Below are 44,366 nucleotides of genomic sequence, written 5' to 3' on the forward strand. Positions count from 1 at the left end.
GCGGGTACTTCCTCGGTGCAGGCATCGTCTGGGCTCCTCTCGCAAAAACCCATCTGACCCTCTGTCACCACTTCCCGCATCTCGGGGGAACCTCAATCCCGGCTTCCCCCACGCCATGCTCGCCAGTGACCACATACGCGTACAGACCCGCGGCGACCTGAAGATCCAAGCCCGCCATTGACGGACGCACGCAGGGCGGCATCTTGCCGCCCCCGCGCCCATCGCCAGTCGACCACCCGTGATCAGACCTTCACGATGAGCAAGACGGACCTCGCGCACTGGAGGAGCCCGACGTCCCGGCCTTCGGCCTCGTGGACCGCGCATGAGTCCATCGGGTTGCGCGGCCGGTGTCCAGCCCTCTGCCTCTTCGTCGCGCCCGCCATGCTGCCTGCGTGGTTCCAGGAGTTCCCAGTGGGCGTCAGAGAAGTCACTGGAATACGGGCGGCCCCCTCAATTGGTCAGGAGTGCCGGCGGGCGGCCAGGCGAGGGTGTGTCCAGCCAGTGGTGTAACTCGGTTGTCGGGTTCTAGCGGCGGGCGGCCGAGAGTCGTCCGTCGAAGGTGATGTCGAATGCTTGCGGGCTTCCAGCGGATCGCCCAGCGTCGCCGTCCTGTCCCGGTCGGGTCCAGGCTCATCACCGCCAGATACACGCACTTCAGCGCGGCTTGCTCTGTCGGAAAGTGCCCGCGGGCGCGCACAGCCTTGCGGATGCGTGCGTTGATCGACTCGATGGCATTGGTGGTGCATACGATCCGGCGGATCTCCACGTCGAACCGCAGGAACGGCACGAACTCCGACCAGGACGACTCCCACAACCGCACGATCGCCGGATACTTGCTTCCCCAGGCCTCGGTGAACTCCACGAACCGCTCCAGCGCGACCTCCTCGGTCGGCGCGGTGTAGACCGGCTTCAGTCCACGCGCGATCTTCTCCCAGTCCTGCCGCCCGCAGTACTTGAACGAGTTGCGCAACAGGTGAACAACGCACGTCTGCACGATCGTCGCAGGCCAGACCGTATTGACCGCGTCCGGCAACCCGGTCAACCCGTCGCAGACCAGCATCAGCACGTCCGCGGCGCCGCGGTTCTTGATCTCGGTCAGCACCTGGAGCCAATATTTCGCGCCCTCGCCCCCGTCGCCGACCCACAGGCCGAGGATGTCGCGGTGGCCCTCGGCGGTGACCGCCACGGCCATGTAGACGGGCCGGTTGGCGACCTGCCCCTCCCTGATCTTGACGTTCACACAGTCGATGAAGACGACCGGGTAGACCGCGTCGAGCGGCCGGTTCTGCCATTCCGTCATCCCCGCGACCACGCTGTCGGTGATGGTGGAGATGGTCTGCTTGGAGACGCTCGCCCCGTAGACCTCGGCCAGGTGGGCGGAGATCTCGCCGTGGGTCAGGCCCTTGGCGGACAGGGACAGCACCATCTCATCGACACCGGCAAGGCGCTTCTGACGCTTCTTGACCATCATCGGTTCGAAGGTGCCGGCCCGGTCCCGGGGCACCTCGATCTCGACGGTTCCGATATCGGTGGTCACAGTCTTGGCCCGGTGGCCGTTACGGCAGTTCTCCCTCCGCCCGGCCTCGGCCCGCTCGCCGTTCTCGTGGCCCAGGTGGTCGGTGATCTCGCCCTCCAAGGCGGACTCCAGCAGCTTCTTGGTCAGCTGCTGCAGCAGACCGCCCTCGCCGGCCAGCTTCATCCCGCCGTCCTTCGCACGGGCCATCAGCTGCTGGACCAGGGCGTCGTCCACGACCTCGTCCACGGTCACCTCCTGGGCCTTGGTGTCACTCACCACGTCAGTCATCAACTGTCGCTTCCAGCTCGGGAGTTACACCAGTGACCGTACAGTCCCGCCCCAACTGAAAGGGCGAGGCTAATACTCCAGTGCGGTTTCGTGATCTAATCAGCGGGTCCGTCGGCGGATCGTCGTTGGTAGTGGCTGCGTCGGGCTGTTGCCTGGTGGCGTCTGCGCCAGGTGGACCAGTGCAGCAGTCTGGCGGCAGTCATGGCCGGTGGGGGGAAGACGGCGACGAGCAGGTGACGGATCTCCGGGACGGTCAGCATGATCGGATCGTGGCTGCGGGCGGGGTGTTGCGGATCGGCAGGCCGGGTGGGGTTCGCGTCGGCGGCGAGGGCGGTCAGGAAAGGCCAGGGCCAGCATGGCGAGCGTGATGTGCCGGTGCCATGAGGTCCAGTGCCTGACCTGGTAGTGATCCAGGCCGACCTGGCTCTTGGCGGCCTGGAAGCATTCCTCGACGCTCCAGCGGACACCGGCGACGCGGACCAGCTCGTGCAGGGTGACCTGGGTAGGTGACCAGCACAGGTAGAAGGCGAGTTCACTGGTGGTCCGGTTGCGGCGGATCAGCAGGTGACGATGGACGCCGGTGCCGATGTGGATCCAGGCCCAGTCGTAGTAGCGCGGGCCTTTCGCGCCGGCTCCGGCGCTGTGCCGCTGCCAGGCAGAGGCGGGCAAGCGGTCGGCGAGGACATCGGCGCGGACAGGGGTGCGGCCCTGGTTGATCCGGACCCGGGTGGAGCAGGCGACGGCCATCACGTAGCCGATGCCGGTCCGCTCCAGGCGTGCGCGGGTCCTGGCCGTAGGCTTCGTCGCCGGTCACCCATGATGCGCTCACTCCGGCGTCCAACGCGGCGGCGATCATCTCCCCGGCCAGGCGGGGCTTGGTCGCGAAGGGTAGGTCCTCGGGCACCCCGGCAGCGTGGCGGCGCCCGGGATCTGAGCACCAGGAGTGCTCGGGCAAGTAGAGCCGTCGGTCGATCAGCGCGCGTCCCCGCTGGGTGGCGTAGGCGAGAAACACGCCGACCTGGGAGTTCTCGATCCGGCCGGCTGTGCCGGTGTACTGGCGTTGCACCCCCGCCGACATGCTGCCCTTCTTCACGAAGCCGGTCTCGTCCACGATGAGAACGCCGTCGTCGCCGAGGTGGTCGACAATGTAGGTGCGGACGTCGTCACGGACGGCGTCGGCATCCCAGCGGGCATAGCGCAGCAGGCGCTGCATCGGCCCGGGCCGGGCCAGGCCGGCCTGTTCAGCCAGTTGCCAGCAGTTCTTCCGCTCGGTAGCCGACAGCAGCCCGAGCAAGTAGGCGCGGGCCGTGGCCCGAGGCTCGACTCGGCCGAACCGCCCGGCGATACGGGCCACAACCTGGTCGAACAACACCCGCCAGCGGGCAGGGTCTACGCTATGGCCCGCGGCCACCGCACGATCTTCGTTTGTCCACACACCAACCGATGATCACGCGGTGGCCGTACCCGTTCCCAGCCGGGTCCGCCACAAGATCGCGAAGTCAGACTGGAGTACTAGATCATCCAAGACGGCCAAGTACACCACCGAGTAACAGAGTGTGGCAATACGCTTGACGCTCAGCGACAGGGTTACCCACTCCGCCGCCCCTTGATGGGGCTCGACGCCGGGAGGACAACACCGAGGCGCCGGCGACTTCCGTCCCGGCCTCCGCCACCGCGACTGACGGCGGCGAGGCGCGGCCCGGCGACGCGCAACCGGCTGAGCGCGTCCCGATCCGCGGCCGCGCCGCGCATCCCGCCCGTCCCTTCCTCCTTCACACCAGCCAAGGGACATGGGCAGAGCGGCCGCGGCCGGGGATGTCAGCGGGCCGACCACGGCAAACCCGCGTGGTGACCTGCACGGACACGGGGACGGTCCTGCGGGCCGCGCAACATCTAGCGCAACCCTTGGCGCAACCCGTGCTCCTGGTCGACCGAGGCGTGCGGTCACGCTGCCTGGACGGCCCGCCGGGCGCGGGCCAGCTGCCGCAGCTCGGGGCGCGCCGCCGGCACCGAGGGGACGGTCTCCCAGTAGGGGTGCCACCACAGCCGTACGGACAGGAGCAACAGGCGGCGGCGCAGGGCGGTGGTGTCGCGGGGGCGGGGTGCGGCGAGCGCGTCGTAGGTGGCGTTCCAGGCGGCTTGTGTCTGCACCAGGTCGTCGGGGAAGTCGGTCACGTCCATACCAGCATTAGATCGCCCGTTCGAATCCCTTGTCACTTCGGACACTCGCTGGCCGGCGCCGTGGTCGGGGGTCGCGCCCGGCGTGGTCGGCCTCATGGTCGGGGCGACCACACGGACTCAGCGGCGGCGGAGTTCCTCAGCCCACTTCCGAAGCGGTCCTTCGAGGACCAGGTTGTCTCCGCGGGCCACGGTCTGGAGCAGCTGGGCGCACACGGTCGCTTCGGCAGCGAGCCCGGCCGGCCTGCCCAGCACGGGGAAGGCGGCGCGGACGCGGGTGGCAGTGTCCGCCAGCGGCCCAGGGGCCGGGGCGGTAGCCGGCCGGAGGGCGGGCTGCGGGACCGCGCCAGGGTCGGCTAGACCATGTCCGGGCGCAGTCGCGGGTCAGCGGCGAGGAACTCGCGGGCCGACCGGAGGCCCCGGGCTCCGGCGAAGCGCTCCAGGGCGGTGCGGATGTCCACCAATCCGGCGTCGACCGCGTCGAGGCGGCAGATGCCGAAGTACCCTAGCTTGTTGTGGTCCTCGGTCAGGAGACCCGAGTGTGGCGCCGGGTCGGGCACCTCGGGTCTGAGGCGTACCGCGAGGACGGACGGGCTGCGGCTCGGCTGCGGCGCGGGCATCGGCTTCGTCGGCGGTCGAGGGTTCGGCAGCATCGGAGTCATGATTCCGACGGCGGAGACGTGATGCCACGGGAAGGAGTACTCCCGGTACGGTCCGCGCTTCCCTCCGGTGAAGAGAATTCCCGATGAGGAGATTACAAGTTCGTCGGGTTTACCGGGCAGGGTGTTCCACATCAGGGCCGTGACGCCTGTTGCGAGCAGTGTGAGCAGTCCTGCCACGAACGCCGCCCACCAGGGCGTGGTGAAGGCCAGGAACACGGAGGCACTGGTGCCAAACCCGTCGCCGGCCACCCATCCGGTGCGCCAGTTCCTCAGCATCTTCTTCCTGCTGCGACGGAAGCAAACCCCGTCGTCCCGCCGAACGGGTCGCAGCGGCTGCCCGTGACCGGGGCCCCGGGACAGCAGGACGTCTCCGGCGGTGTTGACCGCGCGCCGCTGCGGGCGGGGCCGACCGGCGGCGTGCAGGTCGGCGTCCACTTCGCGGTAGATCTCGTCCAGGGTCAGTGCGCAGGGCTTCTGCAGCGCACGCAGCAGCGCTCCGGTGAACGCGGTGTACTCCTCACCGGCGGGGGCGTGTGCCGGTGCGTTGGCCGTGGTGGAGGAGAGGGTGTACGTCCCGGCGATGCGGAGCTGACCATCGACCACGGAGCCGTCGCCGGCGAGCGCCTCGATCGCACGTCCGGAGAAGCAGCAGTCCAGGACCAGGACACGGACCGCCGCGTGGCTGTCCGCGATCTCCCTGCGGAGCGTGTCGAAGGGGAGCGCGGAGTACGGCAGCGTCTCGCGGTCCGTTCCCCCGAGGGCCAGGTAGAGCTGCCCGCGCTCGTCCAGGACGCCGTGCCCGGCGTAGTACACCAGCAACAGGTCCGTGGCGTCCGTCGCCGCCAGGGCGAGCGGGCGACCCACCTCGTGCAGGTGTTCCGGGTCGACGACGACATGGCACCGCGGCTCGGAGACCGAGCCGGTGACCTCGTCGGCGAGCACCGCGGCGAGCGCGGTGACGTTCCTCTTCACGGCCGGGATGTCGGGGAGCTGGGAACGCTGCGTGAAGGAACCGCAGCCCATGATGACGGCCCGGGATGCCGCCGGATCGGGTATGCGCTTCACTGCGAGGCGGTTTCGGAATCCACGAGCGCGGCCACCTGGCGGGTCAGTGCCTCAACGTCGGTGATCTGCTGGGCGTCCACCGTGACCTTCAGGCCGTCCGCAGTCTCGAGGGTGATCCTGACGCTCGACCGCCGCCGGGAGAGCCAGGAGAACAGGGAGTGCGTCAGTACTGTGCCTGCCCCGCCGGCCCCCAGGGCCACCACCAGCACGTCGTGGGGGGATCCCATCTCTCCGGGGGCCACGTCGCCGTGCCGGAGCACTACCCGGCCCCGAAGGTCCTCCTCGTGCTTCAACCAGTCCAGTAGAGAACGAAGTTCATCCGGCCCGTTCGCACAACTGATACGGAGTGTCTCGCTCCGCCCGATGCCTGTCGCCATGCTGTCATTCTGGCCAAGCCACACCGGTCCGGAGGCCCTTTTCCTGGGAATCCGGCACCCGGGAACGGGAGACGCCACGCACCTCGGAGCGGTGTCGCTCCCGTCCGGCGGGTCTGCCTCAGCGGCCCGGCGGTTCGGGGTAGCGCCGGCGGCGCCGGTCGGGGTCGTCGACGCCGATCTCGTACCAGGGCTCGCCGCGCTGGAGCCGGGGCAGGGTGTTCACCCAGACCGCGACGGCGATGCCCTTCACGTCGTCGGCGAGTGCCTGGAGGCGGTTGTCGAGCAGGTGCTCCTCCTTGCCCGCCAGGACGACGTGCAGCCGCGGGAAGGTCTGGGAGCGGGTGTAGCGGTGGCGCTGCCAGAACGGGAACGTGTTGCCGATCGTGCCGCGGGCTCCTTCCCAGACGCGGTATCGGCACGGATTCGACTCGCCCCACAGGCCGGAAGGACGCAGTTTGAAGGCCTCCCCAGATCTGCGACCCGGTCACCGGGGACTACGCGCGCCACGAGGCACGCGCCACGGCCACCGTCCACGCCGCCGACCCTGCTGAATGGCGGCTTCGTACCCAGCCGCATCGCCACGCCGCCCCAGTGGGCATCCTCTGCGGGGCAGCGGTGTGGTGTGGGCCCGGATGCATTCCGCCGGCGCCGCGGCTACCGCGGGCGCGGTCCGACGTCGTGCTGCACATGAGCTGTGGCCTGCCGCTGGCCGGGATCGTGCTCGTGGAGGTGCCGCGCGGGCTGTCGGAGGCCGTCGCACGGCGGCCTCCGACCGGCGGGCTGAGGACCTCTGCCGCCCGCTCCAGGCGTGCGCGGGACTGATCGATCAGACGTGCCAGCCGGTCTTGAACGGAGGGAGCATGGGCGTCTTCCCGTGGCGTCCCGGTGTGCACCGCCCGCGCGGAGGGCGGCGAGACACTGCCGTTTGGCTTCCAGGTCCGCCCAGATGTCCGGGCGCCCTGCCGCTCCTTCCTGATTCACCCAGAAGATTCTGTCGGAGTCCGGCTGGAGGGAGCCGGAGTCGCAGTCCGACGCCTCCGACCGCGTCCAGCCCAGGAGCGCGATCGGCAGCTCAGCGGACAACGCACTCGCCGAGGCCTTCAACGCGACCTTCGAGCGCGAAACGCTCCAGGGGCGCAAGCACTGGTCCAGCGAGCGCGAAGCCCGCCTCGACGCGTTCCGCCGGCTGCACCGCTACAACACCCGACGCCGTCACTCCCGTCTCGGACAACGCAGGCCGATCGCTTACGAGACAGCGTCCAAAACAACATCAACTACGCTGGCACCAGCCGCATAACCCGTGTCCAGGATTCGGGGTCAAGGCCAGGTCAAGGCCCACCGAGTGGCCGTCGATACGCCACTCCAGCGGACGTGACCCACGGTCGTCCGGCTGTTCCGCGCGGGCCGGCCGGTCGTCCAGGACGAAGATCGCCGCTTTCCCGTCGTCGTAGACGGCCCCGCAACAAGCCGGATCATTGTTCATCGCCGTACCGAACTGGATCCGGGTCTCTCAAGCGTGGAGACGCGATGACGACCCAAGGGTCATCCCTTGCGCAAGTCGGGGGCCGAGGCGCCGAGCAGAGATGTGCGGGCCCGGTTCCAGGCCGTGTGCATCGCGGCCTGGACCGCTCTGGACGTGTATCCGAGCACGCGCACAGCGGCTCCGCAGCCGGCGGGCAGTTCCGTGACCCCGGCAAGCACCTCCGGCATTTCGGCGAGCGCTTCCCGAAGCAACGCAACGATGTCGCGCGGCGGCATCCGTGAGCACACCACATACAGAGTGGCCAGGACGTCGTATTCGCCCAGCAGGCCCGGCGACCTCGGGTCGTCGAGGCCGCCGGGACGCAGTCGCACGGTATCGGTGAACAACAAGGTTCCATCCAGCGCCCTGACCTCGGTCTCCATCCAGCACAGGTCGTAGGCGTGGGCCTCGTCGTGGGCCACCCTGCCTGGCAGCAGGACCTCACCCATGATCACCGTCGCGTCCCGTGCTGTCGTCAGGCACGTCCGCTGGAACAATCGTGACGTGCGGAACGGCACGATCGGATCCGGCAGGTATTCCAGCACCGCACCGGCATCGACTCGCAGGTTGACCAGCTGCGTCGCAAAGTTGTCCCGTGCGCCGAAGACCTTGGTGGCGGCCTGGGTCGTGATGTGAGCCGCGGAGCCCGGGGCGCAGTCGATGTCCACTCGGTACCGGTCGCCCTGGACCAGCCCGTCGCCTTGCTGCTGGAGGAAGACGAACGCCATGTCCGGCCGGACCGGGTCAAGGTAGATCGGCCGAAAGATGTGCAGAGGTGCCCGCTGGTACTGCCGTACCACCTTGGTGCTTCCCGCGAGCGGGGCCAGTTCCAGGTCGAGTACTCCGGTCTTCCCCGCGGCCCCCACCGCCAAGCCGTCCCGGACGGTCCCACCGAACGCGAGAAGTTCCTCGGGCAGGCCGGTGGGCGTGCACCATGCCGAATCGTCCCGTCCGCTCATCCCGAATGGCCGTTGGGAACGAACCGGCCGATCACCCGCTCGATCCGGCTTTCGACCTCAGCGAGCCCTTCACCGGTGAAACAGTTGGCGAAGACGAACGGGCGTCCCTCGCGCACCATCCGGGCGTCCCGGTCCATCACCGACAGATCGGAGCGGACAAGCTCGGCCAGATCGATCTTGTTGATCACGAGCAGGTCGGAGTGCGTCACTCCCGGGCCGCGCTTGCGCGGGATCTTGTCGCCCTGCGCGACGTCGATCACGAAAATGAAGTAGTCGGCGAGGGCGGCGCTGAACGTCAGCGTCAGGTTGTCCCCGCCGGACTCGACAAGCACGACATCGGCGTCGGGGAACTGCTGCGTCAGTTCAGTGACGGCGTCGAGATTCATGCTCGGGTCGTCTCGTACCGCTGTGTGCGGGCAGGAGCCGGTCTCGACACCCACAACTCGTTCCGGTGCGAGCACGCCGGCCAGGGTCTGCCGTACATGCTTGGCGTCTTCGCTGGTGAAGATGTCGTTGGTGACGACCAACGGATTGTGCCCGGCATCGATGAGCAGGGGGACCAGCGCCTCGATCAGAGCTGTCTTGCCCGAACCGACCGGCCCTCCGATACCGATCCTGGCGATACCCGGTGCCCGGACGGGGGCGAACCGGGATGCGTGGCCGTGGTCGTGGCTGTGTGACTCCGTCACGGATGTCTCCTTTCTCAGCTGGCGAACAGGCGGAGTTCGGCTTCCTCGTGGCGCATGGCCATGACGTCCAGCAGGGGCGTGCAACTGACGATGCCGAGCACGCCCTTGTCGACGGCGGACGACGCGACCTCGGACATGACCGGTCGCACGTGGTGCAGCACTGCCTGAGCAGTACTGTGGTCCGTCACCGCGAGCCGCACGGCGGCTGCGACCCAGCTGGCCGAGAAGGCGAACAACTCGCCTGCCACGGCTTCGAGGCGCGGCACACCGAGACAAGCACTGAGGACGCCGAGGACCACCGCGTGATTGCCCGGTGCCCGTCCCTCGACGACCTCTCGCGCGTATTGCCGCACGGCACGGTCGCCGAACGCCGACGTCGCGACGCGCAGCAGCGCCCGCCCCGTGCGCGCGGAGGTCTCCCTGCTCTCCCGTGAAACCTTCACCGCGGTCAACCGCTCGTCGGCACCGACGACCGACTCCAGGTCGACCCGGTCCGGCGCGGGTGTCGCTCGGTGCGCACATGCCAGTGCCACACCGTCGGACGGTCCGACCGCGAACCGGAGATGGTCACTCAGCAGGGCCGACAGCGCTGCGGGGTCACTGGGCGTAGTCAGGCGGCCGGTCTGGACCAGCGTCTCCAGGCCGTGGGACAGGGTGTAACGCCCGCTCGGAAAAGCCGAGTCGCTCATCTGCAGGACAGACAAAAACCCAGTCATCGATGCGGCACCGGGCTCCTGCGACTCGTGTCCGGGCATCAGACGATGTAGTAGAGCTGAGACATGGACACCTCTTCGGAGGCGGGCACGACAGCCGGCTGCCCATCCACCTTCACTTGGTAGGTCTCTGTGTCGACGGAGATTTCCGGAGTCAGGTTGTTCCGGACCATCTGCGCCTTGCCAACCGTGCGGCAACCGCGAACCGCCTCGGTCCACCTGTCGATGCCGAGCCGTTCCATGACCCGGCCCTCTACCGCCGCCTGCGAGACGAAGGTCACCGACGTACGGCCCGCCGCCTTGCCCAACGTGCCGAACATGGGTTGCAGCAGTACGGGTTCCGGCGTCGGGATGGACGCATTCGCGTCTCCCATCACCGACCATGCGATCAGTCCACCCTTGATCACGCACTTAGGTTTCACACCGAACATGTTGGTCGGCCACAGTACGATGTCTGCCAGTTTCCCCGGCTCGAGCGAACCGACGACGTGACCGATGCCATGGGTCAACGCGGGGTTGATCGTCAGCTTTGCCAGGTAGCGGAGGATGCGCTGGTTGTCGTCGCCCTCGGTCTCTCCGGGCAGACTGCCGGTCACCTTCTTCATCTTGTCCGCGGTGCGCCAGCAGGTCGTGACGGTGTCCCCGACCCGGCCCATGGCCTGCGAGTCCGACGAATACATGCTCAGCACGCCCATGTCGTGCAAAACGTCCTCGGCCGCCTCGGTCTCAGCCCGGATGCGGGACTGCGCGAACGCCACATCCTCCGGATTGTCCGGGTTCAGATGGTGCGTCACGATCGTCATGTAGAACAGGTTGTCCGTGGTGTCGGTCGTGTAGGGGCGCGTCGGATTGGTCGAGGAAGGAAGCACGTTCGGGAGTGAGGCGATAGCCATCATGTCCGGAGCGTGACCGCCTCCCGCGCCCTCGGTGTGGTAGCTGTGGATCGTGCGGCCGTCGATCGCATCCAGGGTGTCCGCCAGATACCCGCTCTCATTGAGCGTGTCGGCGTGCAGTGCCACCTGTACGTCGTACTCGTCGGCGACCGAGAGGGCGCAGTCGAGGGCCGCGGGTGTGGCCCCCCAGTCCTCGTGGATCTTCAACCCGCAGGCACCGGACTCCACTTGCTCACGCAAGCTCTCCGGCCTGCTGCTGTTGCCCTTGCCCATCAGGCCGACGTTCACGGGGAGCGTAGCGGTGGCTTCCAACATCCGTGCCATGTTCCACGGACCCGGCGTGCATGTCGTCCCCTTGGACCCGTCGGCGGGACCGGTGCCACCCCCGAGCAAGGTGGTCACCCCGCTGGAGAGGGCGTGCGGGATCTGATTGGGTGTCAGGAAGTGAACGTGCGAGTCGATGGCGCCGGCGGTCGCGACGAGCCCTTCACCGGAGATCACCTCGGTACCGGCGCCGATGACCAAGTTCGGGGACACCCCGTCCTGCACATGGGGGTTCCCCGCCTGGCCCACCCCGACGATCCGTCCGTCCTTCACCCCGATGTCGGCCTTGAGGATTCCCAGCACGGCATCCATCACAATGACCGAGGTGATCACCAGATCCAGCGCGCCGTCGGCATTGCGCAGTCCGGGTGCCTGTCCCATACCGTCGCGTACGGTTTTGCCGCCACCGTAGATCGCCTCCTCGCCCGGGGTGATCAGGCTGCGCTCCACCCGGGCGATCAGCTCGGTGTCGGCGAGGCGGAATCGGTCTCCCGCTGTCGGGCCGTAGAGCGAGGCGTACTGCCTTCTGGAGATCGTCGTCATGACTGCTCCCGTATTCCGGAGAAGCCCAGGTCGGCGGCGCGGGCCAGGGCCCGGCGAACGGTCCACCGGGCAGAGATGCCACCGTCGAGCAGTCCGCTGAACCCGACCACCCGGCCGGCGCCGCCGAACTCGACCAAGTCGACCTCGCGCTCGTCACCTGCCTCGAAGCGGATCGACTGCCCCGACGGCACGTCGAGGCGCATGCCCAGGGACGCCGGGCGGTCGAAGTCGAGCGCCCGGTTGATTTCGAAGAAGTGGAAGTGCGAGCCGACCTGTATCGGCCGGTCCCCCGTATTGCGCACCGAGAGGCGCAGGGTGCGCCGACCGCTGTTGATCTCGATCGGTTCGTCGGAGAGCAACCACTCGCCTGGAATCATCGTCGTCCCTCAAGGAATCGGGTTGGCCACGGCCACGAGCTGCGTCCCCGTACGGAAGGTGGCCTCGACCTGGACCACGTTGACCATCTCGGGAACACCGGGGAGGACGTCGTCCCGCGTCAGCACCTGTTTGCCCAACTCGGTCACCTCAGCCACCGACTTCCCGTCCCGGGCCGCTTCGAGCAACGCCTCGGTGATCAGCGCGATCGATTCCGGGAAGTTCAGTCTGAGGCCGCGGTCCTTGCGCCTCCGAGCCAGCTCGGCCACCTGGTAGATCACGAGTTTCTCGGTCTCCCGGGGGCTGAGCATCAAGGACGACACCCATGTCTCGATGCGTGGTTGTCCGGGGCCGCTTGCGGCGGTCATCTCAGAACCCTGCGAGGCCCTGCGGGCTGTTGTACGGGATCTCCGCACGGGTGACCTCGCTGAGCGAACCGTCCGGCTGGACCGCGTAGCCGACCAGGACCGAAGCGTTGGCGTAGATCTGGTACAGGTGCGTGCCGTCCGGGGACAGCCAGTTGTCACTCGGACCGCTGCTGACCGTACCGTTGAGGGCCCGGAACGTACCGTCACCCGGCACCCTCGGACACGCCGAATCATGTACCACCGACACCACATCACCATCGATGCGGAAACTGCTGATGTCGCTATAGCCGAAGTTCGTCGCGAAGACCCACTTGTCGTCCGGCGACACCGCCAGCCAGCACAGCTCGGAGGGCAGCCCCGCACTCGTATCGATCTTCACCACCGGGCCCGTACCGATCTCACCACGCTCATTGAGCGTCGCCAAGGCGATCCCGTCGGCGACCGCATAACCGATCACCAGGTGATCCGGCCGGTGGTGCAGGAACGCGGGATAGAACGGCGAACCGCCACCGCCGTCCTGGAACATCCCCTCTCCCAGCGAACCGTCCGACTGGACGGGGAACACCACAATCCCGTCAGGGTCGGGCGCGTTGGAAGCCACCGACTTCTTCGACCCGTCCGGCTGGTCCGCCCACAGAATCGGCGAACCGTCCGGGTTGGCCTTCGCCGGCTCGTCGAACGTCGTCCCCACCACCAGGAACTTCCCGTCCGGCGACAGCACGGCCATCGTCGAGACCCGCAGCAGCTTGTCCGGGGTATTCACGGTGTACCCCTCGGGTCGCGCACTGAGCCGGCCCTCACCATCCACCGACATCAGCCGCACATGCTCCGGTCCGAACGCATGCAGCACGAACAGCGTGCCGCTCTCCGGCGCGAACGCCAGCGACTTCGCTGTGCCGCTCCGGCCCGGCACGATGTTCCCCGTCCGCTTCACATCCAGCAGCGACAGCTTCCCGCCGTCACCCACCGCGAAGCTCGACACCGAGTTGTCCCCACCGTTCGTGGTGAAGAGGAACCGCCGGTCCGCGGACACGATCACACTGCCCGCCCCCTCGAAGGCGTTCGGCGCGCTTTCCTGCCCGCTGATCGGCTTGAACACCCCTGAGCCGGCACCGCCCGTGGACACTCGCTCCACCTCGGTCAGCGACCCGTCCGCCCCACGAGTGAAATGAACAACCTCGTTCTTCACACCATTGGTCTGCATGTACAGATGACCCGCGACCTGCATGTCCTGCTCCATCACAGTTCCTCCAGCCAAGACATCTTTCAAAGATCATGTTCAGGCAGCGGCTCCCTCGCATCAGGGAGCACCCCAGCACACACCCCGGTCAGTACCGTGACTGCATCGGTGACCGGGATGCGGTCCCTCTGAGGCACTGATGTCAGTGTGGATCCGCGGATGCGGTCCCAGGCCGTCGCGCGGGCGGTGCCGTACCGATCGGTGACCTGCACGGTTGCCGCGTCCGGGATGCCCCAGGTCTCCGGCTTGGCGAAGTGGAACTCCTTGCCGTGCTTCCGCGGTCGCCCGCCCCGGGGGCACGTCCACCTTCCCGTGGTTCAACGGCTCGTACATCGCGCCGTGCCCGCGCCGGTGCTCGGCCACCAGCGTCAGGTCCACCGGCGACGTCACCGGACCGTCCGGGCACAGAAACGCATCGATGAGCTCGACCAGCTCGTCCCCGCGCGCGGTCAGACAGTCGAACAAGTCGTCCAGAAAGCGTGAGGCGTTCGCGAACGCCTCGGCCGGAACAGCATCAGGCAGCAGACTCACCCTCACGGCCTTCGTACTGGTCAAGTGCCTCTTTGGTCGGAGCACATGATCGTGCGAAGGCCGCCCGCACGTCCGCCGAACAGCGGAACCAGAGATCAGGTTCGAGTGCCGTTCGGACTGGTCAGCAGGTCAGCGGCAACCGGCGAGGCATGGATCCGGCTGACGGCACGCAGGATCTCGTCTCGGCTCTTCGCCCGCTTGATCCATGCCGGAAGACGGGCCACCAAGGTCATCTTCTGTGCGCGGCGACCCCGAGGACGCGTCCCGCGTGTAGAGATACGTTTTGTCGAGCCCTGGCGCCCCTCGGCGAAGCTCTGAACCGTACAGCAGGTCAGAAGGCCTCCTCACCGAGTTCAGCAGGCGAATAGGCACCCGGCTGCCGGCCGTCTCCCGAGCGCGCACCATACTCATCAGGGGCACCACCCCCGAGCCACCGGCCACCAGCAGGACGGGCTCGGTCTGCTGCTGCTCCCAGACGAACCAGCCCCCTACGGGACCACGCAGTTCCAGTTGGTGTGCGGGTGCGAGCTCGTGTACCAGGTAGGGCGATACCTCGCCCCCCGGCAAGCGCTGAACAGTCAGTTCGAGGTATTGGCTTCCAGGGGCGGAGGCGATGGAATGGCTGCGTTGCGTGCTGTATCCGTCGTCGGCGGTCAGCCTGACATCCATATGCTGACCGGCCAGATGCCCGGGCCAGTCGGGCACGTCCAGCATCAGTGTCACTGCGGAGTCCGACTCCACGCGCCGATCCGCCGCCCCAGCGACTCGCCAGCGGATCCGGTCGCCTGGTCTCCCCTGTACCGCTGCTCTCGCCATGGGTCTCCGTAGTTGTGATAGCCGGCGCTCTCCCAGAAGCCGGGCACGTCGTCCTGCCGTAGTTCGATTCGGCGCACCCACTTCGCGGACTTCCACAGATACAGGTGCGGAACCAGCAGCCTTGCGGGTCCACCATGCTCGGGTGCCAGGTCGCTGCCGTCATAGCTGTGGACGATCCACGCCTTGCCGTCGAGCAGATCCGCAAGCGGGATGTTCGTGGTGTAATCGCCGTAGGAACTGACGAGGGCGTGCTCTGCGGCCGTCTCCACATTCGCCAGGAGGACATCCAGCGAGACTCCTCGCCAATGGGTGTCGAACTTCGACCACTTGGTCACGCAGTGCAGATCGACCGTCCGTGACTCCGAGGGCAGCCCCATCAGGCCCGCCCAGTCCCATGCGTGCCGCTGTCCTGTCTCCGTCGTGATGGACAGTTCCCACTCCTGCTGCAACACACAAGGCGTCGGCCGGCCGACAGCACGGGAAAGCTCGTGGTCTCGTACTGCCCGGACGGCAGCTTCCTGCTCTCGAGCGGCCTTCGGCCGTGGAACCCACGCGAGATGATCGGCATACCCGCACCGTCCTTGCCTAGTGCCGCATCGGGCGACGTTCGCCCCGTTGACCACCTCGCGTAGCGGCTGTCGGCGCTGTGGCGATTCCGCACCGTCCGGGGCCGCATCCTCATCGCGTGGTTCCGGATGCAGCCGCCGTTGTGGCCTGTCAGCCGGGGCTGGCCGGCGGTTCCGCGGTGCCGACGATGAAGCTGCCGCCCACGGTCCGGACATCGGCTGACCACCCCAGCGCGGCGAGCTTGCCAGTGAGCTCGCCAGCGTCGTGGAAGACCTTCACGATGCGATACGGGCTGCCGTCGTCGAGTCGACGCTGCATCGCAGGGATGGGCTCCTCGACGAGGACTTCCTCGCGGGCGGCCTCTGCAGGGCCATCGTCGACGAAGATCGCTTTGCCGTGCGGTGCGAGCGCGGCGGCGACGGTGTTCCAGAAGGCCGGTAGGCGGGATGGCGGGATGTGGGAGAGCCAGAAGGCGAAGAACACGGTGTCGTAGCGGCGCGGCGGCCGCCAGGTGAATAGGTCGGCCTGAATGAACTGGACGTTGGGGGAAGCGACCCGCGCACGCGCGATACCCAGTGTCTCGTCCGACACGTCGACAGCGGTCACTGAGCGCGCCCGAGCAGCGAGGGCTCCGGTCCACTGACCCGTTCCGCAGGCCAGCTCCAGCACGTCCCCGACAATCGGGAGGTCGTCGGCCGCAGACAGCAACTCCCGCAGTTCCTCGCGCTCGGTATAAGGCCGGTCGTATCCGTCCGCGTGGGCTCGGTAGTAGGCGATCTGCTCCGTTAAGAGGGCATCCACATCGCTGTCCATGGTCCCGACCCTAGCGCTCATGTCACCCGCCCGCCTCGCCCATGGCGACACGGGCGACAACCCGTAGGGCACGCTCCTGTCACGCGATGAAGCCGATCCAGCCAACGGGGCCAGGGACTGCTGCAGGGTTGGGTGACACCTGACCTGGCTTGCTGAGAGGCGGCCTGGAAGGATGTTGCAGTGCCCAAGCCGTATCCGAAGGAGTTCCGCGAGGATGTCGTGCGGGTCGCGCGTAACCGCGAGCCCGGCGTCACGCTGGAACAGATCGCCGCCGACTTCGGGGTCCACCCGATCACCCTGTCGAAGTGGCTGCGCCGTGCCGACACCGACGAGGACACCAGGCCGGCAGCGACGTCGGGTGAGTCGGCCGAGCTGCGCGAGGCCCGCAAACGGATCCGGCTGCTAGAGCAGGAGAACGAGGTGCTCAGGAGGGCTGCGGCGTATCTGTCGCAGGCGAACCTGCCGGCAAAATGATGTACCCGCTCGTCCGCGAGCTGGCCGCCGCCGATGCCCCTCACAGGGTGCCGGTGGCGGTGACGTGCCGGGTGCTCGGGCTGGCCCGCCAGCCCTACTACCGGTGGCTGGCCTGCCCGGTCACCGATTCCGAGCTGGCCGAGGCGTATCGGGCTGATGCGCTGTTCGACGCCCACCGTGACGATCCCCGAGTTCGGTCACCGGTTTCTGCTCGACGAGGCCCGCGCCAACGGCGAGCCGATGGCCGAGCGGACTGCCTGGCGGATCTGCCGGGACAACGGCTGGTGGAGTGTCTTCGGCAAGTCCAGGGGCCGCGGCAAGAACGCCAAAGCCGGGCCGCCGGTCCACGATGACCGGGTGCGGCGCAACTTCGCCGCCGACGGGCCGAACCTGTTGTGGCTCACCGACATCACCGAGCACCCGACTGGCGAGGGCAAGCTGTACCTGTGCGCGGTCAAGGACGTGTTCTCCGGCCGCATCGTGGGCTATTCCATCGACTCCCGGATGAAGTCCTGCCTCGCGGTGAACGCGCTGGAGTCCGCCGTCGCCCGCCGTGGCCAGGTGGCCGGGTGCATTGTGCATTCGGATCGCGGCTCGCAATTCCGGTCACGGAAGTTCGTGTCCGTTCTCGCCCGGCACAACATGGTCGGCTCGATGGGCCGGGTCGGTGCGGCCGGCGACAACGCGGCGATGGAGAGCTTCTTCGCGCTGTTGCAGAAGAACGTCCTCGACCGCCAAGTCTGGGCCACCCGGCAGGACTTGCGGATCGCGATCGTGACCTGGATCGAGCGCACCTACCACCGGCGCCGACGGCAGAGACGGCTGGCCCGTTTGACCCCCGTCGAGTACGAGACCATCATGACCCCGCCCGCAGCTCTGGCTGCATGAACCCCGCTGTCACCCGATCCTGCAGCAGTCCCCCAATGTTGCTTGATGCGGCACTAGTTTGTTCAGGCGGTCATCGTGACGGCCCCCGAATGTCAGTGCGCCCGCGGGGGCTGCGGCCAGGGTCGCTGCGCTGGCCATATTCGGCATGGGCCCAATGGTGCTCTTCTTCTTCAACGCCCTCAAGACGAGCAGCGACTACGCGACCGACTCGCTGGGCCTGCCGAAGAACTGGACGTGGAGCAACCTCGCGTCCGCATAGAGTCAGGCGAACATGGGGCCTGTGGAACTCAGTCGTCATTGTCGTCAAGACCGTCCTCATCACCTGTGTCGTGACCAGTTGCGCCGCCTACGCCCTGGCGTGGATCGAGGTGCACGGCTCTGCCGGCTTCATGACCTACCTGCTGATAGCAAGCTCACTGCCGTCTCAGATGTTCCTGACCCCTCTGTTCTTCATGTGGGCGAAAGCCGGCCTGATCTATGTCGGCCTCTTCTCGCCCTTCGGCACTGTTCGCTGTGACAATTATCCAGTCGGACGCAAAGATGCCGTTGTCCACACTTTCTTTTCATTCCACCAAGGTTCCAAGGTTCCCTAAAACTCTACTGCAACGCCGGTTCATCAGCAGCCTCGCCAGCTCGGGGAAGCGAAGAGAAGAAGTGACGACCGGTCAGTCGTTGTCCAACAAGGACCAGGGGGCGGCAGACCCCAGCGATTGGCTGGGGCTGCTGTCGCCTAATCACGTTGCAAGCACGCCACCAGAACCAAGCTAGGGAACAGCTCGAATATCCACAAGGGCCTAGCATCGAACTGCGAGGTTACCTTGCACCATCACGGTGTATGCATGTACCCAGGAGACTGCGCCAAGCTCAACTCCCGCCTACCCCGCTCCACTCCCTCCAATGATGAAAATTTTCTCACCGATTCATCGAAAAGAAGCATGTCATGGGCAAAGAAGCCAATCCTTCTCGCTCCACCCGCTCGACAGACAGCAGTCAGCGGCGCGGCGGATCCCGGCCTTGCGCAGACGTGTCGACATTTCGTCAGCTGAGAGGCCGCCACGCAGTATCCGCTTCAGCTGACCACGAGGGCCCCTGCCCGGCTGTGGAACACCTTGCGTAGATGATTACTGGACGGTGCGTGTACTGATGAACAGCAGGCCGACGATGGTGGAATCACCTCCGGATACGATCGGTGACGGCATGACGACGACCGTGGCGGCCATGCCGCTCGTGGGCCGCGGCCTGGAGCGGGCGCGATTGCGGCAGTTGCTGATGTCATCGGCGTCAGGGCAGGGTGCCGTCCTCGTGGTGCACAGCGCAGTGCCAGGGATCGGGAAGACGGCTCTGCTCGAACACGCGGCTGGGGTCGCGGTCGACCACCGGGTGGTGCGGCTCCGGGGGTCTGCCGCCGAGGCCGACCTTCCGTACTCGGCGGTACACCTGCTGTGCACAGACCTGGCGGACGAACTCACGGAGCTCGGGCAGCCCCGCCGTGAGGCTCTTCAAACGGCTGTGGGTCTACGGGCCGGCCCCCCTCCGGACCGGCTGCTCGTCTGTGTCGCCGTTCTGGAGCTGCTGACTCTGGCGGCTCGGACACGGCCGCTGCTGTGCATCGTCGATGATGTGCAGTGGCTCGACGAGCCCTCGGCTCACGTTTTCGCGTTCGTCGCCCGCAGGGTGGGACCTGTGCGTGTCGCCCTGTTGTTCGCCGACCGCGGCAACAGTCTCAGCGGGCTGCCGTGTCTCGTTCTCGACCGACTGAACCACTCCGACGCCCGCAAACTCCTCCAGGCGGTGCTCCCCTCGTCGATGGAGGAGGCCGTGGTCGAGAGAATCGTGGCGGAGGCACGGGGCAATCCGCTGGTCCTGCTCGACGCGGTACGGGGCGCGTCGCCTGCGCAACTCGCCGGAGGGTATGGCGTGGTCGCGTCGCACAGTGCCGAGGACGCCGCCGTAGTCGCGTTGACACCCGACAGCAGACTCCTGCTGCTTCTGGCGGCGGCCGAGCCGTTGGGGGACCCGGCGCGACTGTGGCGGGCCGCCGCTCGTGCGGGTATCGCGCCGCAGACCGCGGAACCGCTGGAATTGGCAGGCCTGGTGTCCTTCGGTGCCTGGGTCACCTTTCGTGATCCACGATTGCGGTGGTCGGTCTACGGCCAGGCATCTCCCGCGGAACGGCGCCGAGTCCACGATGCACTTGCCATGACGACTGATCCGGTGACCGAGCCAGACCGGCATGTGTGGCACCTCTCCCAAGCGTTGACGGGACCGGACGACGGCGTCGGTGCCAGGCTGGCGCGCAGTGCGGGCGCGGCCCGGGAACGAGGTGGTCTCGCTGCGGCAGCGGCCTTCCTGGAGCGTGCCGCCGTTTGCACCGTGACCCCTTCGCTGCGCACGGAGCGGGCGATCACGGCGGCGCAGGTCTCTCACGCGGCCGGTGCCGTCGATGCCGCCGTACGACTGCTGGCCTTGGCCGAACTCGGACCTGTGGACGCCCCGAACCGTGCACGGATGAAGCGTCTCCGCGCACGTATGGCCTTCGACAGCACACGCGATCGCGCGGCAGTGGCGCAGTTGCTCGAATCAGCCGAGGACCTCGACGCCTGCGAACCGTCACTCGCCACAGAGGCCTACCTGGAGGCCATGACCGCCGCGACGTTCACAGGTCACCTGGACCTCTTCCGCACGGTCCTGCCCGAGCTGGCGCGGCGGCAGCCGCGAGGTGCCGGTCGGCTGCTCGAAAGTGTGGCGCTGCGTTGTACGAACGGCTATGCGGCAGCTGTCGAGCCGCTCAAGCTCGCCTTGAAGACCCTGGAGCAGAACGACGAGGACGACCGGCGCTCACGCCTGCTGGTCTGTCTCATAGCTGCGGATCTGTGGGACGACGACACCTGGCACGAGGTGACTCGGACCGAGGTGGAGCGGGCGCGAGCAGAAGGGGCGCGGACGATCCTGCCCTACGTGCTCGCCCACCGGGCCCTGATGAAGGTGCAGACCGGCTGCCTGGCCACTGGCCAGGCGCTGCTCGATGAGTCGAGGGCGATAGCCGACGAGACGGGAGCGCCGTCGTTCGCCCACATGGACGCGTTGCTCAGTGCGTGGCGCGGCCGGGAACATCCCGCCCTGAGCGTGCCGGGGAACGCCCGCCACGACGGTGGTGCCATCGCCTTCGGGATCACGGGGTATGCGGCCGCGGTCTTGCACAACGCACTCGGCGCGTACGGGGAGGCCGCCGCCTCGGTACGTGACGTGCTCAACGGCGACAGCCTCGCGTGGGAAGGCTTGTCCCTGGCGGAGCTCATCGAGGGCGCGGCGCGCTCCGGCGAGGCCGGCACAGCCTCGGCCGCTCTGGAACGGCTCTCCGAACAGACCTGCCTGAGTGGGACGGACTGGGCGTTGGGCGTCCAAGCTCGGTCGCGTGCCTTGCTGCACGAGGGCCCTGAAGCTGAGGACCTCTACATCGAGGCGATCGAGCGGCTGGGAAGGTCACGCATCCGGACCGACTTGGCTCGCGCGCAACTCGTGTACGGCGAGTGGCTGCGCCGACAGGGCCGGCGGATCGACGCGCGGCAAGTCCTGCGTACCGCTCACGAGTCGTTCCTCCACATGGGTGCGGACGCATTCGCCGACCGGGCGATGCGTGAAGTGCTCGCCACGGGAGAGCGAGCGCGGAGGCGAGTCCCGGAGACCCGTTCCCAGCTGACTCCACAGGAGTGGCGCATCGCGTCCCTGGCCCGCGACGGTCGGTCCAATCCGGAGATCGCCACCGCGCTGTCCATCAGTTCACGCACCGTCGAGTATCACCTGCACAAGGTGTTCACCAAGCTGTGCATCACCTCTCGCACCAAGCTGCACCTGGTGCTGTCGGGCGGTGAGACAGCATGATGACGATCCCGGCTTCCGCTCCTCTGTCGGCCCGTGTTCCACGCGCTGATCACTCACCTTTCGATGCGTGGTCGTCCGGGGCCCCGCGTCCGTCCGTCGGATGTACCCACGTCATTGTCCTGCCGAGACGCTCCCGTGCCGAAAGAAGCATCGCCGGGCCTCTTCTGTTTGAGTCGTCGAAAGCCGTCGTCTGACACACGGGAGGCATCGGCCATGTGCTTGGCCGTCGCAGACGGTAAGAACGGTGTAACCGCTGCGGCTAATGAAGGTACGGACGCGGTGCGCGGGCGCGCCGTCGGAGACCACCCGGCAGCGTCGCCGGGCACCTGCCCAGCGACCAGGAGGAGACCCGATGACTCAGACCACACCGGACTATCCGGGGCTGATCGTGCCGCTCGGGCACGTCGAACCGGTACCGCGCCGAATCCGCGGGTTCGTGGACGGCCGCTGCATCTTCGACACCGTGCGAGCCCGGTATCTGTGGCTCTGGCCGGGATATCCGCAGTACTGCATCCCACGGGAGGAGGTGGAGGAAGGGGTGCTGGTCGACGAGGGGTCGTCAGTGAAACTCACGGTGGGCCGGGCGCAACGCCATGCGCTGCGCTCGGACGCGGGGGCTCGTCACGGAGCAGCCTGGGTGTGGGGGGACGCCGGGCCCGCGGCTGTCCACGATCACGTCAGCTTCCGCTGGGAGTCAGTGGACGCCTGGTTCGAGGAGGACGAACAGGTATTCGTCCATCCGAGAAACCCCTACACACGGGTCGACGCGCTCCGATCGAGCCGAGCCGTCCGTATCGAGCTCGACGGGACGGTAGTGGCCGACGCGCCGGTATCGGTGATGGTTTTCGAAACTGGGCTGCCGACACGTTACTACCTTGATCGTCCATATATCGACTGGTCCCGGATGGTGCCCTCCGAAACGGTGACCGGATGCCCCTACAAGGGGGAAACAAGCGGATACTGGTCGGTCCGTACGGATACGGCTGTCCACTCCGATGTCGCTTGGGCCTACGACTTTCCGACCCACCAGCTCGCGCCCATCGCGGGCATGGTGGCGTTCTACGACGAGGCCGTCGACGTGTACCGCGATGGCCGGCTGCTGCCCCGGCCCACGGCGGTCAACAGAGCCCTATGGGAGAAGCAGCACCGCGGGTGACGGGCCGCGAACACCTGGAGCCGGCGCGACGTCGGAACGGCGAACGCCCCCCACCATCCCCCGCACTCACTCACCGCTCTCTCAGGGAGGACCCTCGTTGTGCTTAGCCTCGACAGCGCCCGGAGCACCGAGCAGTTGAGGGAACCCCTCCCGGGAGGCCCCGCGTCCAACCTGACCTGATCACGCGTCATATCCGAAGTCGGACCGGGTCGGTACATCTGGTACAGGCTCGTAGCGGCGTTCGCCGCGGAACAGGTGGGTCAAAAAAGGGCTGTCGAATGTACACGCAGTGCGCATGACCACACTGCACCCGGTTCACAGTCCCTGACATGCTCGTGCCCGGCGGCGCCGAAGGCTCAGACCCCGGCTTCCCCGGCCACGCACATGGCCGCGCCAACGTTGCCCGCGTCGTTGTGCAGCTGCGCCGGAACGACCTTCGTCCTGACACCGTCGAGAAGGTGCAGGAATTTCTCCGACTCCCGGCTGATCCCGCCACCGATGATGATCAGCTCGGGGGAGAACAGCCTGTCGACGTGGGCGAGATACTCCTTGACCCGGCCCGCCCACTCCTTCCAGCTCAGTTCTCCCTCTTCCTTGGCCCTGCCGGAGACGAGCCGCTCGGCGTCATGCCCCCACAGTTCGAGGTGACCGAGCTCGATGTTGGGTACGAGGACACCATCGTTGAACAGAGCACTGCCGATGCCGGTCCCGAACGTCAGCAGGACGACCGTCCCCCGATGTCCCATGGCGGCGCCGGAACGCACCTCCGCCAGGCCCGCTGCGTCCGCGTCGTTGACCACCGTCACAGGGAGGCCACCGAGGCGCTCGCTGAACAGGGCGCGCGCGTCCATGTCGATCCAGGCCCGGTCGACATTGCTCGCCGAACGGATCGTGGACCGCACGGTCACCACACCTGGAAAGGTGAGTCCCACCGGCCCCGACCAGCCGAAATGGTCGACAACCTGCTTGACGCCGTCCGTCACTCCGGCAACCGTGGCGGGGTGAGGGGTGCGTACCTTGAAACGCTCCCGGGACAGAGCGCCCTTGTCCAGATCGACCGGGGCTCCCTTAATTCCGGATCCGCCGATGTCCACTCCGAAAGCCAGCATGACACCACCCTAGAGCGTTCCTCCGCCGCGTCGGAATGGCGATCGCCGGAGCGTCCTGGCTCGCCGCGCCCAGTCACCGAGAACTTCAAGCAGTCGGACATTCCTTGTTTCTGGCCAGAGCGAATAAAAGAGGAATGTTTCACCCCTTCGCCTCACCTCCGGTGACTTCTACTCTTTCCGTAGAACGCACCCTAGAGCCGACGTTCGGTCCGTGCAAGGCTGTTCCGTTCATCGGATCGACACAGTGGAGGAACCTTCGTGAATGAGATGCCCCTCGTGCTCGACCCCACAGGCCGTCGTCGACTGGAGGAGGAACGGGCCTTGCATGCGGCCCAAGGGCCGGTACTTGTGGACATTCTCGGGGAGAAGGCCTGGGCCGTTGGGCACCAGGAACTCCTCATGAAGCTCCTGACCGACGATCGCGTGTCGAAGGATCCGCGGCAGCACTGGCCCCGTTTCATCTCCGGCCAAATTGTCGGAAAGTGGCCGCTGTATCTGCAAGTCGCCGTGAACAACATGTTCACGGCCTACGGGGCTGACCACCGCCGTCTGCGACGCCTGGTGAGTCCGGCGTTCACCGCCCGACGGACTGCGCAGCTCATCCCTTCCATCGCCAGCAATACCGATGCCCTCCTCGATGGAATCGCCTCTTCGCAGTCCGACGTCGTCGATCTCAGGGCGGGCTTCGCTGCTCGTCTTCCGGTCGCGGTCATCAGCGACATGCTGGGAATCCCACAGGTGATGCGAAACGGTTTCCGGGCCACCATCGACAAGATATGGGATACGACTTCCAGCCCGGAGGAAGCCGTTCGCGCCACGCAAGACGTGTACCAGATGCTCAACGACCTCGTTGCACACAAGCGCACAGCACCGGGTGACGACCTCACGACGGCACTGATAAATTCTCGGGACGATGAGGGTGACGGATCCTCCCTGGATGAGGAGGAGCTTGTCGACACCCTTCTTCTGGTCATCGCCGCGGGTTACGAGACCACCATCAACCTGCTGGATTCAGCGATCACCGCGATGCTCCTCAATCAGGACCAGCTGGCTCTGGTCGAGGAGGGTTCGGTGCAGTGGTCGGCCGTCATCGAGGAGACACTCCGCTACGCGGCGCCGGTGAGCCACATCCCCATGCGTTATGCAGTCGAGGACATTCCGCTTCCGACTGTGACCATCCGAAAGGGAGACGCCATTCTGGCGTCCTACGGAGCGGCAAGCCGAGACCCCGAGGTGCACGGGGAGAGTTCGGAGATGTTCGACGCCACCCGTTCCGATATGCGGCACGTCGCCTTCGGACACGGCGTCCACTACTGCCTCGGGGCGCCGCTCGCCCGTGCGGAGGCCGTCACGGCGCTCCCCCGGCTGTTCACCCGGTTTCCGTACATGCGCCTTGCGGTCGCTCCCGAAGACCTGGAGCCACTGCCCAGCATCATGGGAAACGGTCACTCGACACTCCCGGTCCGTCTGAACATGTCGGAGAGCCAGGACCCCGTGCACGGGCCGGCACTGGGGGCCCGGCGCGGACGCCGGGCGTGATGGTGTTCTCTCTCCGGCCCTGAGCCACTTGCGGACCGGCAACGAGTCGACGCCGTGACGCCCCTGCTCATTCACCGCGGAAGCGGTCCAGAGCGGCTGCGGTGAGAGTGGTGATCGCCGGGCGGAGGGCCGTGGGGAGGCGCGCCGCGAAGTGGGACGAGTGGCTGGGAGGCGGTGGTGCGGTCAGGGGTGTTCGGAGCGTGTTCTCCGGCGCGAGCGCTCCCAGCGTCCGGTAGACCAACGGGTTGTCCTGGTGGCCGTGGAGGGCGATTCCGGTGTCGCCGCAGAGGGGGAAGTCCTCCGTCGCCATCGAGCCGGGACAGGACGCGGGCCGGGCCCAGGAGTCGGGTGTAGGCGCGCGCACTGCCTCCGCCGTGGTGGTGAGGTCGCATCGCAGGACTGACGCCAGAAATAATCTAACCTTTAAAAAGCTGTTGACAGGTTAAGTCGAGGATGGTCCACTGTAACTAACCCCTTAAATCGAGGTTGGAGGTCACCATGACCAGGCCCCTCACGAGCCCGCCGTCACCTTCCAGGTCTCGTAGTCTCGCGGGAACCTCGCAGGCGGTCATGACGGACCGGCCTCAGGGCGAACGGCCGGCCCGCCCGGTATCGCCCGTCTCAGCACCCCGACCGGGATCGGCGATGAACCGCCTAGAGCGCACGTTCGAGTCCACTCCGCAATCCGTCAAGGAGGCACGGGGCTTCGTAACCTTCGCCGTCGGTTGCCACGTGGACACCGCGCGCACCGACGACATACGAAGCTGCGTCTCCGAACTGGCGAGCAACGCCGTTCTCCACACAGACAGCAGCTGTGGGCGCTACACCGTGAAGATATGCGTGGACCGACACGGATGTGTGCGGCTGGAAGTGCACGACCAGGACCGCGTCGAGCCCCAGGCCTTGGCGGAAAACTCGGACAGCGATTCAACACACGGGCGAGGCCTGTTCATCGTCAAGAATCTGTCGGACACCTGGGGGATAGAGAGCTCTCCCCTGGGCAAGATTGTCTGGTTGCATTTCTGCGGCGAAACGCAAGAGGAAATGCACAATGCCTGTGAGACTTGCCCGGAAGAAACGCCCGCCGCAGCGGCCTGACCCACTCCTGACACAAGCGACAAAAGCGAGGTAGCTACCCCTGAGACGCCGTATGTACATGGTAAGCGCAGGTGTCGTGCTCGCTGCCTCGGCTACGGCCTGCACCGCATCACAAGAAAGGGGTGATGTGGGGGCTGACAGGTCGGGAAGCGAGCGGGTCTATGTCACCAACTGAAAGTCGAGCACTATCTCTTCCTATTGGTAGGATTATCCGGCTGGCTGGCTGTCGCGCCCACGGTGCGCTGCGCCGGAGTGCGGCGTCGGCGTTGGAGTGGTGGGCGGCGTGTGCCCGTGACGCCGGTTTCACTCATTCTTCTTTTCGCTCCCTGATATAGAAAATTCGGTTCTTGGCCAGCCGGTCGCGAGCTCCCGATTCTGGGAAGATCCAACGAAGGCGGGATCACCCAATGAGCGGCTGTCATACCCGACGGCCCGTGGAAGCTAGGCCGGAAGAGGAGGTGAAACCGATGCCGGCAGACCTGCTCGAAGACGAGGCGGAAGCGCATGTGCGCGGCGTCTGTTTCAAGAACGGCCCCCCGGAACGGACCGGGGTGGAGCTGGAGTGGCTCGTCCACGACCGCTTCGCCACCGAGGCAGTTGTTCCGGTCGACCGGCTCGATGAGGCTCTCGCTCCCGTCGTCGCCCCAGGCACACTGCCCGCAGGCAGCTTCGTCACCCGCGAGCCGGGCGGGCAGATCGAGATCAGCTCGCCTCCCGCCACCACTGTGGCCGCCTGCGTCGAAACCACCGCCACCGATCTGGCCGTTCTCCGCAACGCCGTGGAGAGTGCGGGAATGACTCTGACAGGACGGGGGCTGGATCCACACCGTGAACCACCCAGGGTCCTCGACCACCCTCGCTACCGGGCGATGGAACAGTACTTCGACCGCGAGGGACCTTGGGGCCGCGTCATGATGCGACGTACAGCCTCCATCCAGGTCAATAGCGACTGCGGAGACGCCGGCACAGGCACATCCGGGCACCGCTACCGCTGGGACCTCGCCCACCGGTTGGGCCCGGTACTTGTGGCCGCCTTCGCCAACTCCCCACTGGCCTCGGGCCGGCCTACGGGCTGCGCGTCCACCCGGCAGGCCATCTGGGCCCGCACCCTGGCGGTGGCCATCACCAATGGGGCCGCTGATGTCCTGGCACGGTCACTCGCGCTGGAACTGGCCCTGATCCGGGTCAACGCCATCTCCCCGGGTGTGATCGACACAGGTGCTTGGGACGTCCTGGGCGAGCAGGGCAAGGCCGAGCACTTCGCCGACGCCGGCGACCGCAGTCCCGCACGGCGCATCGGCACGTCCCGCGATGTCGCCAACGCCGCGCTGTTTGCGACGACCAGCACGTTCGTGACCGGTGTGATCCTGCCGGTCGACGGCGGGGAGCCACTCACCTGAGGCGTCCGGGACGGCTGTCGGCCGTCCCGTCCGAGAGGAGCAAGACGATGGGACTTTCCTGGCAGCAGGGGCCGCTCGCGCCGGGTGCAGTCGGCAGGCTCTTGATCCCCGATCCACTGCCCGACCGGCTGCTCTTCGCCGAGCCGCTGCGCCGGCGGATGCGGGTCAGGTTCGGCGGCGCCTGGATCACCGATAGTGAAGACGTGGTGCTACTGCATGAACCCGGCCGTTACCCGGTGGCTTACTTCCCGCTCGCCGACATCGCCTCCGGAGCCCTGGAGGAAACCGGGCACACGACCCGCCACCGCGACCTGGGGCAGACGGCCTGGTACACAGTCAAGGGCGGAGCCGAGAGCAAGCAGCGGGCCGCGTGGCAGCACGTCGGGCTTCCTGCCCATGCCGAGATCCTCAAGGGACGCGTCGCCTTCGCCTGGCGGGCCATGGACGCCTTTTACGAGGAGGACGAGCGGATCGTCGGCCACGCGGCGGACGCCTACCACCGCATCGACATCCGTCGGACCAGCCGGCACCTGACCGTCCACAGCGGCGGCCGTGTCGTCGCGGACACCGAACGTCCCCTCGTTCTCTACGAATCCGGGTTCGCACCCCGCTGGTACGTCCCGCGCGCCGATGTGGACGAAACTGCGCTGACCCGGGTCGAGGGACAGACGTTCTGCCCTTACAAGGGTCTCGCCAGTTATTACGACATCGACGGAGCCCGGCGAGCGGCGTGGTCGTACGAGGATGCCTGGCAGGAGGTCGGCCAGGTCTCCGGAATGGTGTCCTTCGAGGCCGACCAGGTCGAGGTATACCTCGACGGCGTGCGCATGCGCCTGGAGCCGGGCCAGAACGTCGTGTCGCACGGCGTGGACCGCAACCTCGACCTCGACGAGGCGGTTCCTGATCAGCAGGGCTGACCGCTGTCGCGGTCGGTACGGACACAGTGCGGCAGCCGGAGGGAGACCCTGATGCCGTCTTTGCTCTCGGTCAACGTGGGTATGCCCAAGGACGTACCCTGGCAGGGCCGGACCGTTCACACCGGTGTGTGGAAGTCCCCGGTGGACGGCCCCGTCATGGTGCGACGTCTCAACATCGACGGTGACGGCCAGGGAGACACCGCCGGACACGGCGGCGAGCAGCGGGCTGTTCTGGTCTATCAGATCGACTCCTACCGCCACTGGCAGCAGCATTTCGGACGCGACGATCTGGAGTACGGCCAGTTCGGGGAAAACCTCACCGTCGACGGACTACCGGACGAAGAGGTGTACATCGGCGACCGCTACCGCATCGGAGAGGCGGAATTCGAAGTCACCCAGCCGCGGGTCACGTGCTACCGGGTGGGGATGCGCCTCGGCGAACCGGAACTGCCCGCGCTGTTGGTCAGCCACCACCGTCCTGGTTTCTACATGCGGGTCCTCCGCGAGGGACGCATTCGGGCTGGCGACGAGATCGTGCGGACCATGACCGGGCCGGGCGCGCTGAGCGTGGCCGACACCGACGCGCTGCTCTACCTCCCCGACCGGGACCCTGAGAAGCTGAGGCGCGCGCTGGACGTCGCGGCTCTGAGCCCTGGCTGGCGCGGATCGTTTCGCCAATTGCTGGAAGCCGAGGAGAGGACGGATGAGCCGGCCCTCGCCCAGAGCACCGACCCTGCCTGGGACGGCTTCAGGGAGCTGCGCGTCACCGATGTGGTCGCCGAGAGCACAACGGTCACTTCGATCCGCCTTGCCTCCCCCGACGGATCCCGTCTTCCCGCCGCCCGCGCGGGGCAGTATCTGACGCTGCGTGTGCCGGAGGCAGGCCGGCCTGCCCCCGTACGCAACTACTCCCTGTCCGCCGCGTCCGGTGAAGGCGGCTACCGGATCAGTGTCAAGCACGAGCCGCACGGTGTGGTCAGCGGCTACTTGACCACGAGTCTGCGATCCGGGGCAGCGGTCGAAGTCGCGGCTCCCCGGGGTGATTTCGTGCTCAAGGAGGGTACGGGGCCAGTTCTGCTCGTCTCCGCGGGCATCGGGGTGACCCCAGTGCTGGCCATGCTGCATGAGCTCGCTGCCTCGCGCAGCGGCCGGGAAGTGTGGTGGATCCATGGTGCACGCAGCCCGCGGGAGCACGCGCTGCGCGGCGAAGCGCACGCCCTGCTCGCTTCGCTGTCGCACGGCCGGGAGTTTGTGTTCTACAGCGCCGCGTCGCCCGGAGAGTGCGACGGCGAGCAGACCCGTGCGGGGCGCCTCGGCAAGGATCAGTTGATCGCTCTGGGGGTCCCCTCGGGGGCGGACGCCTACGTATGCGGGCCGGCCCGGTTCATGGCCGACATGACGGACGCTCTCACCGCCGCCGGAATCGATTTGGCGGCCATTCGTTCCGAGTTGTTCGGTGCGCTGTCGTCCATCAATCCCGGTCTGACCCGGCGGGCAGGCGTGCCTCCGCATACCCCGGCCGGTCCTCGGGCGACCGGTCCCATGGTCACCTTCGCCCGCAGCGGAGTATCCACACCGTTCCCCGACGCAGAGGGCAGCCTGCTGGAACTCGCCGAGGCGTGCGATGTTCCGGTGCGCTGGAGTTGTCGCACAGGGGTGTGCCACACCTGCGTCACACCCGTACTGTCCGGCGGCATCGAGTACACCACGCCTCCGCTGGAGGCCCCGGCCGGTGGACAGGTGCTGATCTGCTGCTCCCGCCCCGAGACCGAGGTCGTCCTCGACCTGTAGCGGACGACCCGTCCTTTGCTTCGCCCACGGTGTGCCGACGCTCACCCCAACCTGGTAGGTGCCTGATGCATTACAAGCTCGAAGTTGTCACTCTCTCGGTCAGCGACGTGGACCAAGCCCTCCGGTTCTACACCGAGAAGGTCGGTTTCGCCCTGGACATCGACTACCACCCGACCGACGGCTTCCGCGTGGTGCAACTGACACCCCCCGGCTCGGCCTGCTCGGTGCAGATCGGGATTGGCCTCACCGACGCCCCGCCCGGGACGGGGCGATCCACCTACCTGGCCGTCACGGACCTCGAGGTCGCGCGCCGCGAACTGATCGAGCGCGGCGTCATGGTCGGCGACATCCGCCACAAGTCACCGATCGAAGACTGGAAGGGCGGGTGGGAAGCCGGTCTGGACCCCCTGCGACGCGACCATGCCAGCTTCGCCGACTTCACGGACCCCGACGGCAACAGCTGGGTGCTCCAGGAGATCGGTCACCAGCCAGCTTCCGAAACAGCTCTACCCTAATGGGTACTGTGATAGTTTTCCATTAGGCGTGACAGTGCTAGAGCGCCGACGAGGTGACCCCCGACCCCGTCCGGCGCTCCCAATGGCAGCGGACAGCTGCAAGGAGATCTGATGATCCGCTTCGATTCGGCAACCAAGGGGTATCCCGACGGCACGGTGGCTGTGAACGAACTCAGCCTGGAAGCGCCCTCAGGGAAGATTTCGGTGCTCGTGGGCCCCTCGGGATGCGGCAAGACCACCACCCTGCGGATGGTCAACCGCATGATCGACCCCACCTCGGGCCGTGTCCTGCTCAACGACAGGGATGTGGCCTCGATCCCACCGGCCGAGCTGAGAAGAGGCATCGGCTACGTGATCCAGCAGGCGGGGCTCTTCCCGCACCGGACTGTGCTCGACAACATCGCCACCGTCCCCCTGTTGCTAGGGCACGGCAAAGTCCGGGCACGTCGACGGGCCGGTGAACTTCTGGACCTGGTCGGCCTCCCCCAGGCGCTCGCGGACCGCTATCCGGCTCAGCTTTCGGGGGGCCAGCAACAGCGTGTGGGCGTTGCCCGCGCACTGGCCGCAGACCCTCCTGTCATGCTCATGGACGAACCGTTCAGCGCGGTCGATCCCGTCGTCCGCGAGCAACTGCAGAACGAGCTTCTCCGCATCCAGACCGAGCTGAGCAAGACGATCATTTTCGTCACCCACGACATCGACGAGGCCATCAAGCTCGGTGACATGGTCGCCGTCATGCGGGTGGGCGGTTTCCTTGCCCAGTTCAGCCCGCCGGCCGAGCTTCTCTCCCGCCCGCGGGACTCCTTCGTCGCCTCCTTCGTGGGCCGTGACCGCGGGTACCGGGCACTCGCCTTCAGCGACGCCGGATCGCTACGCCCGGCAAAGGAACCCACCATCCGGCTCGGAGAGGCCTTGTCGCATGCCTTCGACCGGCAGCAGGAGGGCTGGATCCTCGTCCTCGACGAGGACGACGCGCCCTTGGGGTGGCTGGCGGCGGATGACCTCACCCAGCAGGCCCGCGAAGGTAAAGCAGAATCGTCTCTGCTCAACCTCGGCGGAACACTGGGACGGCAGGACGGGACCCTGCGGGAGGCCCTGGACGCCGCTCTCTCGTCCCCCAGCGGCCGCGGTGTGATCGTCGACGCGGAAGGACGCTTTGCGGGCACGGTCACCGCTTCCCAGGTACTGGCCCGGATCGAAACCCACGCCGTCAGCCAGCGCGAAGGGGCGCCGCACTCCACGGCAGGTGTCTCGTCGTGACCACCCTGTGGACCTACCTTCATGATCACTGGCCGCAGATAGGCGACTGGACGCTGACGACACTGTGGCTGGCCGCACTGCCCGTCGGGGCCGGCCTCCTCACTGCGTTGCCCTGTGGGTGGCTCGCCCATCGTTATCGCTGGGCTCGGCTGCCTTTCGTATCTGGCATGGGTGTCGTCTACACGGTGCCGTCCCTCGTCATATTCCTCGTGCTGCCGGAGGTTCTGGGCACCAGGATCCTGGACCCGCTCAACGTCGTCATCGCGCTGACGCTGTACAGCTTCGCCCTGCTGGTCCGCACCGTGGCCGACGCGCTGGACTCAGTCCCCGCCACGCTGCTCGACACGGCCGGCGCAATGGGGCAGACGGCGTGGCAGCGGCTGCTGCGCGTACAACTGCCTCTGGCCGTTCCCATCATCGGTGCCGGAGTGAGAGTCGCCGCGGTGTCCAACGTCAGCCTGGTGTCCGTCGCCTCCGTCATCGGGACCTCGCAGCTCGGACAGCTCTTCGTCACGGGCAACAACATCAGTTCCCTGACACCGGTCGTCCTGGGACTGATCTTCTTCATCGGCATCGCCCTCGCCTTCGACCTGATCATCGTTCTCGTCACCAGGCTGCTCAGCCCCTGGGAAAGGGCGGTGGCCCGATGAATCTCGCCGCGGACAACGGACTTCCAGGCCTTCACAGGGTGGGTATCTGGTTCAACGACCCGGCCAACTGGTGGGGGCCGACGGGACTGATCACTTACGCGGGCGAGCACCTCGGCTACACCCTGGCGGTACTCTGTGTGGCCGTTCTCATCGCCCTACCGCTCGGCCTCGTCATCGGTCACACGGGGCGTGGCACGACGTGGGTGGCAGGCCTGACCAACGCCTCCCGCGCAGTGCCCACCCTCGGCCTGCTGATCCTCCTGATCGTCGCCGTATCCCCTCACATCCACATCGAGCAGGGCCTCGGCCGCGCGGTTCCGGCAGGCAGTGTCCCCTATCTCGTCCCTGTGTTCCTCGTCCTGATCCTGATCGCGGTACCGCCTCTGCTGACCAGCACGTACGCCGGAGTGCGCTCACTGGATCCGCTCGTACGCGAAGCCGCCGCCGGCAGCGGGATGACCCCACTCCAGATTGTTCTCAAGGTGGAGCTGCCCTGCGCGGTACCACTCGTCATGTCCGGACTGCGTAGTGCGACGCTGCAGGTGATAGCGACGCTGACCGTGGCCGCGTACGCACCTTTGGTCGGAGGTCTGGGACGCCTGATCGTCGACGGGCACCAGAACCTCGCGGATCTCCGATACGGGTATCCGGCGATGGTCGCCGCCGGCATCAGCGTCGCCGTCCTCGCTCTCGCCGTCGACCTGCTGCTCCAAGCCGCCCAGCGCCTGGTCGTCTCCCCCGGTCTCGCACTGACCGCCGGGACCCGGCCCCACAGCCCGGTTCGCAGGACCGGGGCAGCCAGCTGATGCACCGACACATCGCGGAACATCCCGAAGGAACCATCATGCGACGCATCGTCTCCGCCGGCTTCACTCTCGCCGCCATCGCCATACTGGCGGGCTGCGGCGCCTACGGCAGTTCCAGTCTGCCGGACCCGGACAGCGCTGCGACACACAGCATCTCGTCGGACGCGGACACCGCCCTGCCGCGCCGGCCGGGTTCCGTCACCATCGGTTCGGCCGCGTTCCCGGAGGCTGAGCTCCTGGCGCATCTGTACGCGGGAGCCATGCGGTCTCGTGGTGTCGAGGTCGACGTGCACGCCAACATCGGTGAACGTCCTGCTTACATGGCAGCTCTCAAGGACGGGTCCATCGGAGCGGTTCCGGAGTACGGGGGATCGCTGCTCGAGTACCTCGCGGGCGAGAGCGATGCCCGGACCTCGCAGGAGGTCCAGGCGGAACTCCGCGGGGCGACGAGGAATCACGGTCTGCGGATCACCGACTACGCACCGGCCCAGGACGCGGACACGATCACGGTCACCAAGGAGACCGCAGAGAAATACCATCTGAGCAGCATCGGGGACCTCAAGCTCGTCGCGGGCAAGCTGAAGCTCGGCGCCCCGGCACCGCTGCAGACCGTCTCCTCCGGAGTGCCTGCCCTCAAGCGCGTCTACGGCGTCGAGTTCAGGCAGTTCGTTCCCCTCTCGCCGAGCGGCAGCATCACCCAGACGGCGCTGCGCAATGGAACGGTCGATGCCGCGGACATCTTTTCCACGGACCCGGCCATCTCCCGCTTCGGTTTCGTCTCGCTCAAGGACACCGAGCACATCTTCGCCGCGCAGAACGTCGTGCCCGTGTTCCGGCAGGACGTCCTGACCCAGCCGATGGCCGACGCCTGCAACGCCGTGTCCGCCCGCCTCGACACGAATGAGCTCCGCGCATTGGTCACGCGCGTCGCCGACGGCGCTGACCCGTCGACGACCGCGTCCGACTGGCTGAGCCGGAAGGGCCTGGCCAAGAATTGATGCAGCCGGCCTCGCGGCACCACGCGAACAGGCAGAGCAGCCGAAGGGCACCAGTCATGCCGAACACTCCTGACGACCGGCGATACAGCTCCGAGCACATCTGGGCGAAGACGCAGGAGGGGCAGTCCGTCGTCCGCATCGGCGTCACCGACTATGCCCAGGACGCCCTGGGCGACGTGATCGACGTCACTCTTCCCGAGGTGGGCACCGGGGTACAGGCGGAGATCGCCTGCGCGGATGTCGAGTCCACCAAGAGCGTGTCCGATGTCGTCTCGCCGGTCAGCGGGACCGTTGTGGCCCGCAACGAAGACCTGGCCGACTCCCCGGAACTGGTCAACAGCGATCCGTACGAGCAGGGCTGGCTGGTGGACATCGAGGTCGATCCGTCCAAGGCCGCCACGGAGCTGGCCGCCCTTCAGGACGCCACCGCCTATGCCAGGGCGACCGGAGGCTGACAGCTCGGCCGGAGGGGGTTCGACGGACGTCGAGCGGTCAGTGTTTCGTAGGGAGGGATCCCCCGCCGGCCGTGGGACTGCTGATCGTCAGGCTCACGCGACTCTCCGGCGCCGTGCGCGGCGGCCTTCTCTGCGCTGCCTGTCTGACCCTTGTCGCGCTTCCGATGATGCTGCGCGAGGGGAAGTCCGCCAACCCCACGGTTCTGCCGCTCGGCTACGTTGCCGACTGGTGCGTCACCATCGCTGTCACGATCGTCGTCACCGCGGGTGTGGCCTGGTTCGGTCATCGCCGGACCTGTGGCACCCGGCGAAACGAGGAAGTGGCCCCCTGATGGGGTGACTCGCGCGGCCTCCGAGCGGGACCCACGGACGAAGCGCGTCGGATCGTCCGTGGATTCCGCTGTCTCCGTCTGTGATCAGTTCCCGGCATCCGCCCCCTTGCTGCGCTGGTAGTGGCGGCGCGCCTTCATCCGGTTCCCGCACTCGGACATGGAGCACCAGCGGGCACTGTTGGGCTTGCTTCGGTCGAGGAGGAAGCGCCGGCACTCGGGATTGGCGCACGGTCTCAACCGGCCTGGCCTGGTCTCCTGGAGGCGTGACCAGGTCAGCACCATTTCCGCGGCGGGTCCGTGGCCGTCCGGCGCATGGAGCTCCCAATCGAGCCTTCCTCTGTCGATGTGCGGAACATTCTTGACTCCTTCCAGCCATGCGTTGAGGGAGTCGGGCTCGCGTGTCCCCCTGACGACCTCCTGGAGCGCGTTCCGAGCTGCGGTGAGGAGGTCGATCTCCTCACGTGCACCGCTCCAGCCATGCCTGCGCACCCATTCCTGAGCTTCCGCGGGCTCCTTCAGAACATCTTTCACAGCGCCTCTCACGACGGGCGTCGTGTTGAGCAGATCGAGGAGCACTCCCTCTTGGGCCTCTTCCGTCATCACAGGCCTCCTAACCGTCTTTCATGCCTTGACAGGTTACACCAAACTCACGCTAGACTGCCCACCTAACTGAATTTTACCAGTTAGGTAGCACCATAATCCGACTCGCCGGCGCCTGCACACGCCCCAACGCCAGGAAGCTCCCCATGCAGCGAGCAGCACCTCAGTGCACGCACGAGGCGTCTTCGGTCTCGAATCGCGGACCGGACGCGGCGGACCGGCGCGGCAGCCTGTCGGCCGTTCTCCCACGAGCGGGCCGACGGTGGGCCGGGCTGCACGACCCCTCCTCAAGTGCCGCGATCACGGTCGTGGCGGTGGTGGCAGCTCTCGTCTGGGCGAACACGGGCCCCGAGGCCTACGAGTCCTTCTGGGAGACGCGGTTCGAGGCAGCACTGGGCGGCCTCCACGTGGGGTGGAGCCTGCGGACGTGGGTCGAAAGCGGCCTGATGACGCTGTTCTTCCTGGTAGTAGGGCTGGAGGCGCGCAAGGAATTCGATCTCGGTGATCTACGTGAACGCAGCCGACTCGTTCTGCCCATAGCTGCGAGTCTCATCGCCATGGCCGTGCCGGTCGGCGTCTACCTCGCGGTGAATCACGGAGGCTCCGCCGCCCACGGATGGGGCGTGGCCATGTCCACGGACAGCGCGCTGGCGCTGGGAGCATTCGCCATGGTGGCCCGAGGAGTCCCGGATCAGGTCAGGGCGTTTCTGCTCACCCTGTTCGTGGTCGACGACGTCGTGGCCCTTCTGCTGGTGATCTTCGCCTACGGAGACGGTGTGAACCCGGCTCCCGCACTGCTCGCCGCCGCCTCGTTCGCCAGCCTGCTGGCCGCGCGGAGATGGCGGCCGTCCACCAGCCGCAGAACGGATCTGGTGTTCGGTGTGGGCACCTGGGCCGCGCTCATGTTCAGCGGGATAGAGCCTCCGGTCGCCGGACTGCTCATCGGGCTCGTCACGAGCGCTCGCCCACCGTTGCGCTCAGAACTGGAGCACGCCACCAGTCTCGTACGGCTCTACCGCGAACAGCCGAGTCCCGCGCGGGCGAAGTCGGCGACCGCCGGGGTCAGCGCTTCACTGTCGACCAACGCCCGTCTGCACCATTTGCTCCATCCATGGACCACATTCCTGATCGTGCCGCTGTTCGCGCTGTCGAACGCGGGCATCCAGATGAACCCCACTCGTCTCGCGCAGGCGGCAACGGCTCCTGTGACACTCGGTATCGTCCTGGCCTATGTACTGGGCAAGCCCGTCGCGGTCGTCATCGGAACCTGGTCGGTCACTCGTTCGAGCAACGGTCGTGTGAGCGTCCCCGTCGGATGGGGAGCGGTGGTCGGCAGTGGCACGTTGGCCGGCGTCGGATTCACCGTCTCACTGCTGATCGCAACACTGGCTTTCCATGGCGAACAGCTCGACCAGGCAAAGATCGGCATTCTCACGGCCGCCGTTCTGTCGACAGTGACCAGCTGGGCGGTGTATCGGGTGATCGATGTGCTGCCGAGCATCCGACGGCACAACGCTCTGCTCGGCGACAGCACGGGAGTGCGTGATCTGGACGGAGCGGTGGACATGGACCGGGATCATGTGCGGGGTCCCGCCACCGCGCCCATCACCATCATCGAGTACGGCGACTTCGAGTGCCCCTATTGCAGCCGGACCGAACCGGCCACCCGGGAACTGCTCGCCTCGCACCCCGACATCCGCTATGTCTGGCGGCACCTGCCTCTCAGCGATGTTCACCCCCACGCGCGACTCGCGGCGGAAGCAGCCGAGGCAGCGGCCTCCCAGGGCGCCTTCTGGCCCATGCACACCATCCTGCTCGAACGGCAGGACCAGCTAAGCCTCACCGACCTGATCGGCCATGCCGAAGACCTGGGGCTCGATGTCAACCGGTTCAAGCGCGAACTCCTCAACGGTGACCACCGAAAGCAGGTCGACCGGCACATCGCCGACGCCGACGCCAATGGAGTCGCCGGCACCCCCACCTTCTTCATCAACGGCAAGCGGCATCACGGATCGCACGACGTGGCTGCCATGTCAGAGGCGATTCAGCAGGCCCGCGCGGAACTCAGCCCCTCTCCTCCGGCGGGTTACGCCGCACGGTCCGGTGCGACGGGGAACAGCTCACGGATGATCCTTCCCACACCTTCCGGCATGCGTCTCGTCGGCAGATCCGGGAACACCCGGGAATCCGGAACTGCTCGGGCAGGCCGTCGGGCCACGCCTACGATGCCCCGCATTCCGGCACTCACAACCTGCTCTCCGCGCGGGGTACCACGTCCTCCGGGAGAAGCGTCCGCAAGTCGTCCAGCCCGGGAGCGGCCAGAGCACTGAGCCGGCCGGCCTGCCGGGTGATCATCCCCTCCGGGGTCTGGCGGGCCAGGCGTCCATTGCCGAACGAGCGGTCTCGTGGCAACCCGTCGAAGTGCTCACGCAGCACCTGTCCAGTTCCGGTGGCGCACTCATAGCCAGATGCCAGGGCGTGCTGACGCACGATAGTGACAGGCTCGTCGGACGTGTAGTTCGCGAACTCCACCGTGCGGGAGTAGCGGGAGGCCAAGCCTGGATTCAAGGCCATGAAACGTCGCATCTCATCGGTGTATCCGGCGACGATGACCACGACCTCGTCGCGGTGGTCCTCCATCAGCTTCAGCAGGGTGTCTACCACCTCATGCCCGAAGTCGCTTCGTCCTGAGGGGCCGGTCGGTGTGAGTGTGTGTGCCTCGTCGATGAACAGCACACCCGCCAGGCCCGGTTCGAACACCTCGCGGGTGACCTGGGCCGTGTGACCGGTGTACTGGCCCACCAAGTCGGCCCGTGCCACCTCGACCAACTGGAGCACCCCTAGCGACGTGAGCAGCTCGCCGTAGAGCCGGGCCCCGGTGGTCTTGCCGGTACCGGGCGGTCCGGCGAAGACCAGGTGGTGGCTGATCCGCGGTACGGGCAGCCCGGCGGGCCTGGTAAGCGATGGCGAGCGTGTCTGTCCGCAGGCCAGACCGCGCCACTGCTTGAGCTGGTCGATGCATCGCTCGACCTCGTTGCACTCCTTCTATGCCTCGGCGTCGAAGGCCGGCGGGCGACCGCCGGCACGACCTCGCCGCAGACGGTGACCAACCTGATCGGACAGCTGCGGAATGACGGCACGGATCCCTCGCCGGCGCAGTTGCCCACGGATCGCACGGGACGAATACGCGCGATCCGCCAGGACGGCCTCTGAGCGGGTCGTCGGTCTGCTACGTCCGGTCCGCGGAACGCAGATGCCGGCCATGACTGCCTCGAAGGCTGGTGCGTCGCCCTCCTGGCCTGCGGTGCCGCGGAGGGCCAGGGGGCGTGCATGGCTGCCGCTGGCGAGATAAACCTTCGTGCTCAGGCCGCCGCGGGACCGTCCTAAGCCGTGATCGTCTGGTTCGACGCGGTCCGAAGCCCCCCTTTCCTGGCTCCGGCAGCATGTTGATGCACTCTGCAAACGGTGGAGTTCACCGGCACGGTCCAGCCGATGTTGTCGGTGTCATCGGCCGCTGCCAGGACTGCGGCGAGGATGCGTTCCCAGGTGCCCTCCACGGCCCACCTGATCAGCCGTTTGTGAGCGGTCTGGAACGAGCCGAGCTCGTCAGGCAGGTCGCGCCAGGGCGAGCACGTGCGGTACTTCCCCGCGATGGCCTCCAGCGTGCGGCGGTGGTCGGCCCATCGCCGCCCACGGACCGGATCGGCCGGCATCAGCGGCTCGATCCGGTCCCACATCGCATCAGTGATCACTAATGGGACAGACACATCCGATCAACTGATCAGCCCCCAAAGAGACACGCCCTAGTTGTCGACGCGGACCACGGTGCCGAGCACGTCGTTGAACGCCTCGGTGGAACTCGGGTGTGTATAGACGGAGTCGCGCAGCTCGGATGCTGTGACGCCCTGCCGCATCGCCAGGGCCACCGTGTTGATGAGCTCCTGTGCGTCCGTGCTGAGCAGAGCGGCACCGAGAATCTTGTCGGTGTCCGCGTCGATGACAAACTTCATCATCCCGCGCGTCTCTTCGACGACGTAGGCGCGGGGCATGGCGATGATTTCTGCCACCGGCTGACTGGCGACCTTCACCCGGTGTCCTGCCGCACGTGCCTCCGTCTCGGTAAGCCCCACGGTGGCCAGCGGCGGAGTGATGAACAGAGTGCGGGGAACGTCCGCCCGGTCGTCGGTGCTCCGACGACCCTCGCCCGTCAGCTGGTCGAGAACGATACGGCTGTCGTCGAGTGAGATGTACGTGAACTGCGGCCCGCCGTTGACGTCGCCGAGGGCGAAGATGTGGGGCTGGCTGGTGCGCAGGTGGCGGTCCACCTGGATCGCCCCCCGCTCCGTGACGCCTACCCCCGCCGCCTCGAGGTTCAGCTCCGAGGTGGCCGGCCGGCGGCCGGTCGCCACGAGTACCGTGTCGACATCCACGGCGTGCTTGGTCCCATCCTGCTCGTAGAGCACCGTGGTGTGGTCATCGCCGTCGCGGACTTCGAGCACCTTCGCTCCGGTTACGACGTTGACGCCTTCCTCGCTGAAGATCTCCTTGACTGCCGCGGCGACATCCTCGTCCTCTCGCCGGAGAATGTCCGAAGAGGCCTCCAAGACGGTGACTTCGGAGCCGAACCTGCGGTAGATGGAGGCGAACTCCAACCCCAGGTAGCCGCCACCGATGACGGCGAGACGCTGAGGCAGCGTTGTGGTTCCGATGAGCTGGGTGCTGGTCAGCACGTGCTTGCTGTCCTTCAGTCCTGGTATATCCGGGACTATCGGCTCGGAACCGGTATTGACCAGAATAGTGTCCGCCGTGATGGCCAGGTGGGTTTCCCCCTCTCTGACGCTGACGGTGTGGGGGTCTTCGAACCGGGCGAGGCCGGTCACCACCCGAACCGTCTCCACTCCGTTCATGCCTTCGTAGTTTCCGGCACGGAAGAGACTGGTCAGTGCCTGAACTTCTCCGACTGAGCGTTCGTACCAATCCTGCGACGAATCCTCCGGTCGACGCTTGTTGGCGTGATGGACCAGCGCTTTAGTCGGCACACAGCCGACGTTCGGACACGTTCCCCCGTACATGTGCTCCGACCTTTCGATCAGAACGACCTTTTTCCCGAGCGCACCGAACTTGCCCGCGACGGCCTTACCACCCTTTCCGAAACCAATGACGAGCAGGTCCGTATGAATTGCATCCTTTTCGATGCTCATTACTGCCATCCTTCACTTGTTGTGCGGGGGATTTACTGGTGAGTAATAGATTTACGTGATCTCCACACGTCACCGTAGAGTCACGGGGCGACTTGCGACACATCTGCCGTATGCATCTTTTGAAGCCGGAGGTGAGATTTTCCGAATGCTTCTCTGAAGAGGGGTGCGAAGTGTCCGTCGAACTGCCCTGTCCGGCCACTCATTCGGAATAGCCACGCCGGGCCATCGAAAAAATGCATGATCGAGAGGTCACCACCGCGCGCCCCGATGATCTAGCCTCGTCCCGGCGGTAAACTCTCAGGTTTCCAGGCCGTCCGAACGGACCGGCGGGCACGATGAGAGACGTATGCCGAATGCATCGGATTCGGCCCCATACTCCCGGCCCCATGGGCACGGCAGCGTGATCAAGGAGACTCATGGCGGCGACGCTGGACCCCGATCGCTCCGAGTGGGACGTCATCGTCCTCGGCGGCGCCGCGGCCGGCGAGAACGCCGCCCAGTACGCGAGCCAGTTCTCAGGTCTGTCCTCGGTGATCGTGGAGAGCCATCTGCTCGGTGGAGAGTGTTCGTACTGGGCCTGCATGCCGAGTAAGGCCCTCCTCAGGTCCGTCGAGGCGGTCGACGCCGCCAATCACGCGCCCGGAGTCTCGGCCCGGATCGACCCTGCCCAGGTGCTGGCGCGGCGTGACGAGGTGATCAATGGACTGGACGACACCTCGCAGGTGAATTGGGCTCTAGGCGCGGGCATCGATGTCGTGCGCGGCTACGGACGGCTCAGCGGCGAGCGGGCCGTATCCGTGAGCCGGCCCGATGGGACGACCAGGGTCCTGCGCGCCAGGCATGCCGTGGTGATAGACACGGGCTCGGCCGCAGCAGTGCCTGACATTCCGGGACTGCGCGCCGCCGCACCCTGGACCTCCCGGGACGTCACCACGATGCGGGAAGTGCCGCGTCGTGTCGTCGTCCTGGGCGGCGGAGTGGTCGCCTGTGAGTCGGCTACCTGGCTGCGTGGTCTCGGGGCCGAGGAGGTGACCGTCGTCCACCGGGGCCGGCGGCTGCTGAGCCAGTACGAGCCCTTCGCAGGTGAGATCGTGGGGCAGGCGCTGCAGGACAGCGGGGTACAACTCCTACTCGGACGCAGCATGGCCGATGTACAGCGTCCCCGAGCCGCGGACACGGGGGAGGGCCGAATCCACGGCGGCGAGGTCGCGGTGACGCTCGACGACGGCTCGGTCCTCAGCGCCGACGAGGTGGTCGTGGCGGCCGGACGTGTCCCGAACAGCGACGACATCGGGCTGGAGACCGTGGGGCTCACTCCCGGCGGCTACCTCGATGTGGACGACCAGCAGAACGTACGCGGAGTCGAGGGCGACTGGCTCTATGCCATCGGTGATGTGTGCGGACGGGCGTTGCTAACCCACATGGGCAAGTACCAGGCACGTATCGCCGGCGACGTCATCACAGCGCGTGCCGCTGGTACCGGTGGCGAACTGCCCTCTGCCGCCGAGGGACATGTCGGCCTTCCGCAGGTGGTCTTCAGCAATCCTGAAGTGGGTACAGCCGGGCTCACGGAGCGGCAGGCCAGAGAGTCGGGCCTCGATGTCGAAGTCGTCGAGCACGACATGGCCGGGCTCGCGGGTACCTATCTGCTGCGTACCGACTACCGGGGCCGGGCGAAGCTCGTCATCGACCGCGAGCGCGATGTCGTCGTGGGAGCCACCTTCGTCGGAGCGGGTATTTCGGACCTGGTCCACTCGGCGACGACTGCGATCGTGGGGCGGATTCCCGTGTCCACGCTGTGGCATGTGGTCCCGAGTTACCCCACCCCGAGCGAGGTCTGGCTGCGACTGCTGGAGACGCTCCGCTCGCAGCGGCACGAGGCGTCGCACAGCTGAGGATTCGGGGCAGCTCGCACGCTGACCCCGCAAAGAGATCCTCTTGTCTCTCCCGCCCTCGCCGCTGGACCCGGCGTTCGCCGCTCTGCTGTGCAACAGCCACCACCGTCTGACCGGCACCCCGCTGGTTCCTCAAGGGGTGGCGGAAGCCGACGTCGCGCGGTGGCTCTTCGAAGACGCGCCCTTTCCCGTCCTGGCACAGGACACCTCGCAGGACCCGGTATTCGTCTACGCCAACGTTCGGGCACAGTCGTGTTTCGGCTACACGCAGGCGGAGTTCGCCGGGCGGCCGTCACCGCTGTCGGCGCCGTCCGAGTTCCGTGCCAGGCGTGAGCGTCTCATGACGGACGTACGGACCAAGGGATACACCCGGGGCTATCGAGGGCTGCGCCGCGCACCCCGTCGGCCTGGAGCTGATCGCCGAGATCTGCGACGAGGTGCGCTCGGGGAACGGGATCCGCAGTGTGATCCTGGCCGGAAAGCGCCTGTATCGCTTCCCGATGGGCCAGATCGACCAGGCGGGCATGCGGCAGGTGGGCAGGACTGTTCGCGCTCATCGATCGGATGCCGGCGTCCCGCTCGATCCGTTCACCACCGGCGTCTTCTGCGGCGTGATGATGGCCCAGGGCGACTACTTGCTCGAGCAGGGGCATCCCTACTCGGAGATCGCCAACGAGTCGGTCATCGAGGCCGTGGACTCGCTCGATCCGTACATGCACGCCCGGCGCCCACACGCCCCCACCGTAGTCCGCCGTGGGGGTGCAGGCATGCCATCACGCCGACGGCAGTCTAATGCTTTGAATGCGGTTCATCCGTTTGACATGAGGGTGTGGGTGTGTCATCGTCCAAACGGAAAGAGCGCCGGGCAAACATTAGAACCGGTGCCGGGACCCCAGGAGACCGCCATGTCGACGCTGCCGCAGATCAACCCCGCCGAGGCCACCGGAGAGGCCGCCGCCCT

At 66.9% G+C, this 44,366-nt stretch carries 35 protein-coding genes and 11 pseudogenes; 22 read left to right on the top strand and 24 right to left on the bottom strand.

Annotated elements, in window-relative coordinates; translation table 11 throughout:
* Positions 1 to 525 precede the first annotated feature (525 nt).
* The 7 genes and pseudogenes from ACWDUZ_RS35255 to ACWDUZ_RS35285 form a co-directional block, all read right to left on the bottom strand.
* Positions 526 to 1,804 (bottom strand): annotated as a pseudogene (locus ACWDUZ_RS35255) (IS256 family transposase).
* Positions 1,805 to 1,899: 95 nt separating this feature from the next.
* Positions 1,900 to 2,064 carry a hypothetical protein gene (locus tag ACWDUZ_RS35260; protein WP_451635941.1) on the bottom strand — a complete coding sequence of 55 codons (165 nt, stop codon included), beginning with the start codon at positions 2,062 to 2,064 and terminating at the stop codon, positions 1,900 to 1,902.
* Between the two features lie 79 nt (positions 2,065 to 2,143).
* Positions 2,144 to 3,176, bottom strand: a pseudogene (locus ACWDUZ_RS35265) (IS701 family transposase); the annotation flags it as partial.
* A 572-nt stretch (positions 3,177 to 3,748) separates the two neighbouring features.
* Positions 3,749 to 3,985, bottom strand: a complete 237-nt coding sequence (locus ACWDUZ_RS35270) for a hypothetical protein (protein ID WP_451635908.1) — start codon at positions 3,983 to 3,985, stop codon at positions 3,749 to 3,751.
* 353 nt (positions 3,986 to 4,338) lie between these two features.
* Positions 4,339 to 5,709: a caspase family protein gene (locus ACWDUZ_RS35275; RefSeq protein WP_451635909.1), complete on the bottom strand. Its 1,371-nt coding sequence runs from the start codon at positions 5,707 to 5,709 to the stop codon at positions 4,339 to 4,341.
* Positions 5,706 to 6,086, bottom strand: a complete 381-nt coding sequence (locus tag ACWDUZ_RS35280) for an effector-associated constant component EACC1 (RefSeq protein ID WP_451635910.1) — start codon at positions 6,084 to 6,086, stop codon at positions 5,706 to 5,708. Before ACWDUZ_RS35280 ends, ACWDUZ_RS35275 begins: the two co-directional genes overlap by 4 nt.
* Positions 6,087 to 6,204: 118 nt before the next feature.
* Complete coding sequence (locus tag ACWDUZ_RS35285; protein ID WP_451635911.1) at positions 6,205 to 6,336, bottom strand: hypothetical protein; 132 nt, start codon at positions 6,334 to 6,336, stop codon at positions 6,205 to 6,207.
* Positions 6,337 to 7,140: 804 nt separating this feature from the next.
* Here ACWDUZ_RS35285 and ACWDUZ_RS35290 point away from each other — a divergent pair.
* A pseudogene (locus ACWDUZ_RS35290) lies at positions 7,141 to 7,383 on the top strand (integrase core domain-containing protein); the annotation flags it as partial.
* Between the two features lie 245 nt (positions 7,384 to 7,628).
* Here the strand turns inward: ACWDUZ_RS35290 and ACWDUZ_RS35295 are convergent.
* The 11 genes and pseudogenes from ACWDUZ_RS35295 to ACWDUZ_RS35345 all read right to left on the bottom strand — a co-directional run bounded on the left by ACWDUZ_RS35295 (position 7,629) and on the right by ACWDUZ_RS35345 (position 16,439).
* The gene (locus ACWDUZ_RS35295; protein ID WP_451635912.1) at positions 7,629 to 8,336 is read right to left on the bottom strand and encodes an urease accessory protein UreD; all 708 of its coding nucleotides are present in this window, start codon (positions 8,334 to 8,336) and stop codon (positions 7,629 to 7,631) included.
* A gap of 227 nt (positions 8,337 to 8,563) precedes the next feature.
* On the bottom strand, positions 8,564 to 9,190 hold the full coding sequence (ureG, locus tag ACWDUZ_RS35300; protein WP_451635937.1) for an urease accessory protein UreG: 627 nt from the start codon (positions 9,188 to 9,190) through the stop codon (positions 8,564 to 8,566).
* Between the two features lie 80 nt (positions 9,191 to 9,270).
* Positions 9,271 to 9,945: an urease accessory protein UreF gene (locus ACWDUZ_RS35305; RefSeq protein WP_451635913.1), complete on the bottom strand. Its 675-nt coding sequence runs from the start codon at positions 9,943 to 9,945 to the stop codon at positions 9,271 to 9,273.
* A 65-nt stretch (positions 9,946 to 10,010) separates the two neighbouring features.
* Positions 10,011 to 11,729 (bottom strand): urease subunit alpha, encoded by a 1,719-nt coding sequence (ureC, locus tag ACWDUZ_RS35310; RefSeq protein WP_451635914.1) that lies wholly within the window; start codon positions 11,727 to 11,729, stop codon positions 10,011 to 10,013.
* Complete coding sequence (locus ACWDUZ_RS35315) at positions 11,726 to 12,106, bottom strand: urease subunit beta (protein WP_451635915.1); 381 nt, start codon at positions 12,104 to 12,106, stop codon at positions 11,726 to 11,728. Before ACWDUZ_RS35315 ends, ureC begins: the two co-directional genes overlap by 4 nt.
* Positions 12,107 to 12,115: 9 nt before the next feature.
* Positions 12,116 to 12,418, bottom strand: coding sequence for an urease subunit gamma (locus tag ACWDUZ_RS35320; RefSeq protein WP_411093682.1), 303 nt, complete (start codon positions 12,416 to 12,418; stop codon positions 12,116 to 12,118).
* 55 nt (positions 12,419 to 12,473) lie between these two features.
* Positions 12,474 to 13,712 (bottom strand): beta-propeller fold lactonase family protein, encoded by a 1,239-nt coding sequence (locus tag ACWDUZ_RS35325; RefSeq protein WP_451635916.1) that lies wholly within the window; start codon positions 13,710 to 13,712, stop codon positions 12,474 to 12,476.
* Positions 13,713 to 13,949: 237 nt separating this feature from the next.
* Positions 13,950 to 14,243, bottom strand: a pseudogene (locus ACWDUZ_RS35330) (transposase); the annotation flags it as partial.
* Positions 14,244 to 14,372: 129 nt separating this feature from the next.
* The gene (locus tag ACWDUZ_RS35335) at positions 14,373 to 14,957 is read right to left on the bottom strand and encodes an FAD-binding oxidoreductase (protein WP_451635938.1); all 585 of its coding nucleotides are present in this window, start codon (positions 14,955 to 14,957) and stop codon (positions 14,373 to 14,375) included.
* A gap of 74 nt (positions 14,958 to 15,031) precedes the next feature.
* Positions 15,032 to 15,627, bottom strand: a pseudogene (locus ACWDUZ_RS35340) (molybdopterin-dependent oxidoreductase); the annotation flags it as partial.
* Between the two features lie 149 nt (positions 15,628 to 15,776).
* The gene (locus ACWDUZ_RS35345; protein ID WP_451635917.1) at positions 15,777 to 16,439 is read right to left on the bottom strand and encodes a class I SAM-dependent methyltransferase; all 663 of its coding nucleotides are present in this window, start codon (positions 16,437 to 16,439) and stop codon (positions 15,777 to 15,779) included.
* A gap of 180 nt (positions 16,440 to 16,619) precedes the next feature.
* On the opposite strand from ACWDUZ_RS35345, the pseudogene ACWDUZ_RS35350 reads away from it, so the two are divergent.
* The 5 genes and pseudogenes from ACWDUZ_RS35350 (at position 16,620) to ACWDUZ_RS35370 (ending at position 22,839) form a co-directional block, all read left to right on the top strand.
* Positions 16,620 to 17,801: pseudogene (locus tag ACWDUZ_RS35350) on the top strand (IS3 family transposase).
* Between the two features lie 329 nt (positions 17,802 to 18,130).
* Positions 18,131 to 18,394 carry a hypothetical protein gene (locus tag ACWDUZ_RS35355; protein ID WP_451635918.1) on the top strand — a complete coding sequence of 88 codons (264 nt, stop codon included), beginning with the start codon at positions 18,131 to 18,133 and terminating at the stop codon, positions 18,392 to 18,394.
* 676 nt (positions 18,395 to 19,070) lie between these two features.
* A pseudogene (locus ACWDUZ_RS35360) lies at positions 19,071 to 19,424 on the top strand (AAA family ATPase); the annotation flags it as partial.
* Between the two features lie 183 nt (positions 19,425 to 19,607).
* Positions 19,608 to 21,683, top strand: coding sequence for a helix-turn-helix transcriptional regulator (locus ACWDUZ_RS35365; RefSeq protein WP_451635939.1), 2,076 nt, complete (start codon positions 19,608 to 19,610; stop codon positions 21,681 to 21,683).
* A 352-nt stretch (positions 21,684 to 22,035) separates the two neighbouring features.
* Positions 22,036 to 22,839: a DUF427 domain-containing protein gene (locus tag ACWDUZ_RS35370; RefSeq protein ID WP_451635919.1), complete on the top strand. Its 804-nt coding sequence runs from the start codon at positions 22,036 to 22,038 to the stop codon at positions 22,837 to 22,839.
* A gap of 356 nt (positions 22,840 to 23,195) precedes the next feature.
* Here the strand turns inward: ACWDUZ_RS35370 and ppgK are convergent, their stop codons facing one another.
* Positions 23,196 to 23,948, bottom strand: a complete 753-nt coding sequence (gene ppgK / locus ACWDUZ_RS35375; protein ID WP_451635920.1) for a polyphosphate--glucose phosphotransferase — start codon at positions 23,946 to 23,948, stop codon at positions 23,196 to 23,198.
* Positions 23,949 to 24,215: 267 nt separating this feature from the next.
* On the opposite strand from ppgK, the gene ACWDUZ_RS35380 reads away from it, so the two are divergent.
* Complete coding sequence (locus tag ACWDUZ_RS35380) at positions 24,216 to 25,487, top strand: cytochrome P450 family protein (RefSeq protein WP_451635940.1); 1,272 nt, start codon at positions 24,216 to 24,218, stop codon at positions 25,485 to 25,487.
* A 67-nt stretch (positions 25,488 to 25,554) separates the two neighbouring features.
* Here ACWDUZ_RS35380 and ACWDUZ_RS35385 read toward each other — a convergent pair whose 3' ends face one another.
* Entirely contained in the window at positions 25,555 to 25,797 is a 243-nt protein-coding gene (locus tag ACWDUZ_RS35385) for a hypothetical protein (protein WP_451635921.1), read from the bottom strand.
* Positions 25,798 to 26,132: 335 nt separating this feature from the next.
* Here ACWDUZ_RS35385 and ACWDUZ_RS35390 point away from each other — a divergent pair, with 335 nt between their 5' ends.
* The 11 genes from ACWDUZ_RS35390 (at position 26,133) to ACWDUZ_RS35440 (ending at position 35,709) form a co-directional block, all read left to right on the top strand.
* Positions 26,133 to 26,585, top strand: coding sequence for an ATP-binding protein (locus ACWDUZ_RS35390; protein WP_451635922.1), 453 nt, complete (start codon positions 26,133 to 26,135; stop codon positions 26,583 to 26,585).
* 467 nt (positions 26,586 to 27,052) lie between these two features.
* Positions 27,053 to 27,985, top strand: a complete 933-nt coding sequence (locus ACWDUZ_RS35395; RefSeq protein WP_451635923.1) for a glutamate-cysteine ligase family protein — start codon at positions 27,053 to 27,055, stop codon at positions 27,983 to 27,985.
* 47 nt (positions 27,986 to 28,032) lie between these two features.
* Positions 28,033 to 28,902, top strand: coding sequence for a DUF427 domain-containing protein (locus ACWDUZ_RS35400; protein WP_451635924.1), 870 nt, complete (start codon positions 28,033 to 28,035; stop codon positions 28,900 to 28,902).
* A 51-nt stretch (positions 28,903 to 28,953) separates the two neighbouring features.
* Positions 28,954 to 30,693 (top strand): MOSC domain-containing protein, encoded by a 1,740-nt coding sequence (locus ACWDUZ_RS35405; RefSeq protein WP_451635925.1) that lies wholly within the window; start codon positions 28,954 to 28,956, stop codon positions 30,691 to 30,693.
* A gap of 65 nt (positions 30,694 to 30,758) precedes the next feature.
* Positions 30,759 to 31,208 (top strand): VOC family protein, encoded by a 450-nt coding sequence (locus ACWDUZ_RS35410; RefSeq protein ID WP_451635926.1) that lies wholly within the window; start codon positions 30,759 to 30,761, stop codon positions 31,206 to 31,208.
* 111 nt (positions 31,209 to 31,319) lie between these two features.
* On the top strand, positions 31,320 to 32,468 hold the full coding sequence (locus tag ACWDUZ_RS35415; RefSeq protein WP_451635927.1) for an ABC transporter ATP-binding protein: 1,149 nt from the start codon (positions 31,320 to 31,322) through the stop codon (positions 32,466 to 32,468).
* Positions 32,465 to 33,118: an ABC transporter permease gene (locus ACWDUZ_RS35420; protein ID WP_451635928.1), complete on the top strand. Its 654-nt coding sequence runs from the start codon at positions 32,465 to 32,467 to the stop codon at positions 33,116 to 33,118. Before ACWDUZ_RS35415 ends, ACWDUZ_RS35420 begins: the two co-directional genes overlap by 4 nt.
* Before the next feature lie 38 nt (positions 33,119 to 33,156).
* A complete protein-coding gene (locus ACWDUZ_RS35425) occupies positions 33,157 to 33,924 on the top strand; it encodes an ABC transporter permease (RefSeq protein ID WP_451635929.1) in 768 nt (255 codons plus the stop codon).
* A 38-nt stretch (positions 33,925 to 33,962) separates the two neighbouring features.
* Complete coding sequence (locus ACWDUZ_RS35430) at positions 33,963 to 34,922, top strand: glycine betaine ABC transporter substrate-binding protein (protein WP_451635930.1); 960 nt, start codon at positions 33,963 to 33,965, stop codon at positions 34,920 to 34,922.
* A gap of 56 nt (positions 34,923 to 34,978) precedes the next feature.
* A complete protein-coding gene (gene gcvH, locus ACWDUZ_RS35435; protein WP_451635931.1) occupies positions 34,979 to 35,377 on the top strand; it encodes a glycine cleavage system protein GcvH in 399 nt (132 codons plus the stop codon).
* Positions 35,378 to 35,448: 71 nt separating this feature from the next.
* Positions 35,449 to 35,709 carry a hypothetical protein gene (locus ACWDUZ_RS35440; protein WP_451635932.1) on the top strand — a complete coding sequence of 87 codons (261 nt, stop codon included), beginning with the start codon at positions 35,449 to 35,451 and terminating at the stop codon, positions 35,707 to 35,709.
* Between the two features lie 84 nt (positions 35,710 to 35,793).
* On the opposite strand, the gene ACWDUZ_RS35445 is transcribed toward ACWDUZ_RS35440, so the two are convergent.
* Positions 35,794 to 36,309 (bottom strand): CGNR zinc finger domain-containing protein, encoded by a 516-nt coding sequence (locus tag ACWDUZ_RS35445; protein WP_451635933.1) that lies wholly within the window; start codon positions 36,307 to 36,309, stop codon positions 35,794 to 35,796.
* Positions 36,310 to 36,455: 146 nt separating this feature from the next.
* Here ACWDUZ_RS35445 and ACWDUZ_RS35450 point away from each other — a divergent pair, with 146 nt between their 5' ends.
* Complete coding sequence (locus ACWDUZ_RS35450; protein ID WP_451635934.1) at positions 36,456 to 38,639, top strand: Na+/H+ antiporter NhaA; 2,184 nt, start codon at positions 36,456 to 36,458, stop codon at positions 38,637 to 38,639.
* Here ACWDUZ_RS35450 and ACWDUZ_RS35455 read toward each other — a convergent pair.
* The 3 genes and pseudogenes from ACWDUZ_RS35455 to ACWDUZ_RS35465 all read right to left on the bottom strand — a co-directional run.
* Positions 38,554 to 39,258 (bottom strand): annotated as a pseudogene (locus tag ACWDUZ_RS35455) (AAA family ATPase); the annotation flags it as partial. The gene ACWDUZ_RS35450 and the pseudogene ACWDUZ_RS35455 overlap by 86 nt on opposite strands.
* A gap of 4 nt (positions 39,259 to 39,262) precedes the next feature.
* Positions 39,263 to 40,076 (bottom strand): annotated as a pseudogene (locus ACWDUZ_RS35460) (IS5 family transposase); the annotation flags it as partial.
* Between the two features lie 36 nt (positions 40,077 to 40,112).
* Entirely contained in the window at positions 40,113 to 41,510 is a 1,398-nt protein-coding gene (locus ACWDUZ_RS35465) for a dihydrolipoyl dehydrogenase family protein (RefSeq protein WP_451635935.1), read from the bottom strand.
* A 416-nt stretch (positions 41,511 to 41,926) separates the two neighbouring features.
* Between ACWDUZ_RS35465 and ACWDUZ_RS35470 the strand changes: the two genes are divergently transcribed.
* From ACWDUZ_RS35470 to ACWDUZ_RS35480, 3 genes and pseudogenes are all read left to right on the top strand, one after another.
* Complete coding sequence (locus ACWDUZ_RS35470) at positions 41,927 to 43,405, top strand: dihydrolipoyl dehydrogenase family protein (RefSeq protein WP_451635936.1); 1,479 nt, start codon at positions 41,927 to 41,929, stop codon at positions 43,403 to 43,405.
* A gap of 43 nt (positions 43,406 to 43,448) precedes the next feature.
* Positions 43,449 to 43,805 (top strand): annotated as a pseudogene (locus ACWDUZ_RS35475) (MEKHLA domain-containing protein); the annotation flags it as partial.
* A gap of 64 nt (positions 43,806 to 43,869) precedes the next feature.
* A pseudogene (locus ACWDUZ_RS35480) lies at positions 43,870 to 44,366 on the top strand (hypothetical protein); the annotation flags it as partial.

It is taken from the genome of Streptomyces sp. NPDC003393, assembly GCF_053589015.1.

Coding starts and splice junctions, on each gene's coding strand:
- ACWDUZ_RS35385 (WP_451635921.1), bottom strand. CDS start 25,797: ATGGCGACGGAGGACTTCCCCCTCTGCGGCGACACCGGAATCGCCCTC.
- ACWDUZ_RS35325 (WP_451635916.1), bottom strand. CDS start 13,712: ATGGAGCAGGACATGCAGGTCGCGGGTCATCTGTACATGCAGACCAAT.
- ACWDUZ_RS35410 (WP_451635926.1), top strand. CDS start 30,759: ATGCATTACAAGCTCGAAGTTGTCACTCTCTCGGTCAGCGACGTGGAC.
- ACWDUZ_RS35445 (WP_451635933.1), bottom strand. CDS start 36,309: ATGACGGAAGAGGCCCAAGAGGGAGTGCTCCTCGATCTGCTCAACACG.
- ACWDUZ_RS35390 (WP_451635922.1), top strand. CDS start 26,133: ATGAACCGCCTAGAGCGCACGTTCGAGTCCACTCCGCAATCCGTCAAG.
- ACWDUZ_RS35295 (WP_451635912.1), bottom strand. CDS start 8,336: ATGGCGTTCGTCTTCCTCCAGCAGCAAGGCGACGGGCTGGTCCAGGGC.
- ACWDUZ_RS35305 (WP_451635913.1), bottom strand. CDS start 9,945: ATGAGCGACTCGGCTTTTCCGAGCGGGCGTTACACCCTGTCCCACGGC.
- ACWDUZ_RS35365 (WP_451635939.1), top strand. CDS start 19,608: ATGGAGGAGGCCGTGGTCGAGAGAATCGTGGCGGAGGCACGGGGCAAT.
- ACWDUZ_RS35465 (WP_451635935.1), bottom strand. CDS start 41,510: ATGAGCATCGAAAAGGATGCAATTCATACGGACCTGCTCGTCATTGGT.
- ureC (WP_451635914.1), bottom strand. CDS start 11,729: ATGACGACGATCTCCAGAAGGCAGTACGCCTCGCTCTACGGCCCGACA.
- ACWDUZ_RS35405 (WP_451635925.1), top strand. CDS start 28,954: ATGCCGTCTTTGCTCTCGGTCAACGTGGGTATGCCCAAGGACGTACCC.
- ACWDUZ_RS35315 (WP_451635915.1), bottom strand. CDS start 12,106: ATGATTCCAGGCGAGTGGTTGCTCTCCGACGAACCGATCGAGATCAAC.
- ACWDUZ_RS35280 (WP_451635910.1), bottom strand. CDS start 6,086: ATGGCGACAGGCATCGGGCGGAGCGAGACACTCCGTATCAGTTGTGCG.
- ACWDUZ_RS35370 (WP_451635919.1), top strand. CDS start 22,036: ATGACTCAGACCACACCGGACTATCCGGGGCTGATCGTGCCGCTCGGG.
- ppgK (WP_451635920.1), bottom strand. CDS start 23,948: ATGCTGGCTTTCGGAGTGGACATCGGCGGATCCGGAATTAAGGGAGCC.
- ACWDUZ_RS35260 (WP_451635941.1), bottom strand. CDS start 2,064: ATGCTGACCGTCCCGGAGATCCGTCACCTGCTCGTCGCCGTCTTCCCC.
- gcvH (WP_451635931.1), top strand. CDS start 34,979: ATGCCGAACACTCCTGACGACCGGCGATACAGCTCCGAGCACATCTGG.
- ACWDUZ_RS35470 (WP_451635936.1), top strand. CDS start 41,927: ATGGCGGCGACGCTGGACCCCGATCGCTCCGAGTGGGACGTCATCGTC.
- ACWDUZ_RS35270 (WP_451635908.1), bottom strand. CDS start 3,985: ATGGACGTGACCGACTTCCCCGACGACCTGGTGCAGACACAAGCCGCC.
- ACWDUZ_RS35400 (WP_451635924.1), top strand. CDS start 28,033: ATGGGACTTTCCTGGCAGCAGGGGCCGCTCGCGCCGGGTGCAGTCGGC.
- ACWDUZ_RS35335 (WP_451635938.1), bottom strand. CDS start 14,957: ATGCTGGACGTGCCCGACTGGCCCGGGCATCTGGCCGGTCAGCATATG.
- ACWDUZ_RS35415 (WP_451635927.1), top strand. CDS start 31,320: ATGATCCGCTTCGATTCGGCAACCAAGGGGTATCCCGACGGCACGGTG.
- ACWDUZ_RS35345 (WP_451635917.1), bottom strand. CDS start 16,439: ATGGACAGCGATGTGGATGCCCTCTTAACGGAGCAGATCGCCTACTAC.
- ACWDUZ_RS35450 (WP_451635934.1), top strand. CDS start 36,456: ATGCAGCGAGCAGCACCTCAGTGCACGCACGAGGCGTCTTCGGTCTCG.
- ACWDUZ_RS35430 (WP_451635930.1), top strand. CDS start 33,963: ATGCGACGCATCGTCTCCGCCGGCTTCACTCTCGCCGCCATCGCCATA.
- ACWDUZ_RS35380 (WP_451635940.1), top strand. CDS start 24,216: ATGCCCCTCGTGCTCGACCCCACAGGCCGTCGTCGACTGGAGGAGGAA.
- ACWDUZ_RS35395 (WP_451635923.1), top strand. CDS start 27,053: ATGCCGGCAGACCTGCTCGAAGACGAGGCGGAAGCGCATGTGCGCGGC.